Source organism: Lysobacter oryzae DSM 21044, from assembly GCF_059568595.1.
Genome location: NZ_JCANTQ010000012.1, coordinates 1 through 55,848, shown reverse-complemented (window position 1 = coordinate 55,848; position 55,848 = coordinate 1). Strand labels below are relative to the sequence as shown.

At 70.4% G+C, this 55,848-nt stretch carries 52 protein-coding genes (1 of these 52 only partly in view); 26 read left to right on the top strand and 26 right to left on the bottom strand.

What is annotated here, in order from left to right; all coding sequences use genetic code 11:
• The 5 genes from BP05_RS10750 to BP05_RS10730 all read left to right on the top strand — a co-directional run.
• Window positions 1-471, top strand: the 3' portion of a protein-coding gene (locus BP05_RS10750) for a glycosyltransferase family 2 protein (RefSeq protein ID WP_496363272.1). 255 nt of this gene lie to the left of the window's left edge; 471 of the gene's 726 nt are visible here — the last part of the coding sequence; its start codon lies beyond the left edge, outside the window; it ends in the stop codon at window positions 469-471.
• The gene (locus BP05_RS10745; RefSeq protein WP_496363270.1) at window positions 471-833 is read left to right on the top strand and encodes a lipid-A-disaccharide synthase N-terminal domain-containing protein; all 363 of its coding nucleotides are present in this window, start codon (window positions 471-473) and stop codon (window positions 831-833) included. Before BP05_RS10750 ends, BP05_RS10745 begins: the two co-directional genes overlap by 1 nt.
• 299 nt (window positions 834-1,132) lie before the next feature.
• Window positions 1,133-1,369, top strand: a complete 237-nt coding sequence (gene rpmB / locus BP05_RS10740; protein WP_496363268.1) for a 50S ribosomal protein L28 — start codon at window positions 1,133-1,135, stop codon at window positions 1,367-1,369.
• Between the two features lie 11 nt (window positions 1,370-1,380).
• Window positions 1,381-1,548, top strand: coding sequence for a 50S ribosomal protein L33 (gene rpmG / locus BP05_RS10735; RefSeq protein ID WP_175489134.1), 168 nt, complete (start codon window positions 1,381-1,383; stop codon window positions 1,546-1,548).
• Window positions 1,549-1,649: 101 nt separating this feature from the next.
• On the top strand, window positions 1,650-2,129 hold the full coding sequence (locus tag BP05_RS10730) for a hypothetical protein (protein WP_496363266.1): 480 nt from the start codon (window positions 1,650-1,652) through the stop codon (window positions 2,127-2,129).
• 63 nt (window positions 2,130-2,192) lie between these two features.
• Here BP05_RS10730 and BP05_RS10725 read toward each other — a convergent pair whose 3' ends face one another.
• Window positions 2,193-4,442 (bottom strand): M20/M25/M40 family metallo-hydrolase, encoded by a 2,250-nt coding sequence (locus tag BP05_RS10725; RefSeq protein WP_496363264.1) that lies wholly within the window; start codon window positions 4,440-4,442, stop codon window positions 2,193-2,195.
• 163 nt (window positions 4,443-4,605) lie between these two features.
• Entirely contained in the window at window positions 4,606-6,858 is a 2,253-nt protein-coding gene (locus tag BP05_RS10720) for a M4 family metallopeptidase (protein ID WP_496363262.1), read from the bottom strand.
• Window positions 6,859-7,666: 808 nt separating this feature from the next.
• Here BP05_RS10720 and BP05_RS10715 point away from each other — a divergent pair.
• Window positions 7,667-11,128 carry a hybrid sensor histidine kinase/response regulator gene (locus BP05_RS10715; RefSeq protein ID WP_496363260.1) on the top strand — a complete coding sequence of 1,154 codons (3,462 nt, stop codon included), beginning with the start codon at window positions 7,667-7,669 and terminating at the stop codon, window positions 11,126-11,128.
• A gap of 13 nt (window positions 11,129-11,141) precedes the next feature.
• Here BP05_RS10715 and BP05_RS10710 read toward each other — a convergent pair whose 3' ends face one another.
• The 8 genes from BP05_RS10710 to acs all read right to left on the bottom strand — a co-directional run bounded on the left by BP05_RS10710 (window position 11,142) and on the right by acs (window position 19,681).
• Window positions 11,142-11,693, bottom strand: coding sequence for an NADPH-dependent FMN reductase (locus tag BP05_RS10710; RefSeq protein ID WP_496363258.1), 552 nt, complete (start codon window positions 11,691-11,693; stop codon window positions 11,142-11,144).
• A gap of 136 nt (window positions 11,694-11,829) precedes the next feature.
• The gene (locus BP05_RS10705) at window positions 11,830-13,584 is read right to left on the bottom strand and encodes a diguanylate cyclase (RefSeq protein WP_496363256.1); all 1,755 of its coding nucleotides are present in this window, start codon (window positions 13,582-13,584) and stop codon (window positions 11,830-11,832) included.
• An 80-nt stretch (window positions 13,585-13,664) separates the two neighbouring features.
• Window positions 13,665-13,943 (bottom strand): hypothetical protein, encoded by a 279-nt coding sequence (locus tag BP05_RS10700; protein WP_496363254.1) that lies wholly within the window; start codon window positions 13,941-13,943, stop codon window positions 13,665-13,667.
• 56 nt (window positions 13,944-13,999) lie between these two features.
• On the bottom strand, window positions 14,000-14,824 hold the full coding sequence (locus BP05_RS10695; RefSeq protein ID WP_496363252.1) for an SAM-dependent methyltransferase: 825 nt from the start codon (window positions 14,822-14,824) through the stop codon (window positions 14,000-14,002).
• A 226-nt stretch (window positions 14,825-15,050) separates the two neighbouring features.
• Window positions 15,051-15,602 carry a GNAT family N-acetyltransferase gene (locus tag BP05_RS10690; RefSeq protein ID WP_496363250.1) on the bottom strand — a complete coding sequence of 184 codons (552 nt, stop codon included), beginning with the start codon at window positions 15,600-15,602 and terminating at the stop codon, window positions 15,051-15,053.
• Window positions 15,599-16,897 (bottom strand): pepsin-like aspartic protease, encoded by a 1,299-nt coding sequence (locus BP05_RS10685; protein ID WP_496363248.1) that lies wholly within the window; start codon window positions 16,895-16,897, stop codon window positions 15,599-15,601. The genes BP05_RS10690 and BP05_RS10685 overlap by 4 nt, the downstream gene beginning before the upstream one ends.
• Before the next feature lie 115 nt (window positions 16,898-17,012).
• Complete coding sequence (locus BP05_RS10680) at window positions 17,013-17,681, bottom strand: response regulator (protein WP_496363246.1); 669 nt, start codon at window positions 17,679-17,681, stop codon at window positions 17,013-17,015.
• Window positions 17,682-17,689: 8 nt separating this feature from the next.
• The gene (acs, locus tag BP05_RS10675; RefSeq protein WP_496363244.1) at window positions 17,690-19,681 is read right to left on the bottom strand and encodes an acetate--CoA ligase; all 1,992 of its coding nucleotides are present in this window, start codon (window positions 19,679-19,681) and stop codon (window positions 17,690-17,692) included.
• Between the two features lie 162 nt (window positions 19,682-19,843).
• Here acs and BP05_RS10670 point away from each other — a divergent pair, with 162 nt between their 5' ends.
• Both BP05_RS10670 and BP05_RS10665 read left to right on the top strand, forming a co-directional pair.
• Entirely contained in the window at window positions 19,844-21,217 is a 1,374-nt protein-coding gene (locus BP05_RS10670; protein WP_496363242.1) for a DcaP family trimeric outer membrane transporter, read from the top strand.
• Between the two features lie 10 nt (window positions 21,218-21,227).
• Window positions 21,228-22,895: an MFS transporter gene (locus tag BP05_RS10665; RefSeq protein WP_496363240.1), complete on the top strand. Its 1,668-nt coding sequence runs from the start codon at window positions 21,228-21,230 to the stop codon at window positions 22,893-22,895.
• A 76-nt stretch (window positions 22,896-22,971) separates the two neighbouring features.
• On the opposite strand, the gene BP05_RS10660 is transcribed toward BP05_RS10665, so the two are convergent.
• Window positions 22,972-23,700, bottom strand: coding sequence for a response regulator (locus BP05_RS10660; RefSeq protein WP_496363238.1), 729 nt, complete (start codon window positions 23,698-23,700; stop codon window positions 22,972-22,974).
• Window positions 23,697-25,151 (bottom strand): ATP-binding protein, encoded by a 1,455-nt coding sequence (locus tag BP05_RS10655; protein ID WP_496363236.1) that lies wholly within the window; start codon window positions 25,149-25,151, stop codon window positions 23,697-23,699. The genes BP05_RS10660 and BP05_RS10655 overlap by 4 nt, the downstream gene beginning before the upstream one ends.
• A 254-nt stretch (window positions 25,152-25,405) precedes the next feature.
• On the opposite strand from BP05_RS10655, the gene BP05_RS10650 reads away from it, so the two are divergent.
• From BP05_RS10650 to BP05_RS10640, 3 genes are all read left to right on the top strand, one after another.
• Entirely contained in the window at window positions 25,406-27,250 is a 1,845-nt protein-coding gene (locus tag BP05_RS10650) for a potassium transporter Kup (protein ID WP_496363805.1), read from the top strand.
• Between the two features lie 90 nt (window positions 27,251-27,340).
• Window positions 27,341-29,434 (top strand): M13 family metallopeptidase, encoded by a 2,094-nt coding sequence (locus BP05_RS10645; RefSeq protein ID WP_496363234.1) that lies wholly within the window; start codon window positions 27,341-27,343, stop codon window positions 29,432-29,434.
• Between the two features lie 219 nt (window positions 29,435-29,653).
• A complete protein-coding gene (locus tag BP05_RS10640; protein ID WP_496363232.1) occupies window positions 29,654-29,866 on the top strand; it encodes a hypothetical protein in 213 nt (70 codons plus the stop codon).
• A 34-nt stretch (window positions 29,867-29,900) separates the two neighbouring features.
• On the opposite strand, the gene BP05_RS10635 is transcribed toward BP05_RS10640, so the two are convergent.
• Entirely contained in the window at window positions 29,901-30,155 is a 255-nt protein-coding gene (locus BP05_RS10635) for a hypothetical protein (RefSeq protein WP_496363230.1), read from the bottom strand.
• Between the two features lie 80 nt (window positions 30,156-30,235).
• Window positions 30,236-31,171: an AraC family transcriptional regulator gene (locus BP05_RS10630; RefSeq protein WP_496363228.1), complete on the bottom strand. Its 936-nt coding sequence runs from the start codon at window positions 31,169-31,171 to the stop codon at window positions 30,236-30,238.
• A 169-nt stretch (window positions 31,172-31,340) separates the two neighbouring features.
• Between BP05_RS10630 and BP05_RS10625 the strand changes: the two genes are divergently transcribed.
• The gene (locus BP05_RS10625; RefSeq protein WP_496363226.1) at window positions 31,341-32,342 is read left to right on the top strand and encodes an aldo/keto reductase; all 1,002 of its coding nucleotides are present in this window, start codon (window positions 31,341-31,343) and stop codon (window positions 32,340-32,342) included.
• 52 nt (window positions 32,343-32,394) lie between these two features.
• Here BP05_RS10625 and BP05_RS10620 read toward each other — a convergent pair whose 3' ends face one another.
• Window positions 32,395-32,871: a cupin domain-containing protein gene (locus BP05_RS10620; protein ID WP_496363224.1), complete on the bottom strand. Its 477-nt coding sequence runs from the start codon at window positions 32,869-32,871 to the stop codon at window positions 32,395-32,397.
• On the bottom strand, window positions 32,868-33,671 hold the full coding sequence (locus BP05_RS10615) for an MBL fold metallo-hydrolase (protein ID WP_496363222.1): 804 nt from the start codon (window positions 33,669-33,671) through the stop codon (window positions 32,868-32,870). The genes BP05_RS10620 and BP05_RS10615 overlap by 4 nt, the downstream gene beginning before the upstream one ends.
• An 83-nt stretch (window positions 33,672-33,754) precedes the next feature.
• Between BP05_RS10615 and pdxR the strand changes: the two genes are divergently transcribed.
• The gene (gene pdxR, locus BP05_RS10610; RefSeq protein ID WP_496363220.1) at window positions 33,755-35,218 is read left to right on the top strand and encodes a MocR-like pyridoxine biosynthesis transcription factor PdxR; all 1,464 of its coding nucleotides are present in this window, start codon (window positions 33,755-33,757) and stop codon (window positions 35,216-35,218) included.
• Window positions 35,219-35,341: 123 nt separating this feature from the next.
• Here pdxR and BP05_RS10605 read toward each other — a convergent pair whose 3' ends face one another.
• The 4 genes from BP05_RS10605 to BP05_RS10590 all read right to left on the bottom strand — a co-directional run bounded on the left by BP05_RS10605 (window position 35,342) and on the right by BP05_RS10590 (window position 38,527).
• On the bottom strand, window positions 35,342-36,250 hold the full coding sequence (locus BP05_RS10605; protein WP_496363218.1) for a ParB/RepB/Spo0J family partition protein: 909 nt from the start codon (window positions 36,248-36,250) through the stop codon (window positions 35,342-35,344).
• Window positions 36,247-37,053 carry a ParA family protein gene (locus tag BP05_RS10600; protein WP_496363216.1) on the bottom strand — a complete coding sequence of 269 codons (807 nt, stop codon included), beginning with the start codon at window positions 37,051-37,053 and terminating at the stop codon, window positions 36,247-36,249. The genes BP05_RS10605 and BP05_RS10600 overlap by 4 nt, the downstream gene beginning before the upstream one ends.
• Window positions 37,054-37,221: 168 nt before the next feature.
• A complete protein-coding gene (gene rsmG, locus BP05_RS10595) occupies window positions 37,222-37,878 on the bottom strand; it encodes a 16S rRNA (guanine(527)-N(7))-methyltransferase RsmG (RefSeq protein WP_496363214.1) in 657 nt (218 codons plus the stop codon).
• A gap of 31 nt (window positions 37,879-37,909) precedes the next feature.
• A complete protein-coding gene (locus tag BP05_RS10590; protein ID WP_496363212.1) occupies window positions 37,910-38,527 on the bottom strand; it encodes a 4'-phosphopantetheinyl transferase family protein in 618 nt (205 codons plus the stop codon).
• Between the two features lie 99 nt (window positions 38,528-38,626).
• On the opposite strand from BP05_RS10590, the gene BP05_RS10585 reads away from it, so the two are divergent.
• Both BP05_RS10585 and BP05_RS10580 read left to right on the top strand, forming a co-directional pair.
• Window positions 38,627-40,009 (top strand): AMP-binding protein, encoded by a 1,383-nt coding sequence (locus BP05_RS10585; protein ID WP_496363210.1) that lies wholly within the window; start codon window positions 38,627-38,629, stop codon window positions 40,007-40,009.
• Between the two features lie 192 nt (window positions 40,010-40,201).
• Window positions 40,202-40,474, top strand: a complete 273-nt coding sequence (locus BP05_RS10580; RefSeq protein WP_496363208.1) for a GlsB/YeaQ/YmgE family stress response membrane protein — start codon at window positions 40,202-40,204, stop codon at window positions 40,472-40,474.
• A 102-nt stretch (window positions 40,475-40,576) separates the two neighbouring features.
• Here BP05_RS10580 and xth read toward each other — a convergent pair whose 3' ends face one another.
• Window positions 40,577-41,347, bottom strand: a complete 771-nt coding sequence (gene xth / locus BP05_RS10575; protein WP_496363206.1) for an exodeoxyribonuclease III — start codon at window positions 41,345-41,347, stop codon at window positions 40,577-40,579.
• 65 nt (window positions 41,348-41,412) lie between these two features.
• On the opposite strand from xth, the gene BP05_RS10570 reads away from it, so the two are divergent.
• From BP05_RS10570 to BP05_RS10525, 10 genes are all read left to right on the top strand, one after another.
• Window positions 41,413-41,970 carry a gamma carbonic anhydrase family protein gene (locus BP05_RS10570; RefSeq protein WP_496363204.1) on the top strand — a complete coding sequence of 186 codons (558 nt, stop codon included), beginning with the start codon at window positions 41,413-41,415 and terminating at the stop codon, window positions 41,968-41,970.
• A 94-nt stretch (window positions 41,971-42,064) separates the two neighbouring features.
• Window positions 42,065-42,565 carry an RDD family protein gene (locus BP05_RS10565; protein ID WP_496363202.1) on the top strand — a complete coding sequence of 167 codons (501 nt, stop codon included), beginning with the start codon at window positions 42,065-42,067 and terminating at the stop codon, window positions 42,563-42,565.
• An 81-nt stretch (window positions 42,566-42,646) separates the two neighbouring features.
• A complete protein-coding gene (locus BP05_RS10560) occupies window positions 42,647-43,330 on the top strand; it encodes an RDD family protein (protein WP_496363200.1) in 684 nt (227 codons plus the stop codon).
• Complete coding sequence (locus BP05_RS10555) at window positions 43,330-44,361, top strand: stage II sporulation protein M (RefSeq protein WP_496363198.1); 1,032 nt, start codon at window positions 43,330-43,332, stop codon at window positions 44,359-44,361. Before BP05_RS10560 ends, BP05_RS10555 begins: the two co-directional genes overlap by 1 nt.
• Complete coding sequence (locus BP05_RS10550) at window positions 44,358-45,923, top strand: DUF4129 domain-containing protein (protein ID WP_496363196.1); 1,566 nt, start codon at window positions 44,358-44,360, stop codon at window positions 45,921-45,923. The genes BP05_RS10555 and BP05_RS10550 overlap by 4 nt, the downstream gene beginning before the upstream one ends.
• Window positions 45,920-47,161: a DUF4350 domain-containing protein gene (locus BP05_RS10545; protein ID WP_496363194.1), complete on the top strand. Its 1,242-nt coding sequence runs from the start codon at window positions 45,920-45,922 to the stop codon at window positions 47,159-47,161. Before BP05_RS10550 ends, BP05_RS10545 begins: the two co-directional genes overlap by 4 nt.
• Window positions 47,158-48,183, top strand: coding sequence for an AAA family ATPase (locus tag BP05_RS10540; protein ID WP_496363192.1), 1,026 nt, complete (start codon window positions 47,158-47,160; stop codon window positions 48,181-48,183). Before BP05_RS10545 ends, BP05_RS10540 begins: the two co-directional genes overlap by 4 nt.
• A 115-nt stretch (window positions 48,184-48,298) precedes the next feature.
• The gene (locus BP05_RS10535; protein WP_496363190.1) at window positions 48,299-49,618 is read left to right on the top strand and encodes a DUF58 domain-containing protein; all 1,320 of its coding nucleotides are present in this window, start codon (window positions 48,299-48,301) and stop codon (window positions 49,616-49,618) included.
• Window positions 49,615-50,043 (top strand): energy transducer TonB, encoded by a 429-nt coding sequence (locus BP05_RS10530; RefSeq protein WP_496363188.1) that lies wholly within the window; start codon window positions 49,615-49,617, stop codon window positions 50,041-50,043. The genes BP05_RS10535 and BP05_RS10530 overlap by 4 nt, the downstream gene beginning before the upstream one ends.
• Window positions 50,044-50,190: 147 nt before the next feature.
• Complete coding sequence (locus BP05_RS10525) at window positions 50,191-50,484, top strand: hypothetical protein (RefSeq protein ID WP_496363186.1); 294 nt, start codon at window positions 50,191-50,193, stop codon at window positions 50,482-50,484.
• Between the two features lie 13 nt (window positions 50,485-50,497).
• On the opposite strand, the gene BP05_RS10520 is transcribed toward BP05_RS10525, so the two are convergent.
• Entirely contained in the window at window positions 50,498-50,770 is a 273-nt protein-coding gene (locus BP05_RS10520) for a YkgJ family cysteine cluster protein (RefSeq protein WP_496363184.1), read from the bottom strand.
• 11 nt (window positions 50,771-50,781) lie between these two features.
• On the bottom strand, window positions 50,782-51,627 hold the full coding sequence (gene aroE, locus BP05_RS10515; protein WP_496363182.1) for a shikimate dehydrogenase: 846 nt from the start codon (window positions 51,625-51,627) through the stop codon (window positions 50,782-50,784).
• A 206-nt stretch (window positions 51,628-51,833) separates the two neighbouring features.
• On the opposite strand from aroE, the gene BP05_RS10510 reads away from it, so the two are divergent.
• Window positions 51,834-52,718 carry a TolB-like protein gene (locus tag BP05_RS10510; RefSeq protein WP_496363180.1) on the top strand — a complete coding sequence of 295 codons (885 nt, stop codon included), beginning with the start codon at window positions 51,834-51,836 and terminating at the stop codon, window positions 52,716-52,718.
• A gap of 9 nt (window positions 52,719-52,727) precedes the next feature.
• Here the strand turns inward: BP05_RS10510 and BP05_RS10505 are convergent, their stop codons facing one another.
• The 3 genes from BP05_RS10505 to BP05_RS10495 all read right to left on the bottom strand — a co-directional run bounded on the left by BP05_RS10505 (window position 52,728) and on the right by BP05_RS10495 (window position 55,707).
• The gene (locus BP05_RS10505) at window positions 52,728-53,618 is read right to left on the bottom strand and encodes a DUF2071 domain-containing protein (RefSeq protein WP_496363178.1); all 891 of its coding nucleotides are present in this window, start codon (window positions 53,616-53,618) and stop codon (window positions 52,728-52,730) included.
• A complete protein-coding gene (gene hemB / locus BP05_RS10500) occupies window positions 53,590-54,579 on the bottom strand; it encodes a porphobilinogen synthase (RefSeq protein ID WP_496363176.1) in 990 nt (329 codons plus the stop codon). Before hemB ends, BP05_RS10505 begins: the two co-directional genes overlap by 29 nt.
• 93 nt (window positions 54,580-54,672) lie before the next feature.
• Window positions 54,673-55,707 carry a sulfate/molybdate ABC transporter ATP-binding protein gene (locus BP05_RS10495; protein WP_496363803.1) on the bottom strand — a complete coding sequence of 345 codons (1,035 nt, stop codon included), beginning with the start codon at window positions 55,705-55,707 and terminating at the stop codon, window positions 54,673-54,675.
• Between the last annotated feature and the right edge of the window lie 141 nt (window positions 55,708-55,848).

Genomic DNA, 55,848 nt, shown 5'->3' with positions numbered 1-55,848 from the left:
GCGCGTGGGGCATGGATCGCCACCCTGGACGGCGACGGCCAGAACGATCCGGCCGACATCCCCAAGCTGATCGCCAAGCGCGGCGGCGATCCCGGCGAGGTGAAGCTGTTCGCCGGCTGGCGCGTCAACCGCCAGGACACCGGCAGCAAGCGCTGGGCGAGCAAGTGGGCCAATGCGATCCGCGCGCGCATGCTGCGCGACGACACGCCCGACACCGGTTGCGGCATCAAGCTGTTCGAGCGCGCCGCCTTCCTCGACCTGCCGTACTTCGACCACATGCACCGCTACCTGCCGGCGCTGATGCAGCGCGCGGGCTGGAAGACGGTCAGCGTGCCGGTGAACCACCGCGCCCGCACCACCGGCGTGTCCAAGTACAACAACCTCAACCGCGCCCTGGTCGGCATCCGCGACCTGCGTGGCGTGGCCTGGCTGATCACGCGCAGCAAGCGCACCGCGGTCGAGGAACTCTGATGCTGATGGTCGCCACCGCCGCCGCCAGCGCGGACGTGATGAACTCCCCGATCGCGTGGCTGACGTGGACCGGGCTGCACATGTCGCCGTGGAAGCTGATCGGCCTGACCGGCGCGCTCATGTTCGGCGGGCGCTGGGTGGTGCAGTTCGTCGCCAGCAAGCGCTACGGCAAGCCGGTGATCCCGCGGCTGTTCTGGTACATGAGCATCCTGGGCAGCGTGATGACCCTGGCCTACTTCACGTTCGGCAAGAACGACTCGGTCGGCATCCTGCAGAACCTGTTTCCGACCTTCACCGCCTGCTACAGCCTCTGGCTCGACATCCGCCACCGCGGCTGGCAGCGGGACAAGGCGACGCACTGACCCCCTTGCCGGCCACGGGCGGAAGCGCGGCGGTCCCAGGGGGCGAGTCGGCCGGGCCGGGCGGCCCGCGGGCCTGTGGATAAGCCTTGTCCGGGCCGCGCTTCGCAGGCATAATGCGCGGCTCGCTGCGTCCGGTCGGCCTCCTGGCCTCGACCGGGCGGGACCCGGAACCACGATTCCGGCCCGCCGCCGGCAGCTAGGACTTCCGACCCGCATCGTGTGCCGCCGCAATCCACCGCGGGCGGAGGGGCCGCCGCCTCCCTGGCCAAGGGAAGCATCAAATACCTCTCGAGGTGCGTATGTCCCGCGTATGCCAAGTTACCGGCAAGCGCGTGCAAGTCGGCAACAACGTCTCGCACGCCAACAACAAGACCCGCCGCCGTTTCCTCCCGAACCTGCATGAACGCCGGTTCTGGGTCGCCAGCGAAAACCGCTGGGTGAAGCTGCGTCTTTCCACGGCTGCCCTGCGCACCATCGACAAGAACGGCATCGACGCCGTCCTGGCCGACCTGCGCAAGCGCGGCGAGAAGATCTAAGGAGGATCTGAATCATGGCTTCCAAGCGCGACAAGATCCGCCTGATCTCCTCGGCCAACACCGGCCACTTCTACACCACGGACAAGAACAAGAAGAACACGCCGAACAAGATGGAGGTCAAGAAGTACGACCCCGTCGTTCGCAAGCATGTGATCTACAAGGAAGGCAAGATCAAGTAAGTCTTCCAGCCGGTTGCTGACCGGCTTGTTCGAGCAACACCGAAGCCCGCCGCAAGGCGGGCTTCTTTTTTGCGCGCCCGAAACACAGCGAGGAGAACGCCATGAACATCCGGATGCCCAATCGCGTCGCCCACACCTACGTGCAGCGCCTCGTCGCCGCGCCTGAGCGGGTGTTCCCGTTGCTGTGCCCGGTGCGCGAAGCCGACTGGATCGAAGGCTGGAATCCATTGCTGGTCGTGAGCGGGTCGGGCGTGGCCGAAACCGACTGCGTCTTCACCACCGCGGCCGAACCCACCGACGCAATCTGGTACATGACCCGGCATGAGCCGGATGCCGGCTTCGTCGAGATGCTGAAGATCACGCCCGGCGTGACCGCCTGCCGCCTGCGCATCCTGTTGCAGGCCACCGACGCCGGTTGCGACGCCGCCGTGACCTACATGCACACGAGCCTGGGGCCGGCCGGCGATGCGTTCGTCGCGGACTTCACCGCCGCGTGCTACGAGGCCTTCATGCGCGACTGGGAGGCGCGGCTCAACCACTACCTGGTGCACGGCACTGCGCTCGCCGGTGCGCGCGACTGACGTCCGCACGAACAGCAAGCCCCGGCGCACCGGGGCTTGCTGCTACTGGGCAACGGCATCGCGTCAGAACGCGATGCTCCAGCTGTCGATCCTGCCGGTATCGCCGCTGGCGTTGTCGTTTACGCGCAATTTCCAGGCGCCGTTCATGGCTTCGCTGGACAGGTTCAGCGTCACCGTGCGGTTGATGTTGTCGGCGCTGCCGCCGCTGCGGTTGTGGATGTTGTAGAGCGTGCCGTCGGGCGCGACCAGGTCCACCTTCAGGTCGCCGATGTAGGTATGCACGATCGCGACCGTCACCTGAGCGTCCGCCGGCGCGTTGCCGCTGCGGCCGGAGACGGTGATCGGAGAATCCACCGTGGCGTTGTCGCTGATCGCGTAGTCGGCGGCGTTGCTGTAGCTCGTGCGCGGGCCGCTGATCGTGTAGCTGCCGGTGAGGCTCGTCCCGGAGAACGCCGAATAACCCTTCACCAGCACGTGCCAGGTGCCCGGCGTCGCCGCCGGCAGGCTGCAGGTTTCCGCGGTGGTGCTGCCTTCGGACTTGCAGTCGTAGCTGGTGGGGGTCGGCGCGGCGCCGTACTTCACGTACAGGTCCGCGTCGCCGCTACCGCCGGAGGTGACGAACTTCAGGTTGATCGAGTCGCTGGGCACCTGCAGCGTCCAGCGCTGCTCGCTGCCGGCGGCGCCGCCGATGCCGGTCACGGGCACCCCGTTCTGCAGCATCGACCCACCGCCACCGACGGTCACCGCCTGCGACTTGCTGCTGCTCGCGCCGCCGTTGTCGGTGACGGTCAGGGTGACCGTGTAGCTGCCGGATGCGCTGTAGGTCTTGCTGGGGTTGGTCGCGGTGGAGGTCGTGCCGTCGCCGAAGTTCCAGCTGCGCGAAGCGATGCTGCCGTCGCTGTCGCTGGATGCATCGGTGAAGCTGGCCGTCAGCCCGCTCACGCTGCTGCTGAAATTGGCCACCGGCGGGGCGTTGCGGGTGCCGCCCGCGGTCTTGGCGAGTTCGCCGAGGAAGGCGAGGCCGAGCCTGGCGAAGTGCGCCGACGGTGCGGCGCTGTCGCCCATCGCCGCCAGCGTGTCGCCAGTGCCGTGGATGTTGGGGTTGTAGCCACCGCTGGACGTGCCGCCCTCGAACATGATCGCGGCCGGGTAGCCGGCGCTGGTCCACGAGGCATGGTCGGAGCAGCCGTAGCCGCAGGTGTAGGTGCCGCGCTGGATGCCGAGCGGCGCGAGGTAGGTGTCGAACAGGTCGGCGAGGAACTGCTTCATGTCGGCGTTCGAGTAGTCGCTGACGATGCGCATCTCGGTGCTGCCGGTCTGGTAGTTGGTCATGTCCAGCTGCAGCACGCCGACGACGTTCTTGCCCGCGCTGGCGAACGACTGGGCGATCGCGTTGGAGCCGCGCAGGCCGACTTCCTCGGCGGCGTAACCCATGAATTTCACCGTGCGCCTGGGCCGCCAGCCATTGGCGAGCGCAACGCGCAGGACTTCGGTGAGCGTGGCGATGCCCGAGGCATCGTCGTCCGCGCCCGGCGCCACCTGGGTGGTGCTGCCGCCGGCGCTGGAGTTGATCGAATCCAGGTGCGCACCGAGCACCACGATCTCGTTGGGCAGTTCCGCGCCCTGGATGGTGAGGATCACCGACGGTTGCGTGGAGCAGTTGCTGCAGGCGAACAGCTCGCTGCTGACATCGCCGCGGCCGCTGGCGAGCGTGTCCCAGGTCGACTTGATCCATTCCGCCGAGGTCTTGCCGGTCGGCGCGGTGTAGTAGCGGTTGCCGTAGGCCGACAGCGTGGCGATGGTCGACCTGATGCGTGCGGCGTCGACGTTGCCCAGCCACGGATTCACTGTGGCGCCGTTGTCGATCGGTGCGGCCAGCAGCGCGCCGGCGAGCGTGTTGCGCCTGGCGGCCAGGGCGCTGCGGTCGTTGCGGATGAACTCTTCCGCCTCGGCCAGGCTGTCGAAGGCGAAGAAGCCGCCGCAGCGGTTTTCCTTCTCGTGCACGTGGCGGGCGAGGTCGCCGACCTGGTGGGCGCGCAGCCTGGCGATCACCAGCTCGTGGCCCTGGCTATCGCGGCGGGCCAGGCCTTGGCTGGCCAGTTCCTGCAGGCCGGCGAGATAGGTGGCGCGCGATGCGACGACGTAGACCGGTGCGAGCGCATCCTCGCTGCGCGCGGGCGCGCCGCTGAAGGTCTGTGCGCGGAGCGCAGGGGCGAAGCAGACGGCGGCAAGCAGCGCCATGGCAAGCATGGCAACGCGCGCGGCATTGGGCGGAACGGCGATCGGCGCGGTCAGCGCGGAGCGAAAATTCATCGGACTCTCCCTGTGATGATCATCGGCGCGTCCTGCATGGGTGCCGGCGCGGCCCAGCCGATGGATGGTGGATGCGATGCCGGCGGGCATGGCGCCCGCCGGCATCGGTCAACGCGTTCGTCATCGATGGCCCGGGGCGCCAGGCGCCCCGGGCCACGCGGCATCAGAACGTGACGCTCCAGCTGTTGATGTAGCCGGTATCGATCGAGGCGTTGTCGATCACGCGCAGCTTCCAGGTGCCGTTCAGCGCTTCGGTCGAGACATCCTTGGTGTAGGTCTCGACGATGTTGTCGGCGCTGCCGCCGGTGTTGCTGCGCAGGTTGTACACCGAACCGTCCGGCGCGATCAGGTCGACCTTCAGGTCGCCCGAGTACGTGTGGACGATGTTGACCGAGATCGACGCGTTGGTCGGACCGTTGCCGGTGCGGCCGGACACGGTGATCGGGCTGGTGATGCCCGTCGCGTTGTTGTCCGGGATGTTGTAGTCGGCCGTGTTGGAGTACGTCTGCGTGCCGCCGCCACCGCCGCCACCGGTGGTGTAGTCGCCGACCAGGCTCACGCCCGAGAAGGTCGAGTAGGCCTTCAGGTTGACGTAGTAGGTACCCGCCGACGGCGCCGCGAAGGTGCACGACTCGGCATTGCCCGACTTGTACGGACGGCAGTCATACACGGTGTCGGTCGGCGCGCTGCCGAACTTCACGTACATGTCCGCATCACCGGTGCCGCCGGAGGTGGTGAAGGTCAGGTTGGTCGCGCCGGCCGGCACGTCCAGCTTGTACTTCACGTAGCCGCCGGTGCTGGCGCCGATGCCGGTCACGGCCACGCCCTTGGTCAGGGCCGTGGTGGTGCCGCCGCCGCCGCCGCCGCCCGCGCAGCTGACGCCGACCGTGGTGAACGCCGCGGTGACGTCGGCCTTGGCCAGGCCCACGTCGGTCGCCGCCGTTTCCACGCCGCACGCGGCGCTGTTGTAGGTGGAGCTGGCCGTCCAGTACAGCGCATTGGCGCGGGCGAACACCTTGAACGCCTTCGGCACGTCCCAGCCCGCCGTCTTGGCCAGGTTGCAGAACGCCTTGTTGTACACGCCCGAGGAGTAGTGCACGTCCAGGCCCGAGGTGTAGTTGGCGGCGTTGTCGATCGAGCGGCCGTCCTGGGTCGGGTTGCACATGTAGCGCAGCGCGCCGGTCGACTTGAAGATCTCCTGGCCGACGAGGAAGTCGGACGCGCCCTTCCAGTAGAACTCGGTCGCTTCGCCGCCCATGTCTGAGAAGGCTTCGTTGATGCCGCCGGACTGGCCCGAGTAGGTCAGGTTGGAGTGCTGCTCGGTGAAGCCGTGCGAGACCTCGTGGCCGGCCACGTCGGCGCTGACCAGCGGGTAGAACGTGCTGGCGCCGTCGCCGAAGCTCATCGTCGAGCCGTCCCAGAACGCGTTCTCGTAGCTCGAGCTGTAGTGCACGCGCATGACCAGCTGGAAGCTCAGCGCGTTGTAGCCGGTGTAGGCCGGGTACATGCTGGTGATCACGCCGCCGAAGTAGTGGGCGTCGTTGATCGGCGAGTAGCTGCCGTTGATGGTCTTGTAGGTGTTGCGCGGGCAGGTGTACGAGTACGCCGTGGTGCCGGTGGTGCCGCCGTTGAGGTTCACCGACTTCACGTTGGCGTTGTTCATCGTGCAGGTGCTGCCGCTCTGCGCGACGTCGAGGAAGCCGTAGCGGCCGCCCGAACCCCACTCGTACTGGCCGGTCTTGGCGTTGCCGCCGGGGCCGGTGCCGACGAGGGCGTGGGTCAGGCCCTCCCACTGCTTGAGCACGCGGCCGTTGTTGGCGTCGACGATCACGAACGGACGCGTCGGCGCGCCGCCCTGGGCGCTGTCGGCGAAGTAGGAGACGACGTAGACCAGGTGCGCGCGGTCGTTGTCGTCGACCCAGATCATCAGGTCGCTCTTCTCGTTCTCGGTGCGCTTGGCGACCAGGCTGCTGCCGAGGCCGGCCTGCTTGCCGATCGCGAGCGCGCGGCTCTTGTCGAGCTTGGCGGCGGCGGCCGGCAGTTCGCGCGCCAGGCCGTCGATGCGGCGGCCGAACATGGTGCGCAGGTTGCCGTTGCGGTCCTCGGCGACGACGACGTCCTCGCCGAACACCGGGATGCCGCGGAAGGTCTGCTGGTAGCGGCGCACGGTGCCGTTGCTGGTGTCGGTGCTCATCAGCCTGAGGCCGGAGTCGGCCTCCAGGCCGAGCATCTCGGCGTGGCGGTCGGCGGCGCTGGCGGCGATGCCGGCGCGCGCGGTGGCGGCCTTGTACTGCGCTTCGATCCGCTTGGCATCCTGCTGGTGCAGGTCCACGCGCGAGGCCGCCATGGCGGGGGCGCACGCGATCGCGAACGCCAGCGGCGACAGGGCGAGAAGATTCAACTTGCTCAGTTCCACAACTCTCTCCTTGGTAGATGGGATGTCGATACCGACTGCCGGCACGCGACGGCGTCTTCCTGGACGCGGGCAGTGCGTGCCTCGCGGCGGGGGGCATCGGATTGGGTGGGACACCGGACGAGTCGGACTGCCACATGGACGGCGGAACAGGGGAAGCCGTCGCCATAAGGAACTGCAGGCACTGCAAACCGTGAGCGCTGCCGGCGGCACTCGACGGACGATCCGCCCGCACTGGCGGGCGTAGCGATTCGTCAGGACGTGTGCGGCGCGGCGGGAGGCGTGCGTGGCACGCAGGCAGGGCGCGGGGCGGGCGGGGCGATTACGGGCGGCATGGGAACTCCGGGGGGACATGCGTTCGGCAACAGGTGCCGTCACCCGGACGGGAGCGTGGGCCGTGGTCGCGACGCAGGCAGCGTGCGTACGGACATCCCTGTGCTTCCGCGTCGTGCCGTTCGCCCGGATGCGGAGTGCGCTGGACAGCACGCCCTCCGGCCATCGCCCCTTGCGGTCCGACGGCAGCGATACGGTGGTGACGACGAGTGGTCGACCGGCCCGGGTCTCCACTCCTGCCGCGGCCCATGCGGCGCGCGCATCCTGCACATCGCATCCGGGGCGTGCACGCCGCGCCGCAGCAATGCGCCGGCGTGTGCACCGCCAGCCGCGGATTCGCCGCTTGCGGAAGGCTCGACTCGCGTCGACAGCGGTCCCGCAGGCCGGCCTACGACTTTGTTGCGCAGGCCGATCGCGCCTGGTGCCGGGCCGTACACTCGCAGCGAAGGCGCGCGGCTGCGCCGCAGGTGAATTCCGCGTGATTCCGGGCTGGGTATTGCTGCTGGTGTCGCTGGGCTACGTCGGCCTGCTGTTCGCCGTCGCCTACCTCGGCGACCAGCGCGAGCCGGGCACGAAGGCGCAGCAGCACTGGCTGCGCCCGCTGGTCTACGCGCTGGCGCTGGCCGTGTACTGCTCCTCGTGGACCTTCTACGGCGCGGTCGGCACCGCGGCGCGCACCGGACTGGGCTTCCTGCCGATCTACCTCGGGCCGCTGCTGATGCTGCTGTTCGGCTGGCGCATCCTCGAGCGGCTGGTGCTGATCTCGGGCGAGCACCGGATCGTGTCGATCGCCGACTTCCTCTCCTCGCGTTACGGGCGCGCGCCGGGCCTGGCGGCGCTGGTTGCCGCGGTCGCGCTGGTCGCGGCGGTGCCGTACGTGGCCTTGCAGTTCAAGGCGGTGGCGCTGAGCGTGTCGGTGCTCGCGCCCGGCAGCGAGAAGGCGTTGCCCGGCGATCCGGCGCTGTACGTGGCGCTGCTGCTGGCGGTGTTCGCGATCCTGTTCGGCACGCGCCAGATCGATGCGACCGAACACCACCGCGGCATGGTGCTCGCGGTGGCGCTGGAATCGCTGGTCAAGCTGCTCGCGTTCGTCGCCATCGGCGCGTTCGCGATGCTGCACCTGCCCGGCAGCGGCGGCACGCTCGACCGCGCGGTGCAGGCCTCGCACACGGTGTTCGCGCAGGGCATGCCGGCGGGCTTCGTCGCGCAGACGCTGCTCGCCTTCGCCGCGATCGTGTGCCTGCCGCGGCAGTTCCATGTCGCCGTGGTCGAATGCCAGGACCCCGCCGACGTGCGCCCGGCGCGCTGGCTGTTCGGCGCCTACCTGGTGGTCTTCAGCCTGCTGGTGGTGCCGATCACGCTCGCCGGCCAGTCTTTGCTGGCGGGCACGGCGGCCTCGCCCGACACCTACGTGCTCGCGCTGCCGCTCGCGCTGGGCCACGACGAACTCGCGCTGATGGCCTACGTCGGCGGTTTCTCCGCCGCGACCGGCATGGTGATCGTGGCGAGCGTGGCCTTGTCGACGATGGTGAGCAACGACCTGGTCATGCCGCTGCTGCTGCGCAGCGGCGCGCTGCGCGAAGGCGCGAGCATCGACCGGCAGGTGCTGTGGGTGCGGCGGGTGACGATCGTGCTGCTCGCGCTGCTGGCCTACGCCTACCACCGCGGTTCGGCCGGCGAATCCCTGGCCCAGCACGGCCTGCTCGCTTTCGCCGCGGTCGCGCAGTTCGCGCCGGCGCTGATCGGCGGCCTGTACTGGCGTGGCGCCAGCCGTGCCGGCGCGTTCACCGGGCTGCTGGTGGGCGCGATGTTGTGGGGCTACACGCTGCTGTTGCCGGCGCTCGCGCGCGCCGGCTGGCTCGACCCGGGCTGGATCGCCAGCGGCCCGTTCGGCATCGGCTGGCTGCGGCCGGAGCAACTGCTCGGCCTGCGCGGCTGGGATGCGCTCACCCACGGCGTGGTGTGGTCGCTGCTGGGCAATGTCGGCAGCTTCGTGTTCGTGTCGGCGTGGAAGCGGCCGCGCCTGCAGGACCAGTTGCTCGCGACCTCGTACCTGGATCCGTACGCGCAGCGTTCCGCGCTCGGTCCCGGCGGTTGGGCCGGCGGCGTGCGCGGCGGCGAACTGCTGGCACTGGCCGAGCGCATCGTCGGCGAGCGCCACGCCCGCCGCGCCTTCGAGGACTACGCGCAGGCGCGCGGCCGCGCGTGGCACCCCGAGCAGCCCGCCGACCGCGCACTCGCGCAGTTCACCGAACGCCTGCTGGCCTCCGCGATCGGCGCGGCCTCGGCGCGCCTCACGCTGACCACCGCGCTGCGCGGCTCGGGCATGGAGCTGGGCGAAGTCGTCTCGCTGCTCGACGAGGCCAGCCAGGAACTGCGCTTCAACCGCCAGGTGCTGTCGACGACGCTGGAGAACATCAGCCAGGGCGTCAGCGTGGTCGACGCGGAAATGCGCCTGGTGGCGTGGAATGGCCGCTACCAGGAACTGTTCGGCTATCCCGACGGCATGCTGTACGTGGGACGTCCGGTCAGCGACCTGATCCGCTGGAATGCGCGCCGCGGCGAGATGGGCAGTGGGCCGCTGTCGCCGGCCGGCGTCGAGGAGCAGGTGCGCCGCCGCCTCGCGCACCTGCGCGCCGGCACGCCGCACCTGTTCGAGCGCGTGCGCGCCAGCGGCCAGGTGATCGAGATGCGCGGCCAGCCGCTGCCCGGCGGCGGCTACGTCACCAGCTACAGCGACGTCACCGACTACAAGCGCGCCGAGGCCGCGCTGCGCGAGATCAACGAGACCCTGGAGCAGCGCGTCGAGCAGCGCACGCGCGAGGCCGAGGCCGCGCAGCAGTCGAAGACGCGCTTCCTCGCCGCGGTCAGCCACGACGTGCTGCAGCCGCTCAACGCGGCGCGCCTGTTCGCCTCGGCGCTGCGCGAAGGCAGTGTCAGCGGCGAGCAGTCGCACCTGGCCGAGCGTGTCGACGCCTCGCTGCGCGCGGCCGAGGAACTGCTCGACGGCCTGCTCGACATCTCGCGCCTGGAAGCCGGTGCGCTGCAGCCCGAGCGCAGCGACTTCGACGCCGGCGAACTGCTGCGCGAACTGGCGGCGCAGTACGCGCCGATGGCGGCCGAACGCGGCCTGCAGCTGCGCGTGCGCTTGGCCGCGGCCGCGATGCCCGTGCACAGCGACCGCCGCCTGTTGCGGCGCGCGCTGCAGAACTTCCTCGCCAATGCGCTGCGCTACACCCGCGCGGGCGGCGTGCTGATGACCGCGCGCGTGCAACGCGGCAGCGTCGCGCTGCAGGTCTGGGACACCGGCCCCGGCATCTCCGAGCACCACCTCGACCAGATCTTCGAGGAGTTCCGCCGCTTCGAGCAGCCCGGCAGCACGGGCGAACGCGGCCTCGGCCTGGGCCTGTCGATCTGCCAGCGGATCGCGCGCACGCTCGGGCATCCGCTCGCGGTGCGTTCGCGCGTGGGCCACGGCAGCATGTTCGCGATCGTGGTGCCGTTCGGCCGCGCGCGTTTCGTGCCGCGCGATGAAATGCGCGCCGAAGTGCCGGCGGATTCGCTGGCCGGGTTGCGCGTGCTGTGCGTCGACAACGACCGCGAGATCCTCGATGGCATGCGCGCGCTGCTGGGACGCTGGCAGGTGCAGGCCACGACCGCGGCCGACGTCGAGGACGCGCTGGCCCGGCTCGCGGCGGAGCCGCCCGACGTACTGCTGGTCGACTACCACCTGCACGACCGCCTCGATGGCCTCGGCCTGATCGAGGCGTTGCGGGCGCGCGCCGGGCGCGAGTTGCCCGCGGCGCTGGTCACCGGCGACGGCAGCGACGCGGTCAAGCACGCCGCGCGCGAGCGCCGCTGCGTGGTGCTGACCAAGCCGGTGAAGCCGGCCTCGCTGCGCGCCTTCCTGGCCTCCTCGCGCAGCGCGACCGCGGCCTGAGCGCAGCGCCGCCTTATCCGGCGTGCTTGCGGATGAAGGCCGCGTACGTATCCATCCACCCCTGCAGGAACTCGCGGCTGCCGGCGCCGATATTGCCGTCGGCGTCGAACAGGCCGTCCTTGGCGTGGATGAAGGCCTCCGGCTGGCCCAGCGTGGCGACGTCGAGGTAGGCCAGCACGTTGCGCAGGTGCTGCTGCGCCACCGCAGTGCCGATCGAACCGACCGAGGCCCCGATCACGCCTGCCGGCTTGCCGGCGAACGCACTCTGTCCGTACGGACGCGAGGCGTGGTCGATCGCGTTCTTGAGCACGCCGGGAATCGAGCGGTTGTACTCGGGAGTGACGAACAGCAGGCCGCTGGCGGCCTTGATCTCGCCCTTCAGGCGCAGCACCGGTTCGGCCTGGCGTGCGTCGTCGTCCTGGTTGTACAGCGGCAGGTCGTCGATGCGCAGCTGGGTGAAGGCGAACTCGGATGGCGCCAGCCGGGCCAGGGCATCGGCGAGCTTCCGGTTGAAGGACTCGCGGCGCAGGCTGCCGACGAGGACGGCGATCGTGAACTTGCTCATGCGGGACTCCGGGGCGGACGTCGGGCGAGCGTGCGCCCGCGGGCGTTAAGGCCGCGCCGCGCTGCTGCCGCCGCAAATGAAAACGGCGAAGCCCAGGGGCTTCGCCGTCGTCGTGCCAGTGGCCGCGGATGCGGGCCTACGCGTGCACCTGCTGCGCGCGCACCAGCACCGGCCGCTCCTCGTGCGAGCACACGCGATCGCGGCCACCCGCCTTGGCGCGGTACATCGCGCGGTCGGCGTGCATGAACAGGTTCTCGAACGCATGGCTGCACAACTTGGTCGTCGCGCAGCCGAAGCTCGCGGTGATCGGCTGCTCGTGGTCGATCGACGAGGTGTCGATCGCCGCCAGGGTTTCGCGGCACTGCTGGGCGATGCGTTCGGCGGCGTGCTGGTCGCCGCCGCAGGTGAGGATGGCGAACTCCTCGCCGCCGAGGCGGCCGAACAGGTCACCCTCGCGGCAGGCGGCACGGCACGCGGCCGCCACCTGCTTGAGCACCCAGTCGCCGGTGGCGTGGCCGTGGCGGTCGTTGATGTGCTTGAAGTTGTCGAGGTCGAGCAGCACCAGCGCCGCTTCCTTGCCCTGCGCCTTGCAGCGCGCCAGGTGCGCTTCGGCCTGCTCGCGGAAGTGGCCGCGGTTGCTCACGCCGGTCAGGCTGTCCACCTGCGCCTGCCGGCGGAACATCACCTGCACGCGCTTGATCTTGTAGGCCCAGTAGGCGCCGACGCCGAGCACCATCAGCAGCATCGCCACCAGTAGCTGGTTGTTCTGCGCGGACTTCTTCGACAGGTCCTGCTGCAGCCGCAGCACGTCGTTCTGCCGCTGCAGCAGCTCGATCGACTGGTTCTTCTGCTGCAGTTCGTTGCGGCTGAGCTGGAATGCGAATTCGCGCGCCTTGATCTCGTCCAGGCGTGCCTTGTCGGACTCGGCGTAGCGGCGATAGTAGTCCAGCGCGGCCGCGAGGTCGTTGCGGCGCAACGCCACTTCGTAGAGAACCTTGTTGGCGGTCACCTGCGGCAGCGAGTACGAACCGTTCCCGCTGCCGGTGAGCGCTGCGCGCGCGTGTTTTTCCGCGCCGGCCGGGTCGCCTAGGATCAGGCGATATTCGGCGAGCAGTCCATGGACCTCGCCGATCAGGCGCGGATATCCGGTTGCCTCTACCGCAGGCAGATGGGCTTCCAGTAGTTCGGCGGCCCGCGCGACCTGGCCCCGTGCCGCCCAGCGACGTGCAAGGTATCCGCGCAGCGAGTTCGACGGGATCGGCTCCTTCTGCCTTTCGCAGTCGGCGATTGCTTCGTCGATCTCGCTTTCGCTCAGTTCGGAGCCGAGGCCATAAAGCGCTTCAAAGCGAACCTGCTTGGCGAGGCACCGGTTCCTGGGTGCAGGGTTCTGCGCCAGCAGCCGCTCCGCGTAATTCTGGCCAAGCGCGTATTGCCCGTGCTGGTTGTAAAGCACGGCAGCAACCCCGAGCCCGGTTTGCCGTAGCTGCGAGTCCTGCACGCGATCCGACAACTCGAGAGCGGTCTCCAGGCTGCGTAATCCCAACGAGAAGTCCCGGGTGATCGCGGTCGTGTTTGCAATCAGCAGGTTGGCCCTGAACCTGATCGCCACATCACTGGCTTCGTTGCGTACTTCGATGGCCTGTTGGACCGCCTGGTCGTAGCGGCCCTTCATGATCGACTGATAGGACTTGAGCAATCGGAACTGCCACTGCTGCGCCCTGGTGGCGCCGGCACCCTGTCTTTCGATCTGCGTCAGTGCGGCGGCAAACGCCTTCGGGTCCGTGCTGCGCGTTGCTTCAGCCTGGGCGAGCAGGCTGCGGATGTCACCGGCATGCGCGAGTGGCAGCGATGCCAGGAGGCACAGGCTGGTCAACGAAACTGCTCTAAACATCCTGATCATGACCGCTTTCCTTTGCTGGACGGTCGGGCCTGCGGCCCGACCGGTGGCCCAATGAAATGTCCCAGCCGCGATCAGGCGGCCCTGGACGCAGACTCCTGGTCGGGAGTCTCCTCGTCTTCGCGCTGCGGTTCGTCTTCCTTCGGTTCCTCGTTGTCGGCCGGGAACACCATGCAGAACATGGTGTCGCGCGCATCGAGCAGCCGGCCGAGGGCGGCGACGTCCCGCTGCAGCAGCGCCTGCCGGACGGCGGGATCGAGGTTCGCCGCCGAGACGGCCGCAATGAACTCTGCAGGCGACAGCGCCTTAGGGTTGCGGGCCAAGGCTTCCAGGAACTGCACGACGTTGGACATTTTCGACTCCTTGTTACTCGGGGATTGGCTGCAGCGGGTAGTGCTGTGGGTACGGCTCAAACGGATTCGCCATGGAGCGCTTCGGCGCGCTCGACCGCCTCGATCCGCGCCAGCATCGCCTCGTCGCGCTGCAGGGGTTCGCACGGAGGCACCACGAGCGTGGAGTGCATGTGCAGCGGGGTATCGGGCAGGGCGTGCAGCGGAACCGTTTCCATGCGCGGTTGGGTGATCGGCAGCGTGGCGGCTTCGTACACGGTGACCGGGTGGTCGAGCGGGTAGTCCTCACGCAGGCGTTCGACCAGCAGGCGGCGGTATTCGGGGCCGGTGGCGAAGCGGCGGTAAGTGCGGTCGCCGGCGATGCCAACCTGCCACAGGATCAGGTAGGCCGATGGATCGAGCCGGCGGCGGTAGAACATGAACTGGCTCGCCTCGTAATGCTGGCAGCCCAGGCGCCCCGGATCGATGCCCAGATCGGCGTACAGGCAGTCCTCGGCGGAGACGCCCGGCTCCATGTGCGCGTCGAAGCCCTCGCTGCGCGCCTGCGCGATCGCGTCGTGCGGCGCCTTGGCGAACACGCCGGGATGGCCGTAGAAGGCGCCGCATACGGTTTTGCCGGCGCGGACTTCCACGAGCATCGACTCGACCATGTCGCGGTAGGTCTGGTGGCGCGGCTTGCCCTCGGCGTAGAGCGGCTGCAGGCTGCGCACGTCCGGGTGCATCTGCTGCAGCCACAACTCGACCACCGGATCGGACACGGCGACGAACACCACATCGGACTGCTCGATGTGGCTGCGCGCACGCGGGCCGATGTGGGCCCCCAGCAGCATCCCCAGGCCGACGCAGACCAGGCGGCCCGGCTTTTCCCCAGCAGGCGTGTCCACGCGCTGCTCTCCCCAAGAAACGAGCTTTGGACGATACCCGTCCCGCCTGATTTTGCAAACTCGGTCGCACTTCGCGCGGGCGTTGCGGGCGGCCATCCGGGGCCCGAATGCCAAAGCCATGGCGAGATCGATTGGCGCGGACGAGGCTTCGCGGGCCGGGCTACGCCGAAGGCCACCCGGTGTCGCGCCCTCGTGGCGCGATGGGTATCGCTGCGCTCAACCCATCCTACGGGGCGCAATCCATCCTGCGGCGCTGCCAGGCCGCGCGCGGCAGTTCCCAGCGGCACTGGGTCGGGGCGGTGGCGCGTTCGGGCGTGCGCACGAAGCCGAAGCGGTCGAGCAGCCGGTCGATGATCAGCGCATGGTCGTCGTCGGGCCGTTCCGCGTAGACGAGCGCCAGGCCCATGCCGAGGAAGGCATGCTCGAGCAGCGGCGCGAACGCCTCGCTGGAGATGCCACGGCTCCACCAGCCGCCGCGCAGCATCACCCCGAGTTCGGCGCCGCTGCCGGCGCGCAGCAGCGCCGCCATGCCGATCGCCTGCGCGGAGGCCTTGTCGTCGATCGCCCAGAAGCGGTGGCCCGGCACGGCCTTGGCGTTGTGGGCGCACGCGCGCCGGAAGCTCTGCGCCGCCGCCTCGGCCGTCAGCGGCGGGCGGATGCGGCGCATCACGTCGGGGTCGGTGTAGAGGTGGCAGAACATCGCGTGATCGCGCGCCTCCAGCGGGCGCAGGCGCAGGCGCGCCGAGTCGAGGACCGCGGCGTCGGCGGCGACGCTCAACTCGACCATTTCGCGTCGGCGCCGCGCGCCTTGGCCACGTACACGCAGCCGCCGTTCGCGGCGCTGCGGTCGAACACGCAGTAGCGCTCCGCCATCAGCGGCAGCCCGAGGATCGTCTGGTTGGGCCAGTGCGGCAGCTGGTTCATCAGCAGGCAGTACGCCTGACCGGCCGCCATCGCGTTGCGCGGCCAGTAGTGCTCCTGCGTGCAGGTGAGGCGGGTCTCGCTGCCATCGGGTGCGCGCAGGTACAGGTGCAGCTCGGGCCACTCGAGTGCGTCCACGTCGGCATTGGCGATGCCCTGCTGGTGCTGGGCGAAGGCCTGCTGGAAGCGCTCGACCACGGCGGGCAGGCGCGCGTCGTGCCGGGCGAAAGCTTCCAATACCGCGCGGTAGAGCGTCGCCTCCAGGATCAGGAAGCTGCAGCCGCTGTCGAGGACCGCGTTGCTCGCGGCGCGGTGCTCGTACCTGCGCTCCAGCGGCGGCGCCGCGATGCGCGGACCGTCGCCGACCTGCACCGCGATCAGCTCGACGTTGTAGTACAGGTCGTGGACCAGCTGGATCGCGCTGAACTCGCCTTCGTGCAGGCGGTGCTGGAGGTCCGCGTCATCGCGCGCGCCGCCGCCGAGCACGAGCACGCCCTGGTTGAGCGGATCCAGCTGCAGCAGCGTCGGGTCCGCGCTGGCGTCCTCCACGTGCACCAGCGGGCGCCGCACCAGCAATGCGAAGCGGTTGTCGATGCGGCCGGCCTCGGCCAGCGCGGTGAACAAGGGCGTGACGGTGACGCGCGGCTGCTGGTCGAGCAGGGCGTCGAAGTCGGCGAGGTTCTCGTCCTCCTTGTCGAACGGCCACGGCCAGGTCACGGCCGGCGCGACGCCCCGCTCGCTGAGGTAGGCGCTGACGTCGTGCGCGGCATTGAGGCCGCTGTAGGCCAGGCCGAACAGGCCGTCGGCGCCGTGCAGGTCCTGCGCCGCCGCCTGCACCAGCGAGAACTGCGCATCGTCCAGGCGCACCGAGGGTGCGTCGCCGCGCACGGCCAGGGCCCCGAAATGCACCTCGGCCCTGAGCACGGGACCGGCCCAGCGGCCGATCCCGTAGCTCACTTCCTGCGCCCAAGAGGTGGGCGCATGGCTCGGGTCCTGGGCCGGGTCGTACGCGTGCGACAACACGGCGAGCGTGCTGCTGCCGGTATCGAGGACGAAGTTGCCGGATTGCCGGCCGCGGCCGATGCCGAGGCGGACGGTGTAGGCGCCCTTGGCGTGGGCGAGGGTGATGGGCAGATGGAGGGCGCGGGTCATGCGCGGATTGGAGCAGATTGCGCCGCGATCGGGTGCAGCGACGGCACGCCCAACGCGCCGGAACTGCCTGTGCCGCGGGTCAGGGAGCCGGTCGCGCCGCTCGCCGGCGGCGCAATCAGTCCGTCTCTTCCGGCGGCGCCACCACCGCTCCCGGATCCAGCGCCAGCCGGCCCGCGATCAGCACCGCCTGGGTACGGTTGCTCGCGCCGAGCTTGCGCAGGATCGCGGTCATGTGCGCCTTGATCGTCGCCTCGGACACGCCCAGGTCGTAGGCGATCTGCTTGTTGAGCAGGCCCGCGCCCAGCATCTGCAGCACGCGGAACTGCTGCGGGGTGAGGTCGCGCAGGCGCTGCGCCGCGGCGTGCTCGTCGGGCGCGATCGCGGGCCCGTCGAGCGCGGACGCGGGCGCCCAGCGATCGCCGGCAAGCACGGCGGCAATCGCTTCGCCCAGGGTCTTGGCGTCGGCCGATTTCGGGATGAAGCCGACCGCGCCATGATCGAGCGCGCGCCGCATCACCGCCGGCTCCTCGCGCGCCGACACCACGACGATCGGCAGCTGCGGATGCAGCGCGCGCAGATGCACCAGCGCGGAGAAGCCCTGCGCACCGGGCATGGTGAGGTCGAGCAGCAGCAGGTCGGCGTCCGGCTCGCTCTCGACCAGCTGGTACAGCGCGTCGACGCTGTCGGCCTCGCGCAGCTGCGCGTCCGGCAACACCCGCGCCACCGCGCCGCGCAGGGCCTCGCGGAACAGCGGGTGGTCGTCGGCGATCAGCAGCGTCGGCATCGCGACGCTCAGGGCACGCGCCGCTGCTGCACCAGCGATTCCACCACCGACGGATCGGCCAGGGTCGAGGTGTCGCCGAGCTGGTCCGGCGCATTCTCGGCGATCTTGCGCAGGATGCGGCGCATGATCTTGCCGCTGCGCGTCTTCGGCAGGCCCGGCGCCCACTGCAAGTGGTCGGGCGAGGCGATCGGCCCGATCTCGCGGCGCACGTGCGCGACCAGTTCCATGCGCAGGTCCTCGGTCTCGATCTCGCCGACGATCAGGGTGACGTACGCATAGATGCCCTGGCCCTTGATGTCGTGCGGGAAGCCGACCACCGCGGCCTCGGCCACCTTCGGATGCGAGACCAGCGCGCTCTCCACCTCCGCGGTGCCGATGCGGTGGCCGCTGACGTTGATCACGTCGTCGACGCGGCCGGTGATCCAGTAGTAGCCGTCGGCGTCGCGGCGGCAGCCGTCGCCGGTGAAGTACATGCCCGGGTAGGTCTTGAAGTAGGTCTCGATGAAGCGCGGGTGGTCGCCGTACACGGTGCGCATCTGCCCGGGCCAGGAATCCAGCAGCACCAGGTTGCCCTCGGCCTCGCCCTCGAGCAGGTGGCCGTTGGCATCGACCAGCGCCGGCTGCACGCCGAAGAACGGCTTGGTGGCCGAACCGGGCTTGAGGTCGGTCGCCCCCGGCAGCGGCGAGATCAGGATGCCGCCGGTCTCGGTCTGCCACCACGTGTCGACGACCGGACAGCGGGCGTCGCCCACCGTCTCGTAGTACCAGCGCCAGGCTTCGGGATTGATCGGCTCGCCCACGGTGCCGAGCAGGCGCAGCGAGGCGCGCGAGGTCTTCTTCACCGGCGCGTCGCCCTCGCGCATGAGCGCGCGGATCGCGGTGGGCGCGGTGTAGAAGATCGTCACCTGGTGCTTGTCGATCACCTCCCAGAAGCGCGACGAACTCGGGTAGTTCGGCACGCCCTCGAACACCAGCGCAGTCGCGCCGTTGGCGAGCGGGCCGTACACGATGTAGCTGTGGCCGGTGACCCAGCCGACGTCGGCGGTGCACCAGTAGACGTCGTCCTCGCGCAGGTCGAACACGGCCTCGTGGGTGTAGCTCGCGTACGCCAGGTAGCCGCCGGTGGTGTGCAGCACGCCTTTGGGCTTGCCGGTGGAACCGGACGTGTAGAGGATGAACAACGGGTCTTCCGCGTTCATGCGTTCGGGCTCGCACTGCGCCGGCTGGCCTTCGACCACCGCGTCGTACCAGCGGTCGCGAGGCATCTGCATGGCCACCGCGGCGCCGGTGTGGCGCACGACCAGCACGGTTTCCACCGAGTTGGTGCCGTGCAGCTTCAGGGCCGCATCGACGTTGGCCTTGAGCGGGATCTTCTTGCCCCCGCGCAGGCCCTCGTCGGCGGTGATGATCAGCCTGGACTGGCAGTCGTGCACGCGGTCGGCGATCGATTGCGGCGCGAAGCCACCGAACACCACCGAGTGGATCGCGCCGATGCGCGCGCACGCGAGCATCGCGACCACCGCTTCGGGAATCATCGGCAGATAGATGGTGACGCGGTCGCCCTTCTTCACCCCGAGCGCGCGCAGCGCATTGGCGAGCCGGCATACGCGCGCGTGCAGCTCGCGGTAGCTGATGCGCTGCGCCGGCTGGGCCGGGTCATCGGGTTCGAAGATCAGCGCGGTCTTGTCGCCGCGCGTGGCGAGGTGGCGATCCAGGCAGTTGACGCTGGCGTTGAGTTCGCCGTCGGCGTACCAGCGGATGTGGAAGTCCTCGAGCTTGAAGCTGACGTCCTTGATCCGCGTCGGCGCCTTGATCCAGTCCAGGCGCTTGGCGACGTCCGCCCAGAACGCGTCCGGCTCGCGCACGGACCGGGCGTAGAGGCGCTCGTAGTCGTCGCGCTTCAGGCGCGCGGTCGCGGCGAAGCCGGAGGGCACGGGATACAGGTCAGGTTGCGACATGGCGCGCTCGGGTGGGGCGGGGATGAGTCCAGTGTGCCGCATGCGCGCGGGGGCGGGTAAAGCCGCCGTTACGAGCGCCGTTAGACCTTGGTCGAAGGCCGGCCGCATTTGCGCCGCGCTACGACCAAAGGCGAATAGGCGGCGGCCGACACCCGCGCGCAGGCTGCGGCCAACGTGCACTCCGCACGTGGTCCGGGAGGGGTCATGTCCACAGGTCTCGCAAGGCGTCATCGTCGGCCCCTCGCGGCCGCGGTGCTGCTCGCACTACTGGCGCCGGGTGTCGCCTTCGCCGACGCGGCGAAGGAGCAGGAACTCGAGGCGCGCGTCGCCCAGCTCGAACAGCTGGTGCAGCAACTGGTCGCGCAGCAACAGCAGTCGCAGCAACAGCCCACCCAGGTGCAGGCGGCGCAGGCCGCCGCGCCCGCCGCGGTCGCCGACGCCAAGCCCAGGATCCAGTCGACGCCGATCAACCCCGGCGCCAATCCGGGCACGCGCTTCTCCTACGGCGGCTTCATCAAGATGGACGCGATGATGACCGACACCACCGGCGGCGAAATCCCCGATGGCAGCGTCGGACGCATGTTCTACGTGCCCTCCGCGATCCCGGTCGGCGGCGCGAACGAAGGCACCGACACCGACTTTGGCGCGCAGTTCTCGCGCTTCTGGTTCGCCGCCGATACCGACGTCGACGAGCACAAGGTCAAGGCCTACCTCGAGTTCGACCTGTTCGGCGGCGGCAACAGCGCCTTCCTCGGCAACGAGGTCGCGACCAACACCTACGGCCTGACCGTGCGCCATGCCTACGTCAGCTTCGACAAGTGGCTGGCCGGCCAGACCTGGTCGAACTTCCAGGACACCGCGGCGCTGCCGGACACCGTCGACTTCATCGGCCCGACCGAGGGCACGGTGTTCGTGCGCCAGGCGCAGATCCGCTACACCAGCGGGCCGTGGTCGTTCTCGCTCGAGAACCCGGAAACCACGGTGACCCCGTTCCTCAACGCCGGCGCGCGCATCAGCAGCGACGACAACAGCGCCCCCGACCTCACCGCGCGCTGGCTGAAGAAGGGCGACTGGGGCCACTTCACCGTCGCCGCCCTGCTGCGCCAGTTCAAGTACGAGAACCCGGCGACCGGGATCGACGACAGCGGCACCGGCGGCGCGCTCAGCGTGTCGGGCAAGTTCAACCTCGGCAAGAACGATGACATCCGCTACATGGTCAGCGGCGGCACCGGCATCGGCCGCTACCTCGGCCTGGCCATCGCCAGCGACACGGTGCTCGATGCCTCCGGCAACCTCGAGGCCATCGACGGCTACGGCGCGTTCGCCGCCTGGCGCCACGCGTTCTCGCCAAAGCTGCGCGGCAACCTGTTCTACTCGATGGCCCACTTCGACAACGACGCGGCGCTCACCGGTTTCAACGTCACCGAGCGCGCGCAGTCCTGGCACGCGAACCTGATCTATTCTCCGTTCCCCAAGCTCGATGTCGGTGCCGAGCTGATCTGGGGCCAGCGTTCACTCGAAGGTGAGGCCGACGGCGACCTGCGCCGCCTGCACACCCACGTCAAGTACAGCTTCTGAGGATGCGCGCATGAATACTGTTTCCGCAGCGGCCGGCCACAAGTTCGAGGACGGCCTCACCCAGGGCCACAAGAAGGTCATCTTCGCGTCGAGCCTGGGCACCGTGTTCGAGTGGTACGACTTCTACCTGTACGGGTCGCTCGCCGCGATCATCGCCAAGCAGTTCTTCAGCGGCCTCAACGAGACCAGCGCCTTCATCTTCGCCCTGCTCGCCTTCGCCGCCGGCTTCGCGGTGCGGCCGTTCGGCGCGCTGGTGTTCGGGCGCCTCGGCGACCTGGTCGGGCGCAAGTACACCTTCCTCGTCACCATCGTGATCATGGGTGCCTCGACCTTCCTGGTCGGCCTGCTGCCGAGTTACGGCAGCATCGGCGTGGCCGCGCCGGTCATCCTGATCGCCTTGCGCCTGCTGCAGGGCCTCGCGCTCGGTGGCGAGTACGGCGGCGCCGCGACCTACGTCGCCGAGCACGCGCCGCACGGCAAGCGCGGCCTGTACACCAGCTTCATCCAGACCACCGCGACGCTGGGCCTGTTCCTGTCGCTGCTGGTGATCCTGGGCGTGCGCAGCTACGTCGGCACCGAGGCGTTCGAGGCCACGTACTGGCGCGTGCCGTTCCTGCTGTCGATCGTGCTGCTGGGCGTATCGGTGTGGATCCGCATGCAGCTGAGCGAATCGCCGCTGTTCCAGCAGATGAAGAACGAAGGCACGCTGTCCAAGGCGCCGATCACCGAGAGCTTCTTCTCCAGGAACGGCAAGATCGTGCTGCTTGCGCTGCTGGGCGCGACCGCCGGCCAGGCGGTTGTCTGGTACTGCGGCCAGTTCTACGCGCTGTACTTCCTCACCCAGTCCCTGAAGGTCGACGCGACCACCGCCAACCTGCTGATCGCCGGCGCGCTCGCCGTCGGTACGCCGTTCTTCGTCCTGTTCGGTTGGCTCTCCGACAAGATCGGACGCAAGAAGATCGTCATGGCCGGCTGCCTGATCGCCGCGCTCACCTACTTCCCGCTGTTCAAGGCGATCACCCATTACGCCAATCCGGCGGTGGAGGAGGCGCGCAGCAGCAACCCGGCCGTGGTGCACGCCGATCCGGGCACCTGCTCGTTCCAGTTCGATCCAGTCGGCAAGAAGGTCTTCAGCAACTCCTGCGACATCGCCACCGCGGCGCTGGCCAAGGCCGGCGTGCCGTACACGATCGAGGCGGCGCCCACCGGCACGGTCGCGCGGGTGTCGATCGGCGGCACAGACGTGCCCGGTTACGAAGGCGCCGGCCTCAGCAAGGAAGACGGCAAGGCCCACGGCGACGCCTTCGGCGCCGCCCTCAAGTCGGCGCTGGGCACCGCCGGCTATCCGGAAAAGGCCGACCCGGCGCGCATCAACAAGCCGATGCTGCTGGTGCTGCTGTCGATCCTGGTGATCTACGTGACCATGGTCTACGGCCCGATCGCGGCGTGGCTGGTCGAGCTGTTCCCCACGCGCATCCGCTACACCTCGATGTCGCTGCCGTACCACATCGGCAACGGCTGGTTCGGCGGCTTCCTGCCGACCATCTCGTTCGCGCTGGTCGCGGCCAGCGGCAACATGTACCAGGGCCTGTGGTATCCGATCGTGGTGGCGGTGATGACCTTCGTGATCGGCTCGCTGTTCCTGCGCGAGACCAAGGACGTGGATATCCGCCAGTAACGCCCTCCCCGCGTCGTGGTGTGCGGCAAGCAACGCCGGCCTTCGGGCCGGCGTTGTGCGTTTCAGGCGCCTTGCTTCACGCGTCGGCTGCGTCGATGAAGCGCAGGCCGACGCCGGGCTCGGTCGCGATCCAGCGCGGCGCCGCCGCATCGTCGCCGAGCTTCTGCCGCAGCTTGGCGACCAGGATGCGCAGGTAGTGGGTGTCGTCTTGGTGGGTCGGGCCCCACACCTCGCGCAGCAGTTGCGGCTGGGTGACGACGCGGCCGGCATGGCGCACCAGCAAGGCCAGCAACGCGTACTCCTTGCGTGACAGCGTGAGCGGCTCGCCGCGCAGGTGGACCTCGCGCCGGGCCAGGTCGACGTGCAGCACGCCGTCGTCGTACACCGGCGGCGTGCCGGCCGGCTGCGCATGGCTGCGCAGCAGCGCCCGCACCCGAGCCATCAGTTCCTGTACGCCGAAGGGCTTGGTGACGTAGTCGTTGGCGCCGGCATCGAGCGCGGCGACTTTCTCCGCCTCGCCGGCGCGCACGGTCAGCACGATCACCGGCACCTGCGACCACTGCCGCAACGCCTGCAGAACGGCGTGCCCATCCAGGTCCGGCAGGCCGAGGTCGAGGATCACCAGGTCCGCGCCGTGCGTGGCCAGCGCCTCGAGACCGGCCTGCCCCGTCTCCGCCTGCAACACCGCATAGCCCTGCGAACGCAGGCTGATGTCGAGGAAGCGACGGATCTGCGGCTCGTCGTCGATCACCAGCAGCCGGGCGGCCGACGACGCGGTATGCGGTGGGTCGATCGGCGGCGTCATGGTTGCGCGGACGCCGGCTCGATCAGGGGCAGGGTGATGCGCAGGATCGTGCCGCCGCCGGGGTTCGGCAGCGCTTCGACGTCGCCGCCGTGCGCGCCGATCATGCCGCGGCAGATCGCCAGGCCCAGGCCGGTGCCACCGCGATCGCGGTCGCCGCGGCTGACGGTGTGGAACATGTCGAAGATGCGGCGACGTTCGTCGTCGGGAATGCCCGGGCCGCGATCGCGGACCTCGATTCGAAGCTGCGCGTCCGCGAGGCGGCGCGCATCGATCACGATCGCCTCGCCCGGCGGGGAGAAACGCGCGGCGTTTTCCAGCACGTTGAACAGCGCCTGTTCGACCAGCGCCGGATGCACCCAGATCAGGCCGGCGTCGCCGGCTACGTTCGTCTCGAAACGCGCGTCAGGCTGATAGCGCTGCAGGCGGCCGATGGCCGAGCCGATCAGTTCGTCGACGCCGATCCAGTCGCGGTTGAGCGCGAGTTCGCCGTGGCCGAGCCGGGTCATGTCGAGCAGGTTCTGGATGTAGCGGTCCAGGCGCTCGCCTTCCTCGCGGATGGTGCTGAGAAGTTCGCGGCGATCGGGGGCGGCCATGGCATCGCCGTAGCTGTCGAGGCTGTCGGCCGCGCCGATGATCGCGGCCAACGGCGTGCGCAGGTCGTGCGACACCGAGGACAGCAACGCCGAGCGCAGGCGTTCGGTTTCGCTGGTCACGCGCTCGGCCTGCAGCTGGGTGGCGAGGCGCACGCGTTGCAGCGCCTGGGCGATGCCGTCCGCCAGCGAGCGGGCCAGTTGCTGCTGGGTCTCGTCGAGCCGCGGCGCATGCGTGGCGCGCTTGAGTCCGATCGTGCCGAGGGCGCCGTGCGGCGACTGCAGCGGCAGGAACAACCAGCCGTGTTCCTCCACGGCTTCGCGCGCCGGGCCGGCGGCATGCGCGGGTTGCTCCAGGCGCAGCCAGACGTCGGCTTCCAGGCCCTGGCGGAAGATCGCGTGCGCGGCCGCGATCACGTCGGCCTCGTCCGCCGCGACCGCGAGGCGCTGCGCCAGTTCCTCCCGCGCCTGCGCATGCCGGTTGGCGATCCGCAGCGCCTGCACCTGCATCGCCAGCGTCGCGGCCATGCGTCCGGCCAGCAGCGCGGCGGCGAGGAACAGCGCCACCGTGACCACGCCCTGCCACGCGCCGATATACAGGGTGTAGCGCGGCGCGATGAAGAAGAAGTTGTAGGCGAGGAAGCACAGCACCGCGGTGAGGACGGCCGGGCCGGTATGCGTGCGCGACGCGACCGCGATCACCGCGAGCATGAACACCAGCGAGAGGTCGCCCGGGCCGATCCAGCGCTCGGCGAGTGCGGCGACGACCACCGCAACCGCGGCGCCGGCAACCGCGAGCGCATACCCACCGACGGGGCGGTGGGCGCCGGTCGCGGGATCGGGAGGCGCAGTCATCGGCATGGCCGGCATTGTGCCCGCAATCGCCGCGCGCCTAGTCGCCGCGCAGGCCCGGGAGCGCGGAATTTACGCGGAATTTACGCCGCAACGGCCGGCAACGCCTTCCGCCTTTACGCGCCGCGGGCGAACACTGCCGCCCTGCAAAACGTCACCCGCTGCTGGCGTCGAGACATCCCGTGAACACCGCGACCACGCATTCGACCTTCCATGCCGGCGGCAATCACGATGACAGCCACGGCCAGGCCAGCTTCCGCCGCATGATGCTGGGGGCGATCGGCGTGGTCTTCGGCGACATCGGCACCAGTCCGCTGTACACGATCAAGGAAGCCTTCACTCCGCACTACGGCCTGGCCGCCGATGCGCCGACGGTGCTCGGCATCCTCTCGCTGGTGTTCTGGTCGCTGATGATCGTGATCACGGCCAAGTACGTCGCCGTGATCATGCGCGCCGACAATGAAGGCGAGGGCGGCATCATGGCGCTGACCGCACTGGCGCAGCGTACGCTGCCGCCGACATCCAAGGCGGCGTACGTGATCGGCATCCTGGGCGTGTTCGGCGCGGCGCTGTTCTTCGGCGACGGCGTGCTGACGCCGGCGATCTCGGTGCTGTCGGCGGTGGAGGGCCTGCAGGTGGCGGCGCCGGCGCTGCAGAGCTGGGTCCTGCCGATCACGATCGCCGTGCTGGTGCTGCTGTTCGCCACGCAACGGTTCGGCACCGACCTGGTCGGCAAGGCCTTCGGGCCGGTGATCGTGGTGTGGTTCCTCGCCCTCGCCGCGATCGGCGTGCACAACATCAGCGCGCATCCGGGCGTGCTGCAGGCGCTCAATCCATGGTGGGGGCTGCGCTTCTTCATCGACCACGGCTGGCATGGCCTCTTCATCCTCGGCGCGGTGGTGCTCGCGGTCACCGGCGGCGAGGCGCTGTATGCGGACATGGGCCACTTCGGCCGTCGCCCGATCCAGTACGCGTGGAATTTCATCGTGCTGCCGGCGCTGACCCTCAACTACCTCGGCCAGGGCGCATTGCTGCTGGCGAATCCGCACGCGGTGGCGAATCCGTTCTACCTCGGCGTGCCGGCCTGGGCGCTGTATCCGATGGTGGCGTTGGCCACTGCGGCGACGGTCATCGCCTCGCAGGCGGTGATCAGCGGCGCGTATTCGGCCACGCGCCAGGCGATCCAGCTCGGCTACCTGCCGCGCCTGGCGATCCGCCACACCTCGCACCAGGCGATGGGGCAGGTCTACGTGCCGTCGATCAACTGGCTGCTGATGCTGGCGGTGATCGCCACCGTGCTCGGCTTCGGCAGCTCCACCGCGCTGGCGACGGCCTACGGCGTGTCGGTGACCGGCACCATGCTGATCACCAGCATCATCCTGATCGTGGCGATGCGCGCGCGCGCGGCGCTGCCGCCGTGGCTGTTCTGGCCGCTGGCCGCGCTGTTCGTGCTGGTGGACGTGGCGTTCCTCGCCGCCAACCTGGCCAAGTTCATGGACGGCGCGTGGTTCCCGATCGCGCTCGGCGTGCTGGTGTTCGCCGTGCTGCGCACCTGGGGTCGCGGCCGCCAGCTGCTGCAGCAGGAGATCCTCAAGGACGGCATCCGCCTCGACACCTTCCTGCCCGGACTGATGCTGGCGCCGCCGGCGCGCGTGCCGGGCACCGCCGTGTTCCTCACCGCGCAGCAGGGCATCGTGCCCAAGGCGCTGCTGCACAACCTCAAGCACAACAAGGTCCTGCACGAACGCAACGTGCTGCTGACGGTCGAGACGCGCGCCGTGCCGCACGTCACGGCCGCCGAGCGCCTGCGCATCGAGACCATCGGCGACGACTTCTACCGCGCCACCGTCCGCTACGGCTTCATGGAAATCCCGGACGTGCCGCTGGCGCTGATGCGGTGCAGCGATCATGGCGGGCTGGTCTTCGACCCCATGGAGACGACCTACTTCGCCAGCCGCGAGAGCATCGTCGCGCGCCCGCGGCGCGGCATGCCGATCTGGCGCGATGGCCTGTTCGCCTTCCTGCACCGCAATGCCGCGCCGGCCACGGACTTCTTCCGCATTCCGACCACGCGCCTGGTCGAACTTGGCGCGCCGGTGGAAATCTGAACGAGACAGCCCCGCGCCGTGCCTTCCTGCACATGCACGCGCGCGGCATCCGGGCACCATCGCCGCTTCACCGGCGATCCAGAGAAACCCATGCACCTCAACCGCAACCTGCTGTTCCTCGCCCTGGCCTGCAGCCTCGCCGCGTGCAAGCCGTCCGGCGAAGCCACCACCGCCCCGGCGACGCCCACGCAAGCCGCCGCGACCGCGCCGACGCTCGGCGTCGACCTGGCCGGCATCGACAAGAACGTGAAGCCGGGCGACGACTTCGACGCCTACGCCAACGGCGCCTGGCGCAACAGTGCGCAGATTCCCGACGACCGCTCCAGCATCGGCACCGGCTTTGAAGTGCAGAAGAAGGCCGAGCAGCGCAACGCCGACCTGATCAAGGGCCTGGCCGCCAGCAATCCCGCCGCGGGTAGCGATGCGCGCCGGATCGCCGACTACTACGCGGCCTACATGGACGAAGCCGGAATCGAGGCGCGCGGCCTGGAACCGCTGAAGCCCGAGCTGGCGAAGATCGATGCGATCGCGTCCAAGGCCGACCTCGCGCGTGTGCTCGGCGCTGGGCTGCGCGCCGACGTGGATCCGCTCAACGCCACCAACTACCACACCGACAACCTGTTCGGCCTGTTCGTCGCGCAGGGCCTGCAGGATCCCGAGCACAACGTCGCCACGCTGATGCAGGGCGGCCTCGTCATGCCCGACCGCGAGTACTACCTCTCGGGCGACAAGGAGATGGTGGAGACGCGCGCGAAGTACCTCGAGTACGTGACCGCGCTGTTCAAGCTGTCCGGCGCGGCGGACGCCGAGGCCAAGGCCAAGGCCGTGGTCGCGCTGGAAAGCAAGATCGCCAAGGCGCACGCCTCGATCGTCGACACCCAGGACGTGCACAAGGCCAACAACCCGTGGGCCACGGCGGACTTCGCCAGGAAGGCGCCGGGCCTGGACTGGAACGAATACTTCAACGCCGCGGGCCTGTCCTCGCAGAAGACCATCGTCGCGTGGCAGCCGGCCGCGATCACGCAGCTGTCCGCGCTGGTGGGCAGCGAACCGCTGCAGACCTGGAAGGACTACCTCGCCTTCCACGCGTTGAGCCACAACGCCGACCTGCTGCCCAAGGCCTACGCCGACCTGCGCTTCGGCTTCTTCGGCACCACCCTGCAAGGCACGCCCAAGCAGAAGGACCGCTGGAAGCGCGCGCTGGACTCCACCAACAACGCGCTCGGCGACGCCGTGGGCAAGCTGTACGTCGAGAAGTACTTCCCGGCCTCGTCCAAGGCGCAGGTCGAGGAGATGGTGAAGAACATCCTCGCCGCCTTCGCCGAGCGCGTGGACACGCTGGAATGGATGACCCCGGAGACCAAGGCGAAGGCCAAGGCCAAGGCGCAGACGATGCGCGTCAGCGTCGGCTACCCGGAGACCTGGCGCGACTACGCCGCGCTGGAGATCCGCGCCGACGATCCGCTCGGCAACCGCCTGCGCGCGGAAGCGCAGGAGTACAAGCACCAGGTCGCCAAGCTGGGCCAGCCGGTCGATCGTGGCGAGTGGTGGATGACGCCGCAGACGGTCAACGCGGTGAACCTCCCGCTGCAGAACGCGATGAATTTCCCCGCCGCGATCCTGGAAGCGCCGTACTTCGATCCCAAGGCCGATGCCGCCGCCAACTACGGTTCGATCGGCGCGATCATCGGCCACGAGGTCAGCCATGGCTTCGACGACACCGGCGCGGAGTTCGACGCGCAGGGCCGCCTGGCCAACTGGTGGACGCCGGAAGACGCCAAGCACTTCAAGGATGCGACCGCGAAGCTGGCCGCGCAGTACAGCGCGTACGAGCCGCTGCCGGGCCTGCACATCAATGGCGAGCAGACGCTGGGCGAGAACATCGCCGACGTCTCCGGCCTGACGATCTCGTACCTGGCCTACAGGAAGTCGCTGGGCGGCAAGGAAGCGCCGGTGATCGACGGACTGACCGGCGACCAGCGCTTCTTCCTCGCCTACGCGCAGTCGTGGCGCTCGAAGATGCGCGATGCCGCGCTGCGCCAGCGCGTGCTCACCGACGGCCATTCGCCGGGCCGCTGGCGCGCGCAGACCGTGCGCAACATCGACGCGTGGTACGACGCGTGGGGCGCGAAGGCCGGCGAGCAGCTGTACCTGGCGCCCGCGGACCGGGTGAAGATCTGGTAACCCGAGCCGTCGCCTGGCTCACGGAAACGGCCGCAATCGCGGCCGTTTCCGTGTAGGCGTACCGCCGTGCACACGGCGGCGCACGTGCCGAACGCCACTACGTGCGTCGCAACCTGCGCGGTGAGCTGAACTGTTTGGGTTTGCGGTGCCCGTTCATTTGCCTCGCGGTCTTTCGCCGCGTACTGATGCTGTCCCTCCGCAATTTTGACGGGATGAACGATGCACGAGCCGACCATGAGCCCCGACGAGGCGCTGCTGCGGGCGGTTCTGGAAGTCGCCCGTGACAAGCGCTTCCAGCGCCGCTGGGACGAGATCGAGCCGGCGCTCGCTGCCGCCTGGGAACGCATGCGCAGTCCGGCCTGTCCGCGCTGGTGCGACATGGCCGCGCGCGTGCGCCAGGTGTGCGAGGCGGAGTGCGCGCTCGACGGGTAGCGCGACGGTCTGCGAGCGCGCCGCTTGCCGCGCTTCAGCTATCCCACTGCAGCGGGCCGACGCGATCCTGTACGTCCATGGTCCAGTCGTTGCTGCGGGTGACCATGTCGCGGATCGAATAGCCGGCCGGACCGCTGAAGGTATTGAGCCGCCGCGAGATCAGGGCGCCGGGCAGGCCCACTTCATCCGGGGCGCGGAGTTCACTGAAAATGCCGATCGCATCGATCGGCCGCGCGTCGGCCGCTTTCGGCGTGAGTTTTACGCTGTAGCGGACGGTGCAGTGGGGCATGGGCCGGAATACTGCTCCCAAACCGCACGCGCGCAACGCGCTGAACGGGGACATCCCCTGACCGGGTGAGCGCCGGGCAATCAGGCTCCGGCCGAGCGCGCCGAGACGATCTCGCGCCGCGGCGGCGCACCGAACAGGCGCCGGTATTCGCGGCTGAACTGCGATGGGCTTTCGTAGCCCACGCGATGCCCGGCCGCGGCCGCCTCCAGGCCTTCGCTCAGCATCAGCCGCCGCGCTTCCTGCAACCGCAGCTGCTTCTGGAACTGCAGCGGCGACATCGACGTCACCGCCTTGAAGCGCTGGTGCAGCGACGACGGGCTCATGTGCGCGGCGGCGGCCAGGTCCTCGATGCGCAGCGCCTGCGCGTAGTGCGCCTTCAGCCGCTCGATCGCGCGGGCGATGCGCTGCGACGGGCCGTCGACCTCGCACAGCTGGCGCAGGCGCTCGCCCAGTTCGCCGGTGAGCACGCGGTAGTGGATTTCGCGCAGCGCCAGCGGTGCCAGCACCGGCGCTTCCTCCGGCGTGTCCAGCAGGCGCGCCAGGCGCAACACCGCATCGAGCAGCGGCGCGCTGGTGCGCGCGAGGTACAGCGCGCGCGCCGCGGGGGGTTCGTGCGCCGGCGCGCGCGGGCCGAGTTGCGTGAGCAGTTCGGCCACGAGTTGCGGATCGATGTCCACGCGCAGGCACAGGTACGGCTGCGCGGGCGAGGCCTCGAGGATCTGCCCGGCGAGCGGCAGCGTCATCGACACGACCAGGTAGTGCAGCGGGTCGTAGACGAAGATCTCCTCGCCCAGCAGCGCGCGCTTGCGGCCCTGCACGACCACGCACAGGCAGGGGTGGTAGACGCTGGGCAACGGCAGCGACGGCGCCGAGGCGCGGATCAGCGACAGGCCCGGCACCGCCGTGGCGTTGAGGCCCTCGTCGGGGGAGTTTCGGGCAACCCGGTCGGCCAGTTCGGCCTGCTGCGCGGACAGTTCCGGGCGCGCGGCAACCACATTGAAAGCCTTGTCGTGCATCGCATGGCCTCATGAAAACCGTGTGCCGATTATGCGCGCCCGCCCCGGGCGATAAACGCGTGGAACCAGCGCCATGGAGGATCGGGCAAGAATCCGGGAGCAATCGGCTAACGCTGCGCGGCTGCGGCGAATAGGGTGTGCGCACTCCCCAACGACCGGAGCTTCGATCATGACCAGCGCTTCCCTTCCCCGCCGCATCCTGGGCCGCCAGGGCCTCACCGTGTCCGCCATCGGCCTGGGCTGCATGGGCATGTCGGACTTCTACGGACCCAGCGACGAGGCCGACAACCTCGCCGTGCTCCACCACGCCCTCGACATCGGGGTGAACTTCCTCGACACCGCCGACATGTACGGCGTGGGCGCGAACGAGCGCCTGCTCGCCCAGGTGCTGAAGACCCGCCGCGACGAGGTCGTGCTCGCCACCAAGTTCGGCAACGTGCGCGCACCCGATGGCGCCTTCCTCGGCGTGAGCGGCCGGCCCGAGTACGTCGCCGCCGCCTGCGATGCCAGCCTCCAGCGCCTGGGCGTGGACCGCATCGACCTGTACTACCAGCACCGGGTCGATCCCAACGTGCCGATCGAGGAAACCATCGGCGCGATGCAGCGCCTGGTCGAGGCGGGCAAGGTGGTCCACCTGGGCATGTCGGAGGCGTCGGCGACGACGCTGCGGCGCGCCGTCGCGGTGCATCCGATCGCCGCGCTGCAGAGCGAATACTCGCTGTGGACGCGCGACGTCGAGGCGGAGATCCTGCCGGCGTGCCGCGAACTCGGCGTCGGCTTCGTGCCGTACAGCCCGCTCGGCCGCGGCTTCCTCACCGGCGCGATCCGCGACGCCGGCGGCTTGGCCGCCGACGACTGGCGCCGCAGCAACCCGCGCTTCCAGGAGGGCAACGTCGAGCAGAACCGCGCGCTGGTCGAAGCCGTGACCGAACTCGCGCAGGCGCGCGGCTGCACGCCGGCGCAGCTCGCGCTGGCGTGGCTGCTGGCGCAGGGGCCGGACATCGTGCCGATCCCGGGTACGCGCCGGATCGCGCGCCTGGACGAAAACGCCGGCGCGGCGGCGATCGTGCTCGACCCGGCCGAACTGCAGCGGATCCAAACGGTGCTGGACGCGCACGCGGTGGCCGGCACCCGCTATCCGGCGGCGCACATGGGCGCGGTCAATCTCTGACGCAGTGTGGTTGATGCAGCGGCCGGCGATCGTGCCGGCCGCCCCGCATCTGTCAGTCGAACAGGTCGAGCATCGCCACGCCGTGCTCGCGGCAGAAGGTCTGGTATTCGACGAAGCGGGTCGCCGCGTTGGCGATGCCGCGCACGTGGCCGTCGGGCGCGAGCAGGTGCACCTCTCCGGTCACCACGACCAGCACCACCAGCGCGGTGTCGCCGACGACTTCCCAGCTGTCGACATGGCCCGGCGGCTCGTACACGTAGCCGCCCGGTCCGATTACTTCGCCGTTGCACAGGCGGCGCGAGCCGGCGAGGTTGAACGCATGGGTCTCGCCGGTATGGCGATGCAGCGGCATGGCCACGCCGGGCTGCATGCGCAGCAACTCGGCAAAGCCGCGATTGCCGCGCAGGAAGCGCAGCGGCCGCGCCGCCTTGCCGGGCACCGGCGAAGGTATCCACGGCAGCGACGCGCTGTCGGTGTGGTGCAGCCGCGCCAGCAATGCCGGATCGATCGCCGCGATCGCCGCGTTCATGCCGCCACCGCCTGCAGGTAGCGCGCGAACGAAGCGTCCACCGCCTGGCGGCCAGCGCCGATGATGTTGCGGCCCCAGGTGTAGCCGAACACGTCATCGAAGGCGTAAGGCGCCAGCAATGCCTGCATGCGGCGCACGTCGGCCGGCTTCATCGGCATGTAGTTCGGATAGCTGTACATGAAGCTGACGTGGCGGCGGTCGAGCACCACCTGCAGCGCGTCGCCGGGCAGCAGCGTCGCGCCGCGCGGCCCGCGCTGCCAGTGCACGGCGGTGCTGCCGTCGAAGTGGCCGCCGACACGCAGCAGGGTCACGTCCTGCGAGAGCCTGAGTTCGTCCCCGCTCCAGAAGCGGATGTGCTTCGACGGCCGCTGCACCCAGGCGCGATCGGCTTCGTGCAGCAGGATCGGCACGCCGCCCAGCGCCTCGCTCCACTCCACCATCGACGTGTAGAAGTGCGGGTGCGAGATCGCCATCAGGTCGACGCCGCCGCGCGCGCGCAACGCGGCGACCGCTTCGTCGCTGACCAGGCTGACGCACTCCCACAGCACGTTGCCCAGGTCCGCCGGCAGCAGCAGCGCGCGGTGCGGGATGGCGAAGTCGGTGGGCAGGCCCAGCCCGAGCAGGCCGGCGTCGTCCTCGATGCGCAGGCGGTACTGCGCGCCGAGCGCGGCGTGGGTGGTCCAGGCCTGGCCCTCCCAGCCGACGTACTGGCGCTCGTCCTCGCAGACCACGCAGCGCTCGGGCGGGGCGGTGGAATCGGCGTACTGGGTGCCGCAGGTCGCGCAGATGTAGCAGGTCATCGTGGGGTCCTCGGAAGCCGGCGGTTGGTCGGGCCGTGGAGCTACCGTAGGCTGCGGCTGGTTCCCCAGGCAGCCCGGTCCCGATGAATTCGCAGGAACCAGTTTTCGAGTTCGCGATCCGCTTCGACGATGGCGCCGACGCGGGCAATCGCACCCAGCGCCTGCACGAGCAGCTGCGCGCCGCGATCCTCGACGGCCGCCTCGCCGCCGGCGCTGCGCTGCCGTCAACGCGGCACGTGGCGGCCGGGCTGGGGATCGCCCGCAACACCGCGATCGCCGCCTACGACCTGCTGGTCGCCGAGGGCTATGTCATTCCGCGCCCTGGGGCCAGGGCCGTGGTCGCCGATGTCCGCCGCCTGCAGCGCCGGCCCGCATCGCGCCCCGACGTCGCCGGCGACACCCGCCTCAATCCGCACTGGCGGCGGCCGGACCCGCAGGCCCTGGCGCCGCGCACGCTCCCTGCGCGCAGCTTCCGCCTCGGCATGCCCGACCACCTGCATTTTCCGCACGACGTCTGGCGCCGGCTGATGGCGCAGTCGTTGCGCACCTGGTCGAAGACCGCGTTCGCCTATCCGCCGTCGCAGGGCATTCCGGTGCTGCGCGAGGCGATCGCCCGGCACGTCGCGTTCGCGCGCGCGGTCGCGTGCACGCCCGAGGACATCGTCGTCACCTCCGGGGCGCAGCAGGCCTTCGACCTGCTCGCGCGGGTGCTGGTGACGCCGGGCAGGACCACGGTGGCGGTCGAGGATCCGGGTTATCCGCCGCTGCGCGCCGCGTTCGCCGCCGCCGGGGCGACCCTGGTGCCGGTGCCGGTCGACGCCGAAGGCCTGTGCGTGGACGCGTTGCCGCCGGGGGTGCGCGTGGTCAGCGTCACGCCCTCGCACCAGTCGCCGACCGGCGTGGCCTTGTCGCTGCGGCGACGCCTTGCGCTGCTCGAGTACGCGCGGATGCACGATGCGGTGGTGATCGAGGACGACTACGACGGCGAGTTCCGCTACGGCGGGCGTCCGCTGGACGCGCTGCAGACGCTGGACCGCGAGGCGCGCGTGTTCTACGTCGGCACTTTTTCCAAGAGCCTGTTTCCGTCGCTGCGCAAGGGCTTCGTGGTGGCGCCGGCGTGGGCGCGCGAGGCGCTCACCGCACTCAAGCACGTGGCCGATGCGCATTGCGACACGATCACGCAATCGTTGCTGGCGGCGTTCATCCGCGATGGCCACCTGGCGCGCCACGTGCGACGGATGCGCGGGGTGTACGCGCAGCGGCGCGACGCGCTGCTCGCCGGGATCGCGCGCGAGCTGTCGCCGTGGCTGGAGCCGATTCCGTCGGAAGCCGGGTTGCACCTGGCGGCGCGCGTGCGCGATCCGGCGCAGGCCGAGCGGGTCGTCGCCGCCGCACGGCAGCACCTGCCCGGCGCGATCGCCGCGGCCGACTATGCGATGACGCTGCGCGCCGCGCCGGCGGTGGTGATCGGATTCGGCGTGATCGATGAGGCAGCGATCGCGCCGGCCTTGCGGCGGTTGCGCGCGGCGCTGGCAAAGGGCGTCTAGAAGAGTACGGGCCGCTGCCTGCTGACGTGCCTGGGCGACGGCTCGATGCCGTCGCTCACGCCATGCTCGGAACAGATCGACCGGCGCGCCGCCGCCCGACTGCTCGTGCTGCGTTCCGCGAAGCTATTCGGCCTTGGTGCGCAGCCGTTCCAGCACGCCATCGAGCGAATCCAGGTCGCTGTAATGGATCACCAGGCGGCCCTTGCCGCCGCGGCCGTGCAGGATGCTGACCTGGGTGCTCAGCGACTCGGACAGTTCGCGTTCCAGCGCGGCGATGTCGGCCTGCGGCTTGGCCTTGACCGGCTTCGCCTTGGCGTTCGCGCCGGTGGCGATCTTGCCGGCGGCGAGCAGCTGCGCGCGGTGCTCCACTTCGCGCACCGACCAGCCGTTCTCGGCGGCTTGGCGTGCCAGCGCGATCGCGGCCTGCGGGGTCAAGGTCAGCAGCGCGCGCGCATGGCCCATTTCCAGCGCCTTGGTTTCCAGCAGCACGCGGATCTCGACCGGCAGTTCCAGCAGGCGCAGCAGGTTGGACACCGCCGCGCGCGAACGGCCGACCGCATCGGCGGCCTGGGCGTGGGTCAGGTCGAATTCGTCGATCAGGCGCTGCAGCGCGATCGCTTCTTCCAGCGGGTTGAGGTCCTCGCGCTGGATGTTCTCGATCAGCGCCATCGCGACCACGGTGCGGTCGTCGACTTCGCGCACGACCACCGGCACTTCGCTCAGGCCGGCGAGCTGCGAGGCGCGCCAGCGGCGTTCGCCGGCAATGATCTCGTAGGCACGGCCGCCGAGGTCGCGGACCACGATCGGCTGGATCACGCCCTGCGCGCGGATCGAGTCGGCGAGCTCGCCAAGCTTGCCCTGGTCCATGGTGCGGCGCGGCTGGTACTTGCCGGGCGTGAGCGCGTCGATCGGCAGCGTGCGCAGGGTGTCGCCGGGCTGTGCCTCGACCAGGGTCGGCGCTTCGGCGGCGGCCTTGGGGCCGAGCAACGCCTCCAGGCCGCGGCCGAGGCCGCGCTTCTTCACCGCACTCATGCCGCCGCCTCCTTGGCCGTCGCCTTCACCGCCTGCTCGCGCTCGCGCTGACGGCGCAGCACTTCGCCGGCGAGGCCCATGTAGGCGATGCCGCCGCGGCTGGCGCGGTCGTAGCCGACGATGCTCTGGCCGTGGCTGGGCGCCTCGGCCAGGCGCACGTTGCGCGGCACGATGGTGCGGAACACGCGGTCGCCGAAATGCTTGGTCAGTTCGCCCGACACCGCGTTGGCGAGGTTGTTGCGCACGTCGAACATGGTGCGCAGCACGCCTTCGATCTCGAGCGCGGGATTGAGGTTGGCCTTGAGCGCCTCGATCGTGTCGATCAATGCGGAGATGCCTTCCAGCGCGTAGTACTCGCACTGCATCGGCACGATGATCGAGTCCGCGGCGGTCAGCGCGTTGAGCGTCAGCAGCGACAGCGCCGGCGGGCAGTCGATCAGGATGTAGTCGTAGTGCACGCGCAGCGGCGCGAGCGCGGCCTTCAGGCGCTGCTCGCGGCCCGATTCGCTCATCAGGCTGATCTCGGCCGCGGTCAGTTCGATGTTGGCCGGCAGCAGGTCGAACTCCTCGGCGGTGCGCTTGAGGATCTTCGCCGCGTCGGCCTCGCCCAGCAGCACGTCGCAGATCGTGTCCTCGATCTCGCGCTTGTCGATGCCGCTGCCCATGGTCGCGTTGCCCTGCGGGTCCAGGTCGACCAGCAGCACGCGCTTGGGCGTCTTGGCCAGGGCGGCGGCCAGGTTCACGGCGGTGGTGGTCTTGCCGACCCCGCCTTTCTGGTTGGCGACAGCGATGATGCGGGCCATGCGGCTCGTTGCCTCGGGTATTGCGGTGGATGGCCAGACATCGGGCCCGGACCGGGGATTATGCGTTATCGCGCGCCGCGGGGCGGCGGCGGGAACTGCCGCTGCCGGAACCGCCCGGCGAGGGTGCGATACCGGCGCCGCGGGCGCGGATTCAGCGGGTTACCGGGCTCAGACGCGACGGATCTCGATGAGGTGGCGCTCAGCATCCACGCCCGGGACCCGCAGGGCATGGCTCGCCGTCACAGTCCAGCCCGCCGGCAGGGCGGCGATCTCGTCGGCCGGGTACACGCCCTTCATCGCCAGCAGCGCGCCGCCGGGCTTGAGCAGGTGGCCGCCCAGTTCGAGGATCAGCGGCAAGGTGGCCAGGGCGCGCGCGGTGATCGCGTCGTAGGCGCCGGGTTCGGCCACCGCCTCGATCCGCGACTCGGCCACGCGCACGTCCGCCAGGCCCAGCTGGCGCACGGCCTCGCGCAGGAAGCGCGCCTTCTTGCCGTTGCTCTCGACCAGGGTGACCTTCAGGCCCGGCTTGACGATCGCGAGCGGGATCCCCGGCAGGCCGGGGCCGGTGCCCAGGTCCGCCAGCGTGCCGCCGCGCGCGGCCAGCGCGTCGACGAAGGGGTGCATCGCCAGCGAGTCGAGCAGGTGCTTGCCGACCATGTCCCGCGGGTCGCGCACCGCGGTGAGGTTGTAGGTCTGGTTCCAGCGCGCGAGCAGGGCGAGGTAGGCCAGCAGGGGCTCGGCGAAGGCGGTATCGAGGCCGAGCGTGCGTAGGCCGGCCTCGAGGGTGGGGCGCAGCGGCGCGGTCGGGGAATCGGGCAGGGTCATCGCGAAATTATGGACGCGAACGTCCCCTCGCTCAGCGCGCGGGCGGATCGCGCCAGGCCAGGGCGGCGACGTACTCCGGCGCCGGCACGAACTCGCGCAGCGACCAGTCGCCGGCCCGGCCCAGGCCGCGCGCGCATTCGACCAGCGCCAGCACGCCGTCCGCCTCGGCGAAGCGCAGCTTCTCCAGGCCGAACGACAGGCCGTGCCCGTGCGCCTTCAGCACGGCTTCCTTGGCGCACCACAGGCGCAGGAAGGCGCGATCGCGCGCGTCGCCGGCGGCGAAGGCGGCGAGCCAGTCGGTTTCCGGCGCGGTGAAGTAGCGGCGCGCCAGCTCCAGCGCGCGCGGCCGCGGCCGCATCCGTTCGCAGTCGACGCCCAGCTCCACGCCGGTGCCCAATGCGATCAGCAGGCCGTCGCCGCTGTGGCTCCAGCTGCAATCGAAGCCGTCCTGCGGCGGGCCCAGGCGCGGACGACCGCGCGGTTCCCGGCCCAGGTTGAGCGCCGCGGACGGCACGCCCAGCGCCGCCGCCAGCCAGGCCTTGGCCACCGGATCGGTCGGGGTGCCGTGCACGTGCGCATGCCAGCTCCAGCGCACGCGGGGATGGGGCGGGTGGTCGGGAGCGGCGGGGTCGGTGCCGGAAAACGCCATGGGCACGGGTCTTGACGCGGGTGCCGGTAACATACCCCAAGGGGAAAGCGGCCCAGGACGGGCAGCAGAGCGCTGCTGGGAGCGCGGGTTTCAGATCACATGTCGGCAGTAGTCCAATCCATCCACGGACCCGAGCAGCGCCAGCACCTGGCGTTGATGACGGGCGAAGCCGCGCGGCTGTTCGCGTTCGACGCCACCCATGCGATCGCATTGGAGCGCTTCGCCAGCGAAGTGCGCGCGGTGGCCGGGCAGCTGCCGGACGCCCGCTACGCCTTGAACCTGTGCGAGGACCGCTACCGCTTCATGGTGGCGCTGTGCGCGGCGGCGCTGCGCGGCCAGACCACGCTGCTGCCACCGTCGCGCGCGCCCGCGGTGGTCGAGGAAGTGCTCGCGCAGCACGGCGACGGCTACGCGCTGGGCGACGCCCTGGCCGCGGGCGACGCCGGCTTCCCGCCCGCGTTGCGCAGCTGGCACCTGCCGGCGACCCTGCCCCGGCAAGCCGGCGCCGCGCCGATGGTGCGCGCCGACCTGCTGGTCGCGATCGGCTACACCTCCGGCAGCACCGGCAGGCCCAAGCCCAATCCCAAGACCTGGGCGTCGTTCTGCGCGAGCACCGCGCAGAACCTCGCCGCGCTGCACGGCCTGCTCGACGCCGACCGCGTGACCCCGCTGGTCGCCACGGTGCCGCCGCAGCACATGTACGGGATGGAGATGTCGGTGCTGCTGCCGCTGCTGGGGCCGGTCGCCGTGCACGGGGCGCGTCCGTTCTTTCCCGCCGACATCGCGCGCGCGCTGCACGAGGCGCCGGCGGCGCCATTGTTGATCACCACGCCGGTGCACCTGCGCGCGCTGGTCGAATCCGATGCGCGGTTGCCGCCGCTGCGCGGCATCGTGTCGGCGACCGCGCCGCTCGCGCGCGAACTCGCGCTGGCCGCGGAACAGCGCTTCGATTGCGAAGTGCGCGAAGTCTTCGGCTCGACCGAAACCTGCGTGATCGCGCGCCGCCGCACCGCGCGCGAGGAGGCGTGGACGCCATTGCCCGGCGTGCAACTCACGCCGCAGCCCGACGGCACGTCCGTGCAGGCCCCGCACCTGGCGCAGGCGGTGGTGCTCGCGGACCTGGTCGACGTGCAGGCCGACGGCAGCTTCGAACTGCGCGGGCGCAATGCCGACCTGATCGAGATCGCGGGCAAGCGCGCCTCGCTCGGCGACCTCACCCGGCGCCTGCTCGCGGTCGCCGGCGTGCGCGATGGCGTGGTCTTCCAGCTCGATCCGTGTCCGCGCACCGGGGTCGCGCGCATCGCCGCGCTGGCCGTGGTGGCGCCCGGCGTGGGCGAGGGGGCAGTACTGGCGGCGCTGCGCGAACACGTCGACGCGGTGTTCCTGCCGCGTCCGTTGCGCCTGGTCGCCGCGCTGCCGCGCAACGAGACCGGCAAGCTGCCGCGAGCGGCCCTCGCCGGCCTTCTACGCGCGGCGGACTAGCGCAATACCCCATCCGGGCGAAGCGTTCTTAACGAAGCCTTCATTACTGCAGCGCGGCGCGCACTGCGCGCATTTTTCTGACATTGCCGTCACGCAAGCGCGCACAGACTTTCCACGGCTCCAATGCGGGAGCGGAAACCGGCTCCAGCTTCCCCATTCTTCTCACTTGCAGCTGGAAGGAGAACGCACATGATGGGTTTCATCGTTTGGCTGATCGTAGGCGGCATCATCGGCTGGCTCGCGAGCCTCGTCATGAGGACCGATGCCCAGCAGGGCATCTTCCTCAACATCATCGTCGGCATCGTCGGTGCGTTCCTCGGCGGCTGGATCGGCAGCATGCTCGGGATCGGCGGCGCGGACATCAATGACGGCGCGTTCAACCTGGCCAGCCTGCTGTTGTCGCTGGTCGGCGCGGTCGTGCTGTTGGCGGTCATCAACCTGTTCCGACGCGGACGCGTGCGCTGACCTTGGCGGTCAACAACGCGCGCTAGCGCGGAGTGCAGAGGCCCGGTTCGTCCGGGCCTTTGTTTTTTGGTCTTCCAGGTTGGTGGCGCGCGCCGCGCGATTTCAGCCGGCGATTTCCACCCACACCGGCGTGTGGTCGCTCGGGCGTTCGCGCGCGCGTGGGGCGGTGTCGATGCCGGCGGCGAGCGTGCGCGCGCGCAATGCCTCGCTGACCAGCACCAGGTCGATGCGCAGGCCCCAGCCGCGATCGAACGCGTTGAGCCGGTAATCCCACCAGCTGTGGTGGCCCGGCTGGTCGTTGAACAGGCGGAAGCTGTCGTGCAGCCCGAGGTCGAGCAGGCTGCGCAGCGCCTCGCGCTCGGGCGTGGAGCACAGGATCTTCTCGCGCCAGCGCTTGGGGTCGTGCACGTCGCGATCGTCGGGGGTGATGTTGAAGTCGCCCAGCACGACCAGGTTCGGGTACAGCAGCAGTTCCTCGCGCAGCCACGCGCGCACCGCCTCGATCCAGCGCAGCTTGTAGGCGAACTTCTCGCTGCCCACCGCCTCGCCGTTGACCACGTACAGGTCGACGATGCGCACGTCGCCGACGGTGGCCGCGAGCACGCGCTTCTGCGGATCGTCGAAGTTCGGGATCGCGGTGACGCATTCGCTGGTGAAGGGCACGCGGCTGAGCAGGGCCACGCCGTTGTAGGTCTTCTGTCCGCAGAACACGCTGCGGTAGCCCAGTTCGGCCAGCGCCGCGTCGGGAAACCTGCTGTCCTCGAGCTTGGTTTCCTGCAGCGCGACCACGTCGGGGCCAAACTCCTGCAGCCACTGCTGCAGGTGCGGCAGGCGGACGTTGAGCGAATTCACGTTCCAGCTGGCGATCTTCATGGCGCGAGTGTAACGGACGCGGTTTTCCACCGGCATCGGCGCCGGCGAGCGCTTAAACTGCGCGCATGAACCCCGCGCCCTTGAACGTCCGTCCCTACCTCGACAAGACCCCGGTCCTCGGCGAACGCAGCTACGTCGATCCCGTCGCCAGCGTGATCGGCGACGTCGTCCTCGGCGAGGACGTCTCGGTCTGGCCGGGCACGATCGTGCGCGGCGACGTCAACTTCATCCGCATCGGCGCGCGCACCAACATCCAGGACGGCAGCGTGGTGCACGTCAGCCACGACGGCCCGCACGCCAAGCTCGGCGGATTCGCCACGGTGATCGGCGAGGACGTGACCATCGGCCACAAGGCGATCATCCATGCCTGCCGGATCGAGGACGCGGTGCTGATCGGCATGGGCGCGATCGTGCTCGACGGCGCGGTGGTGAGGAAGCACGGCTTCGTCGGTGCCGGCGCGCTCGTCGCCCCCGGCAAGGTCGTCGGCGAGGGCGAACTGTGGCTGGGCAATCCGGCCAAGAAGGTCCGCATGCTCAGCGACGCGGAGATCCAGGCGCTCTACTACTCCGCGCAGCACTACGTGCGCCTGAAGAACCAGTACCTGGGAATACCGGCCGCGTAGCTGCCTGCTTAAGCGTGCCGCGGCGGTTGTCGCTGCCGCCAGCGCGCTTTACAGTCGGGTCCGGAAGTCGGGGAGCCGGGGCAGTAGCGTTCGCATGGAAGAGATCCAAAATCCGTATGCGGCGCCGGGCGCGCCGCTGATGCCCGGCCCGCCTCCCATTCCCGCGACGCAAGGGCATGCACTGGCCGGCCGAGGCCAGCGGTTGCTGGCGCGGATCGTCGACCAGTTCCTCTACGCCGCCTGCTTCGCGCCGATCCTGGTGCTCGCGTTGCTGCCGCAGCGGCCGGAGTGGGGATTCAGCCTGGGCCTGGTGCTCGCGCTGGCGGGATTGCTCGGGCTGTTCGTCTACAACCTGACCCTGCTGGGCCAGAGCGGCCAGACCGTCGGCAAGCTGTGGCTGGGCATCCGTATCGTCCGCAGCGACGGCAGCGACGCCGACCTGGGCCGCGTGTTCGCCCTGCGCATGTTCGTGCCGGGCCTGATCGCCGCGTTTGCCGGGCCGCTGTTCTCGTTGCCGGACGCGCTGTGCATTTTCGGCAACGAGCGGCGCTGCCTCCACGACCTGATGGCCGATACCATCGTCGTGATTGCCTGATTGCCGACGACGGGGGCCGCCGAGGTGAGTTTGGAGCGAGCGACCGCCGCGGGCGGCAGGCCCCGCGGCGCCAGGTTCGACATGCTCGACACCTACCGCGAGGTGGTCACGCCCGAGGGCGTGGCCCTGCACCTGCCCGCGGCGGGCCCGGTGCCGCGCGCGCTGGCGTGGGCGATCGACCTGTCGATCCGCATGGTCTCGCTGATGCTCGTCAGCATCGTCATGGCGATGCTCGGCACCGCCGGCTACGGGCCGTACTTCGTGGCGACCTTCGTGGTGTTCTGGTTCTATCCGGTGCTGTTCGAGGTCCTCGACCACGGCCGCACGCCGGGCAAGCGCGCGCTCGGCCTGCGCGTGATCGCGGCCAACGGCGCGCCGGTCGGCTGGCTCGCGGCCTTCATCCGCAACCTGCTGCGCACCGTGGACATGCTGCCGTTCGGCTACGCGACCGGGCTGGTGGCGAGCCTCGCGGACCCCTGGGGCCGCCGCCTCGGGGACATGGTCGCGGGCACCCTGGTCGTGCACGACGCGCGCCCGCACGAATCGCAGGCCGCCCCGGTGGGCGCCGCGCTGGCGCCGGCGGCGGTCCTGTTGCCGCACGAGCAGGCCGCGCTGGTCGCTTTCGCCGAGCGCGGCCCGCAGCTCACGCCCGAACGCCAGGCCGAACTGGCCGACCTCGCCGAACCGCTGGTGCAGGCGCGCGGCGCCCTGGCGGTGGCGCGCCTGTACGGCATCGCCAACTGGCTGCTCGGGAGAAGGGGCTGATGCGCCAGGAACTCTTCGTCCAGCGGCACCAGGCCGAGTGGGTCGCGCTCGAGCAGTGGCTCGACGCGCGCGGCGGCAGCGCGCGCAAGGCGCGCGCGCACCGGCGCGAGTGGCACGGCCTGCGCGACCACGAGATGCCCGAGCGTTACCGCCGCTTGTGCCAGCAACTCGCGCTGGCGCGCCGCCGCGGCTACAGCCCGGTGGTCACCGACCGCCTGCAACAGCTGATGCAGCGCGGCCACGGCGTGCTCTACCGCACGCCGCCGCCGCGCTGGCGCCGTGCGGTGGAATTCCTGCTCGCCGGCTTCCCGCGCCTGGTGCGCGCGGAGAAGGGGGCGATGCTGGCGGCGATGCTGCTGTTCGTGGCGCCGCTGGTGGCGATCTACGTGGCGATCCAGGTGCAGCCGGACCTGTCGAGCGCGCTGTTCGACCCGGTGCAGCTGGCCAACTTCGAGCAGATGTACGACCCGAACGATCCGCAGCGCGCGCTCGGCCGCGACGACGGCACCGACGTGGCGATGTTCGGCTTCTACATCTGGAACAACGTCAGCGTCGCCTTCCGCGTGTTCGCCAGCGGCCTGGTCGCGGGGCTGGGGCCGATCCTGTCGCTGGGTTCGGAAGGCATCCGCGGCGGCGCCGTCGCCAGCCACCTGCAGGCCGTCGGCCATGGCGATCCGTTCTGGCGCTTCGTCTGCGGGCACGCGGCGTTCGAACTCACCGCGATAGTCATAGCCGGCGGCGCCGGCCTGCGCCTGGGCCTGGGCCTGATCGCGCCCGGCCAGCGCCGGCGCATCGATGCGCTGGTGGAAGCCGGCAAGCGTGGCGGCCTGCTGTGCGTGGGCGTGCTGGCGATGCTGCTGGTGGCGGCGTTCATCGAGGCGTTCTGGTCCTCGATCGGCTGGATGCCCGCGTCGGTCAAGTATTCGGTCGCGGCGGTGCTGTGGACGGCGGTGTTCGTCTGGCTGCTCGCCGGCGGCCGCAACCGGCTGTACGCGGACGATGGCCTGGCCGGCGGAGTTGCCGGCACATGAGGATCGAGGACCTCACCGTCGCCCTGCGCCCGCGCACCGCGTGGGAAGCCGTCGAGCTCGGTACCGCACTGGTGCGGCGCCACGCCGCCGCCGTGTGGAAGCCGTGGCTGCTGGTGTCGCTGCCGCTGCTGCTGCTGGTCAACGCGCTGTGCTGGGCGATCGGCGCGGTGTGGCTGGCCGGCGTGGTGATGTGGTGGCTGAAGCCGCTGTTCGACCGCATCCCGCTGTACGTGCTGTCGCGCGCGGTATTCGGGCACGTGCCCGCCGCGGCTGAAACCGTGCGCGCGCAGTGGAGCTTCGGCCGGCGCTGGTTGCCGGCCTATTTGACCTGGCGCCGCTTGGGTCCGGTGCGCGCGCTGTACCTGCCGATCGATCTGCTCGAAGGCGGCGCCGGCGAGGATGCGCGCGCGCGCCGGCGCGCGCTGGGATCGCCGGTGTACGGCGTGGCCTCGATGGTGCTGCTGGTGTTCGCGCACTTCGAGGCGGCGCTGGTGCTGGGCATCGTGTTCGTGGCGATGCTGTTCGCGCCGAACGACCTGGTGCAGGAAACCGCGGCGCGGATCTGGAACGTGTTCGAGTCGCAGCAGGACGGGGTGCAGTTCGCCGAGAACCTGCTGTTCTGGACCGCGACCAGCGTGCTCGAACCGTTCTACGTCGGCGCCGGCTTCGGCCTGTACCTCAACCGCCGCACCGAGATCGAGGCCTGGGACATCGAGATGGTGCTGCGCCGCCTGCGCCGGCGCCTGAGCCAGGCCGTGGCGCCGCTGCTGGTGCTCGGCACGCTGTGGCTGGGCGCGTGGTCGCCCGCGCATGCGCAGGACAACGATCCATTCGCCGGCCAGGCGCCGGTGCAGGCCGATGCCGCGCCGCCACCGCGGCGCGAATCGACCCTGCACGAGGTGTTCGGCGCGCAGACGGTGGAAGACCAGGGCTGGCAGCAGGCGGTCAAGCGCGCGTACGAGGATCCGCGCGTCAGTCCGAAGCGCACCGTGATGCAGTGGCTGCCGAAGGATCCCAGGAAACCCGACCCGCGGGCGCAGCCGGCCGGCCTGGCGCGCCTGGGCGCGTGGTTCGCCTCGATCGGCGAGTACGGGCTGTGGATCGTCGCCGGCGCGCTGGTTCTGGCGCTGCTGGTCACCGCGCCTCGCTGGCTGCGTTGGGTGCGCGACCCCGCCCGCCGCCGTGCCCGTGACGCGGACGAGGTGATGCGCGAAGCCCTGCCCGAGGAGGCGCCGCTGCCCGACGACATCGCCGCCACCGCGCGCCATCTGTGGCAGGCGGGCCAGGAGCGCGACGCGCTCGCGCTGCTGTACCGCGGCAGCGTCGAGGCGATGACCCGGCGGGCGCAGGTCGTACTGGTGCCCGGCGCGACCGAGGCGCACACCTTGCGCGCTTCGCGCCAGTTGCCGACGGCGGAAGACCGCGAGGCGTTCGCGCGCGTGGTGCGGGTGTGGCAGATCGCCGCCTATGCGCACGGGCTGCCGGCCGCCGCCGAATTCGAGGAACTGCTGGCGCTGCTGTCGCGGCGCTTCTTCGCTCCGCTCCCGGGAGTCGCGGCATGAGCGCGCAACCGGCCGTCCGCAGCCACGCCACGCGCGTAGTCCTGCTCACGCTGCTCGGCGCGGTGGTGCTCGCCGGGCTGGCCGCCTGGTGGCTGCACACCCACGAGCGCGTCCCGCGCGTGATGGAGATGCCGCGCACCGGCGAAGCCCGCCGCAATCCGCTGTTCGCCCTGCAGGTCGCGCTCGAGCGCGACGGCGTCCGCGTGCTGTCGCGGCGCCGCCTGCAGCTGCTGCCCGACGGCGGCCGCGAAGCGGTTGTGCCGCTGGGCGCGCGCGACACGGTCGTGCTCTACAACGATCCGCGCGCGCTGACCCACGCCGAAGTCCAGCAGCTGCTGGGCTGGGTGGGCAACGGCGGCCACCTGGTCGTGCGCACGCCGCCGCTGGGACTGCTGGCGAAGAATTCGCCGGTGCCGCTGCTGCGCGAGCTGCAGTTGCTGCCGATGGGCAAGGAAGCCAGCGACTGCGTCGAAGTGACGGGCGCCGCCCCGCGCGCGAGCGACGGCGTGGCCGGCGCGGGCGAAGCCGACGGCGCGGGCGAAGCCACGGTCGCCACCGCCGGCGCCGGTTTCCTGTTCTGCGGCGCGCGCCGCTTCACCCTGGTCGGCGCCAATCCCGTCCATAGCTGGGGCGACCTGCAGAACGGCTACGTGTTCGCGCGCGTGCGGCACGGGCGAGGCAGCGTCGACGTGCTCGCCGACCTCGACTTCCTCGACAGCGACGGCCTCGAGCGTACGGCGAGCCACGGACTCGCGCGCCAACTGCTGCAACCCAACTACCGCGCCGGCACCGTGCACCTGGTGTACGCGGCGCAGATGCCGTCGCTGTGGGCCATCCTGCTGCGGCACAGCTGGATGGCCTGGGCGCCGCTGCTGCTCGCGCTGGCGTGCTGGCTGTGGCGGCGCATGCAGCGCTTCGGTCCGCAATTGGCCGAGCCGGCGCTGGAGCGGCGTTCCCTGCTCGAGCACATCACCGCCAGCGGCGAACTCGCCTACCGCTACGGTTACGCGCACCTGCTGCATGACGCCGCGCGCAATGCCTTCCTCGCGCGCCTGCGCCGCCGCGATCCGCAGGCCGCCGCGCTGCAGGGCGAGCCGCAGCTGATGCTGCTGGCCGAACGCTTCAGGGATGTGCCGCCGGCCGAGATCCGCGACGCCCTGTTGCCGCCGTTCGCGAACGACCCCACCGCCTTCCGCACCCGCATCGCCACCCTGATCCGACTGAGAAACCGACTATGAGCGACACGCTGATCCCACCGCTGGCATCGGACCACGCCGCCACGCCACGCGCGATCGCGCCGATCACCGGTGCAGCGCTCGCGCAACGCGCCGCGGCGATCCGCGCGGAAGTGGGCAAGGCCTTCATCGGCCAGGCGGATGCGCTCGACCAGGTGCTGATCGCCCTGCTCGCCGGCGGCCACGCGCTGATCGAGGGCGTGCCGGGCCTGGGCAAGACGCTGCTGGTGCGCGCGCTGGCCAAGGCCCTGGACTGCGGCTATGCCCGCGTGCAGTTCACCCCGGACCTGATGCCCTCGGACATCAGCGGCCATGCCGTGTACGACCCGAAGACCGAGACCTTCAACATCCGCCGCGGCCCGGTGTTCACCAACCTGTTGCTCGCCGACGAGATCAACCGCGCGCCGGCGAAGACACAGTCGGCGCTGCTCGAGGCGATGCAGGAACTGCAGGTCACGATCGAAGGCCACAGCTTCGAACTGCCGCCGCCGTTCCTGACCCTGGCCACGCAGAACCCGGTCGAGCACGAAGGCACGTATCCGCTGCCGGAGGCGCAGCTCGACCGCTTCCTGCTCAAGGTGCTGATCGGTTATCCCTCGCGCGCCGACGAGAAGAAGATGGTCGCGGCGGTGAGCCAGGGCCGCATGGCCTCCGACTTCGACCTGTCGCAGGTCCAGCGCGTGGTCGGACCGGAGGAGATCGTGGCGATGCAGCTCGGCACCGCGCAGGTCACGGTGGACGATGCGGTGATCGACTACGCGGTGCGGATCGCCGCGGCCACGCGCGACTGGGCCGGGATCGCGCTGGGCGCCGGTCCGCGCGGCAGCCTCGCCCTGGTGCGTGCGGCGCGCGCGCAGGCGGTGCTGTCGGGCCGCGACTTCGTCACGCCCGACGACGTGCGCGAGATCGCCAAGCCGGCGCTGCGCCATCGCATCGCGCTGGCGCCGGAACTGCAGATCGAGGGCCAGCAGCCCGACGACGTGCTGCACGCCCTGCTGGCCAAGGTGGAAGCGCCGCGGCAATGAGGCGCGCCGCGAGGTCCTGCAAGCCGCGGCCCGGTGCACCGCGCCGCAGCGCGCTGCATTGGTGGTCAGCGGGCGTTTCCCGCCCGCCACGGTCACGGCATGGAGGGCGTGAACCGTGACAAGTGCTGCGACCGTCCCCCGCCCCGCTCCGGCGCTGCTCGTGCTGCTCGCGGCGTGGGCCGCGTTGGGCCTGGCCGCGAGCATCGGCGCGGTGCCGGCGTCGGCATGGTGGCTCGCCGGCGCCGCGCTGCTGCTGATCGCGGTGCTGGACGCCTGGCGCGTGATCGCCGCGGCGACCCCAGGCGTGCGCCGCCGCGTGCCCGACACCTGGCCGATCGGGGTCGAGCGGCCCGTGTCCCTGCAACTGGATGCGGCGCGCACGCAACGCCTGGACGTGTTCGACCTGCATCCGGGCAGCTGGACCATGCAGGGCTTGCCGCGCCACTTGCACCTGCGCCGCGGCGAGGCGGCGAGCATCGAGTACGCGCTGCGCGCCAACGCGCGCGGCGACTTCGCCTTCGACGGCGTGCAGCTGCGGCTGCATTCGCCCTGGCGGTTGTGGTGGCAGTCGCGCGTGGCGGGCGAGCCGCAGTGGGTGCGGGTGTTCCCCAATTTCGCCCCGCTGGCGCGATTTGCGATGTTCAGCGCGGAACAGGCCTCGCGCCTGGTCGGCGCGCACGTCAAGCGCCGTCGTGGCGAAGGCACCGACTTCCACCAGATGCGCGAATACCGCGTCGGCGACAGCCTGCGCCAGATCGACTGGAAGGCCACCGCGCGCGCGCGCCGGCTGATCTCGCGCGAATACCAGGACGAGAAGAACCAGCAGCTGGTGCTGCTGCTCGACACCGGCCGCCGCCTGCTCGCCCGCGACGGCGAGCTCAGCCACTTCGACCACGTGCTCGATGCCGCGCTGGTGGTGTCGTACCTCGCGCTGCGCCAGGGCGACGGCGTCGGCCTGCTCGCCAGCGGCGGCGACAGCGCGTGGGTGCCGCCGCAGCGCGGGGTGGGGGCGATCGACAACCTGCTGCGCGCGACCTACGCGCTGCAGCCCAAGCCGGTCGCCACCGATTTCCTGCAGGCGGCCACCGGGCTGTCACTGCGCCAGCGCCGCCGCGCGCTGGTGATGCTGGTCACCAACCTGCGCGACGAGGACATGGACGACCTGCTCGCCGCGGTGCAGATGCTGCGCAAGCGCCACCTGGTCTGCGTCGCCAGCCTGCGCGAGGCCGCACTCGACGCGGCCCTGGCAAGCGACGTGCATGACCTGCCGTCGGCGATCCGCGCCGGCGCCACCGCGGAGTACCTCGCCAAGCGCAACGCCGCGCACGACGCCCTGCGCAGCCACGGCGTAATGGTGCTGGACGTGGCCTGCGACCAGCTGGCGGCGGCGCTGGTGGAGAAATACCTCGCGGTCAAGCGCGACGGATTGCTGTGAACAAGCCAACCGCCATTGCCTGCGCCGTTGCCATGCTGGCGCTGGCGGGTTGTCCCCGCACCGGGGCGCTGCGCCCCAACCGCGCGCTCGCTGCGGATGTCCAGGGGGTGTGCGAAGGCGATTTCGACCAGGCGCCGCGGCTGTCCAGCGGCAAGTCGCCGTACTTCCCGATCAGCATGCTGAGCGCGAGCGTGGTCGAGGATCGCAAGACCCGGCACCTGCCGCTGACGTGGTCGGTGACCACCACCTTCACCGTTGCCGCGGACGGGCGTACCGCGGCGATCCGGGCCACGCCGACCCAACCGCAGAGCTTCAGCGACCACGTGGTCGTCGCCGTGCGCTCCTGGCGCTTCCAGCCCGCGCGCAAGGACGGCGTGGCGCTGGCGAGCCAGTGCACCAACGAATTCGGCTTCGTCCTGCAGTAGCGCGCCGGTGGTCGGCGTCGCGGTGGCGCATGCACGCCGGCGTCACCGCAGTGAAATCGTACTGAACATCGGCAACGGCGAGCGCGCGCTTTCACCGCGCTGGCACATCGCGCCATGCGAAATGGGTTCCACGCAGGAGGGATACCCATGAACACCCATGCCATCGCCGTGAGCCGCCGGATGCAATTCGCCCTGGCGGCCGCGTGCCTGGTCGTCGTCGTCGTGCTGGGCGGGGCGGTCGTCCTCGGCATGGACATGGCGAGCTACTTCGAATCGACGCGCCTGGTCACCGCCGATCCCATCGAGGGCGGCACCAACCCGTTCCGCGTGCAGGACGCCGCGGCCACCGCGGTGTCGCCGGTCGCGACCGTCAATGCCGGCGCCGCTGGCGAGCCCGCCGTCGCGGATGACGCAAGCCTCACGGTGGCCACGGCGCAGTGACTGCTCGGCCGCGTCAACCGGGCGCGGGTTGAACGGGCCGGGTGGCCAGTTCGAGCAGCGTCAGCGTCGCCAGCGCTTCCTCGCGGGAGCCGCCGCACATCGATGCCAGCGGGCGCAGGGAAGCGCAGAACCGCGGCCGTTCGGGCTTGCCGAACAGGCGGCAGCGGTAATCCTCGTCCAGTTGCACGCAGGGAATGCCCGCCGGCTTGCCGTGCGGCATGCCGGGGATGGGCGACGTGATCGAAGGCGCGATGCAGCACGCGCCGCAACGCTCGCGGCAGTCCATCGGGCGTGCCGTCAGTCCGCGGTGACCAGCACGGTGTCGCGATCGCGCAGCATCGCGTACACCGCATCGGTTTCGGGCCGCACCTTGTGCCAGCGCTGGAAACTTTCCGCGGCCTGTTCGACCAGCATGCCGAGGCCGTCGATGCAGTCGTGCGCGCGCGCCGAGCGCGCCCAGGCCAGGAACGGCACCGCCGCCTCGCCGTAGCTGAGGTCGACCGCGGCGCCGCGCGGCGCGAGCACGTTCACCGGCAGCGCGGGCAGGCCGGCGCCGCGGCTGGCCGAGGTGGCGTTGATCACCAGTTCGAAGTTGCCGAGCGTTCCGACATCATCGAGGTAGCGCGGGTGCACGCGCCCGGGCTGGGCGAGCACGTCGGCCAGCGCGTCGGCGCGCTCCGGCGTGCGGTTGACGATGTACAGGTCGCCGATGCCGGCATCGAGCAGGGCCGGCGCCACGCCGCGGGCGGCGCCGCCGGCGCCGATCAGCAGCGTGCGACGCGCGCGCAGGTCGAGGCCGTGGCGCTCGGTGAGGTCGCGGACCAGGCCGACGCCGTCGGTGTTGTCGCCCTGCCAGCCGGTCGCGGTGCGGGTCAGCGTGTTGACCGCGCCCGCGCGCTGCGCGGCCTCGCTCAGGTAGTTGCAGATCTGCGCCGCGCGCGGCTTGTGCGGCAGGGTGATGTTGGCGCCCGCGCCGCCCTCCGCGGCGAACTCGGCCAGCGCGGCGTCGAACTCCTCCGGCGCGGCGTCGATCGCGGTGTATTCCAGGGCGATGCCGGCCTGGCGCGCGAACGCCGCATGGATGCGCGGCGATAGCGAGTGGGCGACGGGATGACCGATGACGGCGTAGCGCTGGACGGACATGGAGGCCTCGCGCGAATGCGGCTGGAGGTGGCGTGCGACGTGCACGTGCGATGCGTAACCGGACGAACGCGAAGCCCGGGGCGCGGCGGCCGTCCGCGTTCGAGTCTACGCCGCGCTCGCAAAGTGTGCGCCCGCGACCGGTTTTGCGATGGCGGGCAGTCAGCAACTGCGGCACATTGGCGCATCGTCCGTTAAGGGAATCCGCGATGCGTCGTCTTGTCCTGTTGGCCGGTTCGGTCGTGCTGGTGTCGGGAGCCGCGCACGCCTGGCTCGCGGAATTCGGCATCGAGGGCATGCACGTGGTGTCCACGCCGGCGTCGGAAGTGCGGGCCAGCGTCAGCCCGGACGGCCAGCGCATCGTCTGGGGCAGCACCGATCGCGCCGGCGGCAAGGGCGGCTGGGACCTGTGGCAGGCCACGCTGAAGCAGGGCCGCTGGCAGGACCCGCAACCGCTGGCGATCAACTCCAAGGCCAACGATTTCGATCCGGCGTTCAGCGCGGATGGACGCTGGCTGTATTTCTTCTCCAACCGCGACGGCGGCCTCGGCGGCGACGACCTGTATCGCGCCGCGGTGCGCGGCGACGCCTTCGGCGCGGTGGAGAACCTCGGCCCGGGCGTCAACGGCAAGGGCAACGAATGGGCCCCGGCGCCGAGCGCCGACGGCAAGGCGTTGCTGTACGCCAGCGACAGCTTCGGCGGCGCCGGCCGCCACGACCTGTTCGTCGCGCGCTGGGACGGCAGCAGCTTCGGTGCGCGCCAGCCGGTAGCGGGCGTGAACACCCGCGCCGACGAATTCGACGCGGCCTGGCTCGAGGGCGGGCGCGCGGTCGTGTTCACCCGCTCGGCCAACGCCGACGACAAGCCGATGCAGTTGTTCCTCGCGCAATGCGATGGCAAAGGCTACGCGGATGCCGAGCCGGTGGAGCTGTCGTTCAACACCGGCGACGCCTGGACGCTGGGGCCCGGCATCGACTGGAACAAGCCGGGCGAGCTGCTGGTCACCGGCAAGGCGCGGGCGCCGAGCGCGGGCAAGCTCGACATCTACCGGATGAAGGCGCCGGCGGTCACGGGGAAGCCGGGCTGCGTGTGAGTGCGCTGCTCAGCGCAGCCGTTCCCACAGCGCCTGGAAGCGCACGCCAGGCACACAGAAGCAGAACGGCATCGAAGTCGCTCCCAGCGAGCGCAGCAGCGGGCCGGGCTCGTACGAGACCGCGGTCATGGCGGCCACGTCCTGAAGCTGGATCGGCAGGTCGATTCCCGCCTGGGCCACGCGGCCGATCGTCGCCACCGGAGTGATCGCGGAATCCTGGAGACACAGCGCCGCCATGGCCTCGTCCCAGCCCGGGAAGAAGGGCGCGAATTCCGCTGGTACCTCGCCGCGGCAAGCCGGTGCCGTGACGCACGCCAATTCCGGCGCGCTGCCCGAGCCGGCCTCGATCCGGGTCGATATTGCGCCGCCGACTTCACGATGCTCGAAGCTCGCCGCCGCGTGCGCCAGCATCGCGTCACTGAAGATGCGGGTCGCCACGGCATGCAGCATGCCGTCAAAGACATTGCGCATGAAAAGCACGGTCCGCGGCGCCGGTTGTCTGCCGTCGATGCGCGCGACGTACAGCCGCCAGTTGCTCTGCAGCGGTGACGGAAACCATCTGCGCAGCGGTCCCAGGCATGCCGGCCCGAAGTTGCCATGCGTGTAGGTCAACACCGTCAGTACGACCTTGCCGTCGCGCGTCTCCAGTTCCACGCCTTCGGGCACGAAGGCGGCAACCGCGTCCAGCGCAACGATCCAGTTGAGGTAGACGACCCGGGTGACGTCGCTTTCGAGCCGGACGAACGGCAGGCGGCCCAGGGTGGCGCGGCGGATGGCGGCGATCCAGCCGCTGTTCGCCAAGGCCGCGAGCGCGCGGCCCGCAAGACTCCGATCAGGCGGGACGAACCTGTTGTCGAGCACGCGCGAAAACTCAGCCCTCGCGCAGCCAGCGCGCCGCACCCAGCGCGAAGTAGCTCAGCACCGCATCCGCGCCGGCGCGTTTGATCGAGGTCAGCGCTTCCAGCGCGCAGCCGCGTTCGTCGATCCAGCCGTTGAGCGCGGCGGCCTTGAGCATCGCGTACTCGCCGCTGACCTGGTACACCAATGTCGGCACGCCGAATTCATCCTTCACCCGGCGCACGATGTCGAGGTACGGCAGGCCCGGCTTCACCATCACCATGTCCGCGCCTTCCTCGAGGTCGCGCGCGACTTCCTGCAGCGCCTCGTCGGAGTTGGCCGGATCCATCTGGTAGGTGTACTTGTTGCCCTTGCCCAGCGCCGCGGCCGAGCCCACCGCGTCGCGGAACGGGCCGTAGAACGCGCTGGCGTACTTGGCGCTGTAGGCGAGGATGCGGGTGTGGATGTGGCCGTCGCCTTCCAGTTCGGCGCGGATGGCGCCGATGCGCCCGTCCATCATGTCGCTGGGCGCAACGACGTCGGCGCCGGCGCGCGCGTGCGACAGCGCCTGCTGCACCAGCGCCTCGACGGTCTCGTCGTTGAGCACGTAGCCGCTGTCGTCGATCAGCCCGTCCTGGCCGTGCGTGGTGTACGGATCCAGCGCGACGTCGGTGATCACGCCCAGTTCGGGGAAGCGCTGCTTGAGCGCGCGCACCGCGCGCTGCACCAGGCCATCGTCGGCCCATGCCGCTTCGGCGGTAAGCGACTTCGCCTCCGGTGCGGTCACCGGGAACAGCGCGAGCGCGGGCACGCGCAGTTCGCTGGCCTGTTCGGCGACCTTGAGCAGTCCTTCGATCGAGACGCGCTCGACGCCCGGCATCGAGGCCACCGTTTCGCGGCCCTTGAGTTCGTGGACGAACACCGGATAGATCAGGTCGTTCGCGGTGAGCACGGTCTCGCGCATCAGGCGGCGCGAGAAGTCATCGCGGCGCATCCGCCGCAGGCGCGTGTAGGGATAGCTCATGGCTGGCCATTCTACCCGCGCGGCGATCGCACTCGTTCACGATCGCCACCCAACGCGCGGCAACGCGCCGAGCAAGCCCGTCTCCGCGCGGCCTCAGGCCGAATACACCCGATAGCGCAAAGGCGCCACTGCGATCAGGCGACCCACGGCCGGCGTTTCCACGTCCGGGGTGGCAGCGAAGTCGAGCTCGAGCGAACGCGCCTGGCCTTCGACATCGAGTTCCAGGGTGATGCGGTCGGCCAGCCGGTGCGCGGCGACGACGCGCGCGCTCCAGCCATCGTCCGGGCTGGCCAGGGCCAGGTCGTGCGGCCGCACGTACAGGCGCGCCGCGCCGTCGGGCGCGTCGCAGGCGAAACCGCGCGCCTGCCCGGTGGCGACGAACCGGCCCGCTTCGACGCGGCCATCCAGCGCGTTGGCGCGACCGATGAAGTCGAACACGTACTCCGACGCCGGCGCGCTGTAGATCTCGTGCGGCGTGCCGACCTGCTCGATGCGGCCTTCGCGCAGCACTACGACGCGGTCGGCGAGTTCCAGCGCCTCCTCCTGGTCGTGGGTGACGAACAGCGTGGTCTGCCCGGTCTGCTCATGCAGTCGGCGCAGCCAGCGGCGCAGGTCGACGCGGACCTTGGCGTCGAGCGCGCCGAAGGGTTCGTCCAGCAGCAGCACGGTGGGATCGATGGCCAGGGCGCGCGCCAGCGCGACGCGCTGGCGTTGGCCGCCGGAGAGTTGCTCGGGATAGCGCTCGCCCAGGTCGGCCAGCTGGATCAGGCCCAGCAGCTCCTCGACGCGGCGCTTGATCGTGGCCTTGTCGGGGCGCCGCGACCGCGGCCGGCTGCGCAGGCCGAAGGCGATGTTCTCGGCCACGGTCATGTGCTTGAACAGGGCGTAGTGCTGGAACACGAAGCCGACGTTGCGCTCGCGCAGGCTCAAGCGGGTCGCATCGGTGTCGCCGAACAGCACCTGCCCGCTGTCGGCATGCAGCAGGCCGGCGATCACGCGCAGCAGGGTGGTCTTGCCCGAGCCGGACGGGCCGAGCAGCGCGACCAGTTCGCCCGAAGCGATGTCGAGGTCGACCGCGTCCAGCGCGGCGACGTCGCTGTAGCGCTTGCTGAGCTGGCGGATGTGCAGGTCCGCGCCGCGGGCGTCCGCGTGCGCCGCGGAACCTGCCGCCGGCGCACCGGCCTCGATTGACTCAGTTGCGCCCACTCAATGCCTCCGATGTGTCCTGGCCAGCGCGTCGCCATGCCGCGCCTCGAGCCGCGCCGCGGC

Coding starts and splice junctions, on each gene's coding strand:
- BP05_RS10655 (WP_496363236.1), bottom strand. CDS start 25,151: ATGCCGATGACTGCGCCTCCCGATCCCGCGACCGGCGCCCACCGCCCC.
- rsmG (WP_496363214.1), bottom strand. CDS start 37,878: ATGACCCTGCCCGATTCCCCGACCGCGCCGCTGCGCCCCACCCTCGAG.
- BP05_RS10665 (WP_496363240.1), top strand. CDS start 21,228: ATGAATACTGTTTCCGCAGCGGCCGGCCACAAGTTCGAGGACGGCCTC.
- hemB (WP_496363176.1), bottom strand. CDS start 54,579: ATGAGCTATCCCTACACGCGCCTGCGGCGGATGCGCCGCGATGACTTC.
- pdxR (WP_496363220.1), top strand. CDS start 33,755: ATGAATTCGCAGGAACCAGTTTTCGAGTTCGCGATCCGCTTCGACGAT.
- BP05_RS10635 (WP_496363230.1), bottom strand. CDS start 30,155: ATGCCCCACTGCACCGTCCGCTACAGCGTAAAACTCACGCCGAAAGCG.
- BP05_RS10555 (WP_496363198.1), top strand. CDS start 43,330: ATGCGCCAGGAACTCTTCGTCCAGCGGCACCAGGCCGAGTGGGTCGCG.
- BP05_RS10565 (WP_496363202.1), top strand. CDS start 42,065: ATGGAAGAGATCCAAAATCCGTATGCGGCGCCGGGCGCGCCGCTGATG.
- BP05_RS10670 (WP_496363242.1), top strand. CDS start 19,844: ATGTCCACAGGTCTCGCAAGGCGTCATCGTCGGCCCCTCGCGGCCGCG.
- BP05_RS10660 (WP_496363238.1), bottom strand. CDS start 23,700: ATGACGCCGCCGATCGACCCACCGCATACCGCGTCGTCGGCCGCCCGG.
- BP05_RS10600 (WP_496363216.1), bottom strand. CDS start 37,053: ATGGCCCGCATCATCGCTGTCGCCAACCAGAAAGGCGGGGTCGGCAAG.
- BP05_RS10645 (WP_496363234.1), top strand. CDS start 27,341: ATGCACCTCAACCGCAACCTGCTGTTCCTCGCCCTGGCCTGCAGCCTC.
- BP05_RS10745 (WP_496363270.1), top strand. CDS start 471: ATGCTGATGGTCGCCACCGCCGCCGCCAGCGCGGACGTGATGAACTCC.
- BP05_RS10630 (WP_496363228.1), bottom strand. CDS start 31,171: ATGCACGACAAGGCTTTCAATGTGGTTGCCGCGCGCCCGGAACTGTCC.
- BP05_RS10550 (WP_496363196.1), top strand. CDS start 44,358: ATGAGGATCGAGGACCTCACCGTCGCCCTGCGCCCGCGCACCGCGTGG.
- BP05_RS10545 (WP_496363194.1), top strand. CDS start 45,920: ATGAGCGCGCAACCGGCCGTCCGCAGCCACGCCACGCGCGTAGTCCTG.
- BP05_RS10605 (WP_496363218.1), bottom strand. CDS start 36,250: ATGAGTGCGGTGAAGAAGCGCGGCCTCGGCCGCGGCCTGGAGGCGTTG.
- BP05_RS10650 (WP_496363805.1), top strand. CDS start 25,406: ATGATGCTGGGGGCGATCGGCGTGGTCTTCGGCGACATCGGCACCAGT.
- BP05_RS10520 (WP_496363184.1), bottom strand. CDS start 50,770: ATGGACTGCCGCGAGCGTTGCGGCGCGTGCTGCATCGCGCCTTCGATC.
- BP05_RS10700 (WP_496363254.1), bottom strand. CDS start 13,943: ATGTCCAACGTCGTGCAGTTCCTGGAAGCCTTGGCCCGCAACCCTAAG.
- BP05_RS10525 (WP_496363186.1), top strand. CDS start 50,191: ATGAACACCCATGCCATCGCCGTGAGCCGCCGGATGCAATTCGCCCTG.
- BP05_RS10580 (WP_496363208.1), top strand. CDS start 40,202: ATGGGTTTCATCGTTTGGCTGATCGTAGGCGGCATCATCGGCTGGCTC.
- BP05_RS10705 (WP_496363256.1), bottom strand. CDS start 13,584: ATGTTTAGAGCAGTTTCGTTGACCAGCCTGTGCCTCCTGGCATCGCTG.
- BP05_RS10710 (WP_496363258.1), bottom strand. CDS start 11,693: ATGAGCAAGTTCACGATCGCCGTCCTCGTCGGCAGCCTGCGCCGCGAG.
- BP05_RS10540 (WP_496363192.1), top strand. CDS start 47,158: ATGAGCGACACGCTGATCCCACCGCTGGCATCGGACCACGCCGCCACG.
- xth (WP_496363206.1), bottom strand. CDS start 41,347: ATGAAGATCGCCAGCTGGAACGTGAATTCGCTCAACGTCCGCCTGCCG.
- rpmB (WP_496363268.1), top strand. CDS start 1,133: ATGTCCCGCGTATGCCAAGTTACCGGCAAGCGCGTGCAAGTCGGCAAC.
- acs (WP_496363244.1), bottom strand. CDS start 19,681: ATGCGGCACACTGGACTCATCCCCGCCCCACCCGAGCGCGCCATGTCG.
- BP05_RS10625 (WP_496363226.1), top strand. CDS start 31,341: ATGACCAGCGCTTCCCTTCCCCGCCGCATCCTGGGCCGCCAGGGCCTC.
- BP05_RS10730 (WP_496363266.1), top strand. CDS start 1,650: ATGAACATCCGGATGCCCAATCGCGTCGCCCACACCTACGTGCAGCGC.
- BP05_RS10585 (WP_496363210.1), top strand. CDS start 38,627: ATGTCGGCAGTAGTCCAATCCATCCACGGACCCGAGCAGCGCCAGCAC.
- BP05_RS10570 (WP_496363204.1), top strand. CDS start 41,413: ATGAACCCCGCGCCCTTGAACGTCCGTCCCTACCTCGACAAGACCCCG.
- BP05_RS10725 (WP_496363264.1), bottom strand. CDS start 4,442: ATGAATTTTCGCTCCGCGCTGACCGCGCCGATCGCCGTTCCGCCCAAT.
- BP05_RS10640 (WP_496363232.1), top strand. CDS start 29,654: ATGCACGAGCCGACCATGAGCCCCGACGAGGCGCTGCTGCGGGCGGTT.
- BP05_RS10560 (WP_496363200.1), top strand. CDS start 42,647: ATGCTCGACACCTACCGCGAGGTGGTCACGCCCGAGGGCGTGGCCCTG.
- BP05_RS10680 (WP_496363246.1), bottom strand. CDS start 17,681: ATGCCGACGCTGCTGATCGCCGACGACCACCCGCTGTTCCGCGAGGCC.
- BP05_RS10615 (WP_496363222.1), bottom strand. CDS start 33,671: ATGACCTGCTACATCTGCGCGACCTGCGGCACCCAGTACGCCGATTCC.
- BP05_RS10620 (WP_496363224.1), bottom strand. CDS start 32,871: ATGAACGCGGCGATCGCGGCGATCGATCCGGCATTGCTGGCGCGGCTG.
- aroE (WP_496363182.1), bottom strand. CDS start 51,627: ATGTCCGTCCAGCGCTACGCCGTCATCGGTCATCCCGTCGCCCACTCG.
- BP05_RS10590 (WP_496363212.1), bottom strand. CDS start 38,527: ATGGCGTTTTCCGGCACCGACCCCGCCGCTCCCGACCACCCGCCCCAT.
- BP05_RS10510 (WP_496363180.1), top strand. CDS start 51,834: ATGCGTCGTCTTGTCCTGTTGGCCGGTTCGGTCGTGCTGGTGTCGGGA.
- BP05_RS10685 (WP_496363248.1), bottom strand. CDS start 16,897: ATGACCCGCGCCCTCCATCTGCCCATCACCCTCGCCCACGCCAAGGGC.